Annotated in this window: 81 protein-coding genes, 2 tRNA genes, 1 rRNA gene and 1 pseudogene (1 of these 85 running past the window's edge); 8 read left to right on the forward strand and 77 right to left on the reverse strand. The window is 30.5% G+C overall.

The window, feature by feature from the left end; genetic code table 11:
* The 60 genes from RSD37_RS12420 to RSD37_RS12715 form a co-directional block, all read right to left on the reverse strand.
* The coding region (locus RSD37_RS12420) for a hypothetical protein (protein WP_346947062.1) at nt 1-1363 on the reverse strand (1363 nt) is incomplete at its 3' end.
* The gene (locus tag RSD37_RS12425) at nt 1342-1959 is read right to left on the reverse strand and encodes a hypothetical protein (RefSeq protein WP_346947063.1); all 618 of its coding nucleotides are present in this window, start codon (nt 1957-1959) and stop codon (nt 1342-1344) included. The genes RSD37_RS12425 and RSD37_RS12420, both read right to left, overlap by 22 nt.
* Nucleotides 1960-1970: 11 nt before the next feature.
* Nucleotides 1971-2819, reverse strand: a complete 849-nt coding sequence (locus tag RSD37_RS12430) for a phage tail family protein (RefSeq protein ID WP_346947064.1) — start codon at nt 2817-2819, stop codon at nt 1971-1973.
* Entirely contained in the window at nt 2809-4950 is a 2142-nt protein-coding gene (locus RSD37_RS12435; RefSeq protein ID WP_346947065.1) for a tape measure protein, read from the reverse strand. The genes RSD37_RS12430 and RSD37_RS12435 overlap by 11 nt, the downstream gene beginning before the upstream one ends.
* Before the next feature lie 53 nt (nt 4951-5003).
* Entirely contained in the window at nt 5004-5153 is a 150-nt protein-coding gene (locus RSD37_RS12440) for a Com family DNA-binding transcriptional regulator (RefSeq protein ID WP_346947066.1), read from the reverse strand.
* Nucleotides 5154-5205: 52 nt separating this feature from the next.
* Nucleotides 5206-5706 (reverse strand): hypothetical protein, encoded by a 501-nt coding sequence (locus RSD37_RS12445; RefSeq protein ID WP_346947067.1) that lies wholly within the window; start codon nt 5704-5706, stop codon nt 5206-5208.
* Nucleotides 5707-5758: 52 nt separating this feature from the next.
* Nucleotides 5759-6361 (reverse strand): bacteriophage Gp15 family protein, encoded by a 603-nt coding sequence (locus RSD37_RS12450; protein ID WP_346947068.1) that lies wholly within the window; start codon nt 6359-6361, stop codon nt 5759-5761.
* The gene (locus RSD37_RS12455) at nt 6361-6705 is read right to left on the reverse strand and encodes a DUF6673 family protein (protein ID WP_346947069.1); all 345 of its coding nucleotides are present in this window, start codon (nt 6703-6705) and stop codon (nt 6361-6363) included. The genes RSD37_RS12450 and RSD37_RS12455 overlap by 1 nt, the downstream gene beginning before the upstream one ends.
* A 13-nt stretch (nt 6706-6718) precedes the next feature.
* On the reverse strand, nt 6719-7198 hold the full coding sequence (locus tag RSD37_RS12460) for a hypothetical protein (protein WP_346947070.1): 480 nt from the start codon (nt 7196-7198) through the stop codon (nt 6719-6721).
* A gap of 11 nt (nt 7199-7209) precedes the next feature.
* Nucleotides 7210-7638: a chloramphenicol resistance protein gene (locus RSD37_RS12465; protein WP_346947071.1), complete on the reverse strand. Its 429-nt coding sequence runs from the start codon at nt 7636-7638 to the stop codon at nt 7210-7212.
* Nucleotides 7639-7650: 12 nt separating this feature from the next.
* Nucleotides 7651-7800: a hypothetical protein gene (locus tag RSD37_RS12470; protein ID WP_346947072.1), complete on the reverse strand. Its 150-nt coding sequence runs from the start codon at nt 7798-7800 to the stop codon at nt 7651-7653.
* Nucleotides 7797-8156, reverse strand: coding sequence for a minor capsid protein (locus RSD37_RS12475; protein ID WP_346947073.1), 360 nt, complete (start codon nt 8154-8156; stop codon nt 7797-7799). The genes RSD37_RS12470 and RSD37_RS12475 overlap by 4 nt, the downstream gene beginning before the upstream one ends.
* Before the next feature lies 1 nt (nt 8157).
* A complete protein-coding gene (locus RSD37_RS12480; protein ID WP_346947074.1) occupies nt 8158-8571 on the reverse strand; it encodes a DUF6751 family protein in 414 nt (137 codons plus the stop codon).
* A gap of 2 nt (nt 8572-8573) precedes the next feature.
* Nucleotides 8574-8852, reverse strand: a complete 279-nt coding sequence (locus RSD37_RS12485; protein ID WP_346947075.1) for a hypothetical protein — start codon at nt 8850-8852, stop codon at nt 8574-8576.
* Between the two features lie 12 nt (nt 8853-8864).
* The gene (locus RSD37_RS12490) at nt 8865-9110 is read right to left on the reverse strand and encodes a Rho termination factor N-terminal domain-containing protein (RefSeq protein ID WP_346947076.1); all 246 of its coding nucleotides are present in this window, start codon (nt 9108-9110) and stop codon (nt 8865-8867) included.
* Nucleotides 9111-9131: 21 nt separating this feature from the next.
* The gene (locus RSD37_RS12495; protein ID WP_346947077.1) at nt 9132-10043 is read right to left on the reverse strand and encodes a hypothetical protein; all 912 of its coding nucleotides are present in this window, start codon (nt 10041-10043) and stop codon (nt 9132-9134) included.
* A 30-nt stretch (nt 10044-10073) separates the two neighbouring features.
* Nucleotides 10074-10664 (reverse strand): DUF4355 domain-containing protein, encoded by a 591-nt coding sequence (locus tag RSD37_RS12500; RefSeq protein WP_346947078.1) that lies wholly within the window; start codon nt 10662-10664, stop codon nt 10074-10076.
* A gap of 145 nt (nt 10665-10809) precedes the next feature.
* Nucleotides 10810-11037, reverse strand: coding sequence for a hypothetical protein (locus RSD37_RS12505; RefSeq protein ID WP_346947079.1), 228 nt, complete (start codon nt 11035-11037; stop codon nt 10810-10812).
* Between the two features lie 5 nt (nt 11038-11042).
* Nucleotides 11043-11312, reverse strand: coding sequence for a hypothetical protein (locus RSD37_RS12510; RefSeq protein WP_346947080.1), 270 nt, complete (start codon nt 11310-11312; stop codon nt 11043-11045).
* Between the two features lie 67 nt (nt 11313-11379).
* Nucleotides 11380-12102, reverse strand: a complete 723-nt coding sequence (locus RSD37_RS12515) for a minor capsid protein (RefSeq protein ID WP_346947081.1) — start codon at nt 12100-12102, stop codon at nt 11380-11382.
* The gene (locus RSD37_RS12520) at nt 12102-13373 is read right to left on the reverse strand and encodes a phage portal protein (RefSeq protein ID WP_346947082.1); all 1272 of its coding nucleotides are present in this window, start codon (nt 13371-13373) and stop codon (nt 12102-12104) included. Before RSD37_RS12520 ends, RSD37_RS12515 begins: the two co-directional genes overlap by 1 nt.
* Before the next feature lie 11 nt (nt 13374-13384).
* A complete protein-coding gene (locus tag RSD37_RS12525) occupies nt 13385-14647 on the reverse strand; it encodes a PBSX family phage terminase large subunit (RefSeq protein WP_346947083.1) in 1263 nt (420 codons plus the stop codon).
* 73 nt (nt 14648-14720) lie between these two features.
* Nucleotides 14721-15368 carry a recombinase family protein gene (locus RSD37_RS12530; protein ID WP_346947084.1) on the reverse strand — a complete coding sequence of 216 codons (648 nt, stop codon included), beginning with the start codon at nt 15366-15368 and terminating at the stop codon, nt 14721-14723.
* Between the two features lie 263 nt (nt 15369-15631).
* Nucleotides 15632-16033: a terminase small subunit gene (locus tag RSD37_RS12535; RefSeq protein ID WP_346947085.1), complete on the reverse strand. Its 402-nt coding sequence runs from the start codon at nt 16031-16033 to the stop codon at nt 15632-15634.
* Nucleotides 16034-16069: 36 nt separating this feature from the next.
* Entirely contained in the window at nt 16070-16273 is a 204-nt protein-coding gene (locus RSD37_RS12540) for a hypothetical protein (RefSeq protein WP_346947086.1), read from the reverse strand.
* A gap of 137 nt (nt 16274-16410) precedes the next feature.
* Nucleotides 16411-16508: transfer RNA gene (locus RSD37_RS12545), tRNA-Ser, on the reverse strand.
* A 122-nt stretch (nt 16509-16630) separates the two neighbouring features.
* The gene (locus tag RSD37_RS12550; protein ID WP_346947087.1) at nt 16631-17353 is read right to left on the reverse strand and encodes a hypothetical protein; all 723 of its coding nucleotides are present in this window, start codon (nt 17351-17353) and stop codon (nt 16631-16633) included.
* Between the two features lie 416 nt (nt 17354-17769).
* Nucleotides 17770-18177 (reverse strand): hypothetical protein, encoded by a 408-nt coding sequence (locus RSD37_RS12555; RefSeq protein ID WP_346947088.1) that lies wholly within the window; start codon nt 18175-18177, stop codon nt 17770-17772.
* A gap of 12 nt (nt 18178-18189) precedes the next feature.
* Nucleotides 18190-18429 carry a hypothetical protein gene (locus tag RSD37_RS12560; protein ID WP_346947089.1) on the reverse strand — a complete coding sequence of 80 codons (240 nt, stop codon included), beginning with the start codon at nt 18427-18429 and terminating at the stop codon, nt 18190-18192.
* Between the two features lie 3 nt (nt 18430-18432).
* Nucleotides 18433-18573 (reverse strand): hypothetical protein, encoded by a 141-nt coding sequence (locus RSD37_RS12565; protein ID WP_346947090.1) that lies wholly within the window; start codon nt 18571-18573, stop codon nt 18433-18435.
* Nucleotides 18574-18575: 2 nt separating this feature from the next.
* On the reverse strand, nt 18576-18968 hold the full coding sequence (locus RSD37_RS12570; RefSeq protein ID WP_346947091.1) for a YopX family protein: 393 nt from the start codon (nt 18966-18968) through the stop codon (nt 18576-18578).
* Nucleotides 18961-19188, reverse strand: a complete 228-nt coding sequence (locus RSD37_RS12575) for a hypothetical protein (RefSeq protein ID WP_346947092.1) — start codon at nt 19186-19188, stop codon at nt 18961-18963. The genes RSD37_RS12570 and RSD37_RS12575 overlap by 8 nt, the downstream gene beginning before the upstream one ends.
* Nucleotides 19172-19750: an ERCC4 domain-containing protein gene (locus tag RSD37_RS12580; RefSeq protein ID WP_346947093.1), complete on the reverse strand. Its 579-nt coding sequence runs from the start codon at nt 19748-19750 to the stop codon at nt 19172-19174. The genes RSD37_RS12575 and RSD37_RS12580 overlap by 17 nt, the downstream gene beginning before the upstream one ends.
* Before the next feature lie 4 nt (nt 19751-19754).
* Complete coding sequence (locus RSD37_RS12585) at nt 19755-20084, reverse strand: hypothetical protein (RefSeq protein WP_346947094.1); 330 nt, start codon at nt 20082-20084, stop codon at nt 19755-19757.
* A gap of 95 nt (nt 20085-20179) precedes the next feature.
* The gene (locus tag RSD37_RS12590) at nt 20180-20545 is read right to left on the reverse strand and encodes a hypothetical protein (protein WP_346947095.1); all 366 of its coding nucleotides are present in this window, start codon (nt 20543-20545) and stop codon (nt 20180-20182) included.
* Nucleotides 20546-20582: 37 nt separating this feature from the next.
* Nucleotides 20583-20837 carry a hypothetical protein gene (locus RSD37_RS12595; RefSeq protein ID WP_346947096.1) on the reverse strand — a complete coding sequence of 85 codons (255 nt, stop codon included), beginning with the start codon at nt 20835-20837 and terminating at the stop codon, nt 20583-20585.
* 11 nt (nt 20838-20848) lie between these two features.
* Complete coding sequence (locus RSD37_RS12600; protein WP_346947097.1) at nt 20849-21829, reverse strand: radical SAM protein; 981 nt, start codon at nt 21827-21829, stop codon at nt 20849-20851.
* Nucleotides 21830-21873: 44 nt separating this feature from the next.
* Complete coding sequence (locus tag RSD37_RS12605) at nt 21874-22092, reverse strand: hypothetical protein (protein ID WP_346947098.1); 219 nt, start codon at nt 22090-22092, stop codon at nt 21874-21876.
* An 18-nt stretch (nt 22093-22110) separates the two neighbouring features.
* Nucleotides 22111-22911: a phosphoadenosine phosphosulfate reductase family protein gene (locus RSD37_RS12610; RefSeq protein WP_346947099.1), complete on the reverse strand. Its 801-nt coding sequence runs from the start codon at nt 22909-22911 to the stop codon at nt 22111-22113.
* Nucleotides 22912-23136: 225 nt separating this feature from the next.
* A complete protein-coding gene (locus RSD37_RS12615; RefSeq protein ID WP_346947100.1) occupies nt 23137-23376 on the reverse strand; it encodes a hypothetical protein in 240 nt (79 codons plus the stop codon).
* Nucleotides 23377-23391: 15 nt separating this feature from the next.
* On the reverse strand, nt 23392-23799 hold the full coding sequence (locus tag RSD37_RS12620) for a single-stranded DNA-binding protein (RefSeq protein ID WP_346947101.1): 408 nt from the start codon (nt 23797-23799) through the stop codon (nt 23392-23394).
* Entirely contained in the window at nt 23792-24112 is a 321-nt protein-coding gene (locus RSD37_RS12625) for a hypothetical protein (protein WP_346947102.1), read from the reverse strand. Before RSD37_RS12625 ends, RSD37_RS12620 begins: the two co-directional genes overlap by 8 nt.
* 79 nt (nt 24113-24191) lie before the next feature.
* Nucleotides 24192-25217, reverse strand: a complete 1026-nt coding sequence (locus RSD37_RS12630) for a nucleoid-associated protein (RefSeq protein WP_346947103.1) — start codon at nt 25215-25217, stop codon at nt 24192-24194.
* Nucleotides 25218-25227: 10 nt separating this feature from the next.
* A complete protein-coding gene (locus RSD37_RS12635; protein ID WP_346947104.1) occupies nt 25228-25956 on the reverse strand; it encodes a hypothetical protein in 729 nt (242 codons plus the stop codon).
* Nucleotides 25957-25968: 12 nt separating this feature from the next.
* Nucleotides 25969-26409, reverse strand: coding sequence for a hypothetical protein (locus RSD37_RS12640; protein WP_346947105.1), 441 nt, complete (start codon nt 26407-26409; stop codon nt 25969-25971).
* Nucleotides 26410-26424: 15 nt separating this feature from the next.
* Entirely contained in the window at nt 26425-27123 is a 699-nt protein-coding gene (locus RSD37_RS12645; RefSeq protein WP_346947106.1) for a hypothetical protein, read from the reverse strand.
* A 4-nt stretch (nt 27124-27127) separates the two neighbouring features.
* A complete protein-coding gene (locus RSD37_RS12650) occupies nt 27128-27280 on the reverse strand; it encodes a hypothetical protein (RefSeq protein ID WP_346947107.1) in 153 nt (50 codons plus the stop codon).
* 2 nt (nt 27281-27282) lie between these two features.
* Nucleotides 27283-27678 carry an ASCH/PUA domain-containing protein gene (locus RSD37_RS12655; RefSeq protein ID WP_346947140.1) on the reverse strand — a complete coding sequence of 132 codons (396 nt, stop codon included), beginning with the start codon at nt 27676-27678 and terminating at the stop codon, nt 27283-27285.
* Between the two features lie 8 nt (nt 27679-27686).
* Nucleotides 27687-28241, reverse strand: a complete 555-nt coding sequence (locus tag RSD37_RS12660; RefSeq protein WP_346947108.1) for a replicative helicase loader/inhibitor — start codon at nt 28239-28241, stop codon at nt 27687-27689.
* Entirely contained in the window at nt 28234-29142 is a 909-nt protein-coding gene (locus tag RSD37_RS12665; protein WP_346947109.1) for a phage replisome organizer N-terminal domain-containing protein, read from the reverse strand. Before RSD37_RS12665 ends, RSD37_RS12660 begins: the two co-directional genes overlap by 8 nt.
* Nucleotides 29143-29158: 16 nt before the next feature.
* Nucleotides 29159-29869 (reverse strand): MBL fold metallo-hydrolase, encoded by a 711-nt coding sequence (locus tag RSD37_RS12670; RefSeq protein ID WP_346947110.1) that lies wholly within the window; start codon nt 29867-29869, stop codon nt 29159-29161.
* Between the two features lie 2 nt (nt 29870-29871).
* Nucleotides 29872-30765, reverse strand: coding sequence for a RecT family recombinase (locus tag RSD37_RS12675; protein ID WP_346947111.1), 894 nt, complete (start codon nt 30763-30765; stop codon nt 29872-29874).
* Nucleotides 30765-33008, reverse strand: a complete 2244-nt coding sequence (locus tag RSD37_RS12680; RefSeq protein WP_346947112.1) for an ATP-binding protein — start codon at nt 33006-33008, stop codon at nt 30765-30767. Before RSD37_RS12680 ends, RSD37_RS12675 begins: the two co-directional genes overlap by 1 nt.
* Nucleotides 33009-33028: 20 nt before the next feature.
* A complete protein-coding gene (locus RSD37_RS12685) occupies nt 33029-33235 on the reverse strand; it encodes a hypothetical protein (protein WP_346947113.1) in 207 nt (68 codons plus the stop codon).
* 2 nt (nt 33236-33237) lie between these two features.
* A complete protein-coding gene (locus tag RSD37_RS12690; protein WP_346947114.1) occupies nt 33238-34092 on the reverse strand; it encodes a hypothetical protein in 855 nt (284 codons plus the stop codon).
* Complete coding sequence (locus tag RSD37_RS12695; RefSeq protein ID WP_346947115.1) at nt 34082-34261, reverse strand: hypothetical protein; 180 nt, start codon at nt 34259-34261, stop codon at nt 34082-34084. The genes RSD37_RS12690 and RSD37_RS12695 overlap by 11 nt, the downstream gene beginning before the upstream one ends.
* A complete protein-coding gene (locus RSD37_RS12700) occupies nt 34248-34472 on the reverse strand; it encodes a hypothetical protein (protein WP_346947116.1) in 225 nt (74 codons plus the stop codon). Before RSD37_RS12700 ends, RSD37_RS12695 begins: the two co-directional genes overlap by 14 nt.
* A gap of 71 nt (nt 34473-34543) precedes the next feature.
* On the reverse strand, nt 34544-34741 hold the full coding sequence (locus RSD37_RS12705; RefSeq protein WP_346947117.1) for a hypothetical protein: 198 nt from the start codon (nt 34739-34741) through the stop codon (nt 34544-34546).
* The gene (locus tag RSD37_RS12710) at nt 34731-35027 is read right to left on the reverse strand and encodes a hypothetical protein (RefSeq protein ID WP_346947118.1); all 297 of its coding nucleotides are present in this window, start codon (nt 35025-35027) and stop codon (nt 34731-34733) included. Before RSD37_RS12710 ends, RSD37_RS12705 begins: the two co-directional genes overlap by 11 nt.
* Before the next feature lie 31 nt (nt 35028-35058).
* Nucleotides 35059-35853, reverse strand: a complete 795-nt coding sequence (locus RSD37_RS12715; protein ID WP_346947119.1) for an ORF6N domain-containing protein — start codon at nt 35851-35853, stop codon at nt 35059-35061.
* Nucleotides 35854-35925: 72 nt separating this feature from the next.
* On the opposite strand from RSD37_RS12715, the gene RSD37_RS12720 reads away from it, so the two are divergent.
* Nucleotides 35926-36135, forward strand: coding sequence for a hypothetical protein (locus tag RSD37_RS12720; protein WP_346947120.1), 210 nt, complete (start codon nt 35926-35928; stop codon nt 36133-36135).
* Here RSD37_RS12720 and RSD37_RS12725 read toward each other — a convergent pair.
* From RSD37_RS12725 to RSD37_RS12745, 5 genes are all read right to left on the reverse strand, one after another.
* Nucleotides 36132-36413: a hypothetical protein gene (locus tag RSD37_RS12725; protein WP_346947121.1), complete on the reverse strand. Its 282-nt coding sequence runs from the start codon at nt 36411-36413 to the stop codon at nt 36132-36134. The genes RSD37_RS12720 and RSD37_RS12725 overlap by 4 nt on opposite strands.
* 81 nt (nt 36414-36494) lie before the next feature.
* The gene (locus tag RSD37_RS12730) at nt 36495-36644 is read right to left on the reverse strand and encodes a hypothetical protein (protein WP_346947122.1); all 150 of its coding nucleotides are present in this window, start codon (nt 36642-36644) and stop codon (nt 36495-36497) included.
* A 102-nt stretch (nt 36645-36746) separates the two neighbouring features.
* On the reverse strand, nt 36747-37058 hold the full coding sequence (locus RSD37_RS12735) for a histidine kinase (RefSeq protein WP_346947123.1): 312 nt from the start codon (nt 37056-37058) through the stop codon (nt 36747-36749).
* A gap of 16 nt (nt 37059-37074) precedes the next feature.
* Nucleotides 37075-37791, reverse strand: coding sequence for a Rha family transcriptional regulator (locus tag RSD37_RS12740; RefSeq protein WP_346947124.1), 717 nt, complete (start codon nt 37789-37791; stop codon nt 37075-37077).
* A 63-nt stretch (nt 37792-37854) separates the two neighbouring features.
* A complete protein-coding gene (locus RSD37_RS12745; protein WP_346947125.1) occupies nt 37855-38070 on the reverse strand; it encodes a helix-turn-helix transcriptional regulator in 216 nt (71 codons plus the stop codon).
* A 168-nt stretch (nt 38071-38238) separates the two neighbouring features.
* Here RSD37_RS12745 and RSD37_RS12750 point away from each other — a divergent pair, with 168 nt between their 5' ends.
* The 4 genes from RSD37_RS12750 to RSD37_RS12765 are packed head-to-tail and all read left to right on the forward strand — an operon-like array spanning nt 38239 to nt 40735.
* The gene (locus tag RSD37_RS12750; protein ID WP_346947126.1) at nt 38239-38961 is read left to right on the forward strand and encodes a helix-turn-helix transcriptional regulator; all 723 of its coding nucleotides are present in this window, start codon (nt 38239-38241) and stop codon (nt 38959-38961) included.
* A gap of 20 nt (nt 38962-38981) precedes the next feature.
* The gene (locus RSD37_RS12755; RefSeq protein WP_346947127.1) at nt 38982-39446 is read left to right on the forward strand and encodes an ImmA/IrrE family metallo-endopeptidase; all 465 of its coding nucleotides are present in this window, start codon (nt 38982-38984) and stop codon (nt 39444-39446) included.
* 55 nt (nt 39447-39501) lie between these two features.
* Nucleotides 39502-39651: a hypothetical protein gene (locus tag RSD37_RS12760; RefSeq protein WP_346947128.1), complete on the forward strand. Its 150-nt coding sequence runs from the start codon at nt 39502-39504 to the stop codon at nt 39649-39651.
* 19 nt (nt 39652-39670) lie between these two features.
* Nucleotides 39671-40735 carry a tyrosine-type recombinase/integrase gene (locus RSD37_RS12765; RefSeq protein WP_346947129.1) on the forward strand — a complete coding sequence of 355 codons (1065 nt, stop codon included), beginning with the start codon at nt 39671-39673 and terminating at the stop codon, nt 40733-40735.
* A gap of 99 nt (nt 40736-40834) precedes the next feature.
* Here the strand turns inward: RSD37_RS12765 and RSD37_RS12770 are convergent, their stop codons facing one another.
* The 6 genes and pseudogenes from RSD37_RS12770 to RSD37_RS12795 form a co-directional block, all read right to left on the reverse strand.
* Complete coding sequence (locus RSD37_RS12770) at nt 40835-42769, reverse strand: glycoside hydrolase family 25 protein (protein WP_346947130.1); 1935 nt, start codon at nt 42767-42769, stop codon at nt 40835-40837.
* Between the two features lie 145 nt (nt 42770-42914).
* Nucleotides 42915-44075, reverse strand: a complete 1161-nt coding sequence (locus tag RSD37_RS12775; RefSeq protein WP_346947131.1) for a DUF4163 domain-containing protein — start codon at nt 44073-44075, stop codon at nt 42915-42917.
* Nucleotides 44076-44392: 317 nt separating this feature from the next.
* Nucleotides 44393-44707, reverse strand: a complete 315-nt coding sequence (locus tag RSD37_RS12780) for a cell wall-binding repeat-containing protein (protein ID WP_346947141.1) — start codon at nt 44705-44707, stop codon at nt 44393-44395.
* Nucleotides 44668-44991, reverse strand: a complete 324-nt coding sequence (locus tag RSD37_RS12785; protein ID WP_346947142.1) for a cell wall-binding repeat-containing protein — start codon at nt 44989-44991, stop codon at nt 44668-44670. The genes RSD37_RS12780 and RSD37_RS12785 overlap by 40 nt, the downstream gene beginning before the upstream one ends.
* A gap of 27 nt (nt 44992-45018) precedes the next feature.
* Nucleotides 45019-46374: pseudogene (locus RSD37_RS12790) on the reverse strand (N-acetylmuramoyl-L-alanine amidase); the annotation flags it as partial.
* 340 nt (nt 46375-46714) lie between these two features.
* Complete coding sequence (locus RSD37_RS12795) at nt 46715-46870, reverse strand: CPC_1213 family protein (protein ID WP_346947132.1); 156 nt, start codon at nt 46868-46870, stop codon at nt 46715-46717.
* 332 nt (nt 46871-47202) lie between these two features.
* On the opposite strand from RSD37_RS12795, the gene RSD37_RS12800 reads away from it, so the two are divergent.
* Together RSD37_RS12800 and RSD37_RS12805 are read left to right on the forward strand one after the other, a co-directional pair.
* Nucleotides 47203-47574 carry a hypothetical protein gene (locus tag RSD37_RS12800; RefSeq protein ID WP_346947133.1) on the forward strand — a complete coding sequence of 124 codons (372 nt, stop codon included), beginning with the start codon at nt 47203-47205 and terminating at the stop codon, nt 47572-47574.
* A 156-nt stretch (nt 47575-47730) separates the two neighbouring features.
* A complete protein-coding gene (locus RSD37_RS12805; RefSeq protein ID WP_346947134.1) occupies nt 47731-48270 on the forward strand; it encodes a ferritin family protein in 540 nt (179 codons plus the stop codon).
* Nucleotides 48271-48505: 235 nt separating this feature from the next.
* Here RSD37_RS12805 and RSD37_RS12810 read toward each other — a convergent pair whose 3' ends face one another.
* Both RSD37_RS12810 and RSD37_RS12815 read right to left on the reverse strand, forming a co-directional pair.
* Nucleotides 48506-48940 carry a DUF805 domain-containing protein gene (locus tag RSD37_RS12810; protein ID WP_346947135.1) on the reverse strand — a complete coding sequence of 145 codons (435 nt, stop codon included), beginning with the start codon at nt 48938-48940 and terminating at the stop codon, nt 48506-48508.
* A 234-nt stretch (nt 48941-49174) separates the two neighbouring features.
* Nucleotides 49175-49807 carry a lytic transglycosylase domain-containing protein gene (locus RSD37_RS12815; protein WP_346947136.1) on the reverse strand — a complete coding sequence of 211 codons (633 nt, stop codon included), beginning with the start codon at nt 49805-49807 and terminating at the stop codon, nt 49175-49177.
* Between the two features lie 450 nt (nt 49808-50257).
* On the opposite strand from RSD37_RS12815, the gene RSD37_RS12820 reads away from it, so the two are divergent.
* Entirely contained in the window at nt 50258-51598 is a 1341-nt protein-coding gene (locus RSD37_RS12820) for an MATE family efflux transporter (protein ID WP_346947137.1), read from the forward strand.
* 164 nt (nt 51599-51762) lie between these two features.
* Here the strand turns inward: RSD37_RS12820 and rrf are convergent.
* The 4 genes from rrf to RSD37_RS12840 all read right to left on the reverse strand — a co-directional run.
* A 5S ribosomal RNA gene (rrf, locus tag RSD37_RS12825) occupies nt 51763-51881 on the reverse strand.
* Nucleotides 51882-52067: 186 nt separating this feature from the next.
* Nucleotides 52068-52445, reverse strand: coding sequence for a hypothetical protein (locus RSD37_RS12830; RefSeq protein ID WP_346947138.1), 378 nt, complete (start codon nt 52443-52445; stop codon nt 52068-52070).
* A gap of 362 nt (nt 52446-52807) precedes the next feature.
* The gene (locus RSD37_RS12835; RefSeq protein WP_346947139.1) at nt 52808-53548 is read right to left on the reverse strand and encodes a trimeric intracellular cation channel family protein; all 741 of its coding nucleotides are present in this window, start codon (nt 53546-53548) and stop codon (nt 52808-52810) included.
* Nucleotides 53549-53669: 121 nt separating this feature from the next.
* Nucleotides 53670-53720, reverse strand: a tRNA-Lys gene (locus RSD37_RS12840) (it continues 25 nt past the right edge of the window).

The following is a 53720-nucleotide window of genomic DNA, read 5'->3' on the forward strand; positions in this document are numbered from 1 at the left end:
TCCATACTCGACCATTAATTTGACCTAAAGGTCTAGCAGACGATGTTATTATTTGTGTTCCATCGTTACCTTTTACGCCTTGAATACCTTGTATTCCTTGTGCTCCAGTATCACCCTTGTCTCCTTTTATTCCTTGAATACCTTGAGGTCCTATTAAGTTTCTGTAAATATAACTACCTTCATCTTCTCTTTTTACTCCAAGACTTGTACCATTCCATAAATAATTAATACTGTATCCTTGGGGGCCTCTTTCACCTTCAGGACCATCTGCGCCTTGTACTCCTTCTTGAAGTGGTGTATCTGTCATTTGCTTTATTTTTTCGCCTACTAGAGGAATTGATACGCCAAAGGTTGGCTCAACTTTAAATCCATTTGACTCATATATTTCTTTAACTTCTGTAACTCTATTATTAATCTTAAAATTATATTTTTTACTTACTGTTGTAACTATGTCTCCTAAATCCCAATCTATTTTATAATCTTTTGTATTAACTTCACATTCAAAGCTTTGTATAGCTACATTTTCAGCTAATTTTAATTTACCTCTATCAGCAAGACTTACTCCTTCTGTAATATCTCTGGCATCAATAAAGGTTTCTCGCCTATCAAACCCAGTTAGTTCATTGCTAATAACCTCAATTTGTCTATTAGCTCCTTCACCTTGACCTGCAACATATCCAACATTCTTATATCCAATATAGGACTCAATATAATTTTGATTAATTATGTTATCATATGCAATTGAAAATATAGCTGGTGGATTAATTCTTTGATTATATGATAAATCTCTTCCTGACAAAACTTTGAATAATAACCTTTTGTTTTTATAATCCAGAAAAATAGCAAATCCTAAACCACTAGTTTTAGAAAGCTTAGTCAATTCATCTGATAAGGTTTTATATCTTGTTTGAAATTGAAGTATTTCACCCCTACCTTGTGATAGTTCAACTTGCAAATATGGAATTTTTCTTTTTACATCAATAGGATCTGCTGCATTTGATTTTACTAAAGCTATCATTATGTCCTCTACATTAGTATTAAACTCATGGTATGCATATCCAACTGGTGGAACTGTAATCCTTTGAGTAAACCAATATAATAATGAAAACCCTTTGACTGTAATATCTTCTTTGCTCTCTTGTTTAATTTCTATATGCTCTATAACACCGGTTCTATATCCATCTTTATTAAGCATTATGATATTACCTTTTTTTATTAAACTAATATCTACTTCAGACATATGAAATTCAAATTCACCATAATTTTCCCATTTTCGGATATAAAAAAGGGAAGTATAGCTATCTATCTCCCCTAAGAAATTTAAACTTTTATCAAATATTCTTATACTAACGTTTGTATCCATATTGAACCACTCACACTCCCCACAGGAGTTCCATTTTGAATATATATGTTCCTCCATCCTTTTGCTTGTTGTGAATTAAACCAATCATCAAATTGTTTTTGTAGGCCATTAACCATTTGATTGAACTCACTTAAATTCTTTGGTCTTATGGCTCCGCATAACTCTTGTCTAAATCTTTCATCCGTCACTATATAATCTCCACTCTTAGGAGTTAATACTTGTGCTAATGATAATTCATAAACTAAATTATCTCTTTGCAAATTCGGAGCGACTGGCTTGCTTCCTGCTATACCTTGCTTAAGTTCTGTAGATACCTTTCTATTACTCAAGTTAAGTCTTATTACAACTCTATCTAATCTATCATAGTTAGCATCTCTAGTTATATTAATAGATTTTATGCTGTCATTATATAAGTAAAATCCTTTTATAATAGAAAATCCTTTATCAACTGTAACTCCTGTAGAAGTTTTAGCTACTCCTAAAGTCATGAGATCATTTTCTACACTTACTCCACTTTCAAAACCATTATCAAAATAGCGGCTAAATTCTTCTTGTCCATATTCCTGGTCTCCATTAAAAAATCCACTATGCTCCAAGTTATCACCTCCTAAACGCCTAAATATCTGTTTCTATATCTAACCTCTACACTCTGGGGATCTAAGTCATTTTCAGTAGTATACTCAATCATATTATCACCTGTTTGCAGCTGAAAAAAAGTAGAATCTAAGTCTATATAGTTAAAAGCATTTGCCCTAACTCCATTACGCTCAATTTCTACCTTCTTATTTCCAAATTCAGTTGTAATGTATAAAGTATCATCAGCAGTTAAAGTTCTTTCAACTTTAATAAATTCTCCTGTAGTATTATTTTTTACACTTGGATTAACCGCTGGTCCCTTAAATATTATTTCTACAGGCGTCTCTACATGTCCACTATTATATATATTTTTCTTAGGCTCTCCTTTTTGCTTAAATCTAAAAGGTAATTTAAATTTAAATTTCCATCCACCTATCCATGTTGAAATTTGTTCCCCTAAAATAATATCCTTAAAATATGGGTCTGGACAAATTAAATCTACTTTAAAAGTTAAAGGTTCATATAGGTTTTCTCTTAAATCTTTAAACCCTTCTACTTCATATAATATATAGCGCTCTACGTCACAGTAATTAACAGTTAAAATTCCTTGTTGTTTAGGATTAAAAAATCTAATTAGACGTTGTCTTTCAATGCTTGCATTATCAATATTTCTATAATCCACTACAATAGATATATCCCTAGGCAATACTCTTTTTTTATTAGTATATCCACCATCATACTGCATGTATTGTTCTATATTTACTTCATAATCAGAGCTGTCTATCCCCTCAAGTTTCACTAATTTATAATCGCTATCTTTTTCTATATTTAAAACTTCATTATTACTTGCTAATTTTAAATTTAAAAATTTAGTATCCAAAACCTAAATCCCTCCCAACTTTTTTAAGTGCTCTAGCATTTTCGGATGGAGTTCTCTCCGGATTAACTATAGTAACATTTTGAGTTATACCATTATCATTATGATTGGTAATTACAGAAGGAGTATTAAATCCATTTCTAGCCACTACCCCAGCCGTGGTACTAGCTACGTTATAATCTACTGTAGCTTGCATTTTACCAACTATACTAGACAAATCTTTTTCCATAGATTTTTCTAGGCTTGGAGTTTCATCTTCAAATCCTACTCCAATACCTTGTACAAGATATTTACCTACTTCATCGCGCATAACCCTTGATGGTGAATTTATATCAAAGAAATTCTTAATACCCTGTACAATATTACCAGCAAATCCACCGATTAATCTCATAATCCAATCACCCATACTACTAATACCATTCCAAATTCCTTCAATTAAGTTTTTACCTATACTAACACCGCCACTAAATATATTTCCTATAGCATTTAATGCACCACTTGCAATCGAACTAGCTGAATTCCCAAGAAAACTAACCATTGAAGAAAAACCTTGTCCTATACTAGAAATCAAATTTTTACCCCAACTAAGTCCACCTTTAAATATACTTGTTATTACATTTCCTACCCACTCAGCTATTCCCGATGCAATATTACCTATATTACCCCTCATTGCAGAAATACCATCACCTAGCCATGTAATTAAATTCTTACCTAACTGACTCCAGTTGAATAATGTAATTGCATTTACTATAGCCATTATTATTTGTGGTATATTAGCAATTAAAGTTGGAATACTATCAATTAATCCTTTTATAAGCATTAATAATATATCTATACCAGCCTTCAGTATCGTGGGGAGATTAGAGTATATAGCCTCTGCAAAACTATTTATTATCCTTGGAATATTTTCTATAAGCGTAGGTAATGAGTCCATTAATCCCTGTACTAATGCTAATAATATTTGTATACCCACACCTATAATAGTACCTATATTAGCTATTATCATATCGCAAATACCAATAATAACATTTATCAATGTTGGTAACATGGTAGGTATAGACTCCGCTATTCCTCTTGCAAGTTCTATTATTAGTTGTATCCCCAATTGTAATATCTGCGGTAACAATGTTATAAATCCATTAACTAAGCTTGTTATAATGGCTATAGTAGCAATTACTATCTGTGGTAGATTACTTTGAATACCTGTTATAAAACTTTGTATCACTTGTACTGCTAAATTAATTATTTGTGGCAAATTACTTGCAGCACTTGTTATCATCTCTGCTACAATTTCTCCAACTGCTCCAACGAGTCCCGTAATACCCTTTTCCCTAAACTCTTTTGTTAGCGTTTCTATATATCCTAACGCAGTAGGTAATATATTATTTTTCAATGTATCAGACAGTGGCACAAAAACCTCACCAGCTAAAGCTTTAAAGTTATCTTTTAATGTAGAAAATAAACCTTTTGCAGTTTGACTTTGTTTTTCCATTGCTCCATCAAATTTACCACCAGCACTAGTTGCATCCGTCATTGCCTGTTCAACCATGTCAAAAGTTATTAATCCTTTTGACATTTCATCTTTTAATTCAGACATTGATTTACCAGTCTTTTCAGATATAACTTGTAATGGATTGAATCCAGCATTTATCATTTGTAATAAATCTTGCCCCATTAACTTACCTTGGGATTGAACTTGTCCGAATACTAGTGCTAAACCATTGAATTTCTCTTTATTGCCTAAAGATATATCCCCGAGCATTTTCAAAGTTGGTGTTATATCATCAACTTCAGTTCCAAATGCTTGTAAGGTAGTACTCGCTTTAGCTAAATCTCCAAGCTCAAAAGGTGTTTTTGCTGCAAATTGCTTTAAATCATCTAAGTGCTTAGTGGCTTTCTCTGCACTGCCTAGCATAGTTGTAAAACTAGACATATATTGTTCCATTTCGCTATTGTATTTAACACCTATAGCACCTAAGCCACCTAATGCTACACCAGTAGCAGCAATAAGTCCGGTAAATGCGGTTAATCCTGTTTTAGCAATGCCGCCTAATTTACCTCCTAAACCTTTTACCCCTTTTTCTACACCAGCACTATCTAACTTGGTATCAATTACTATACTTCCATCTGCCATTTTCTCACCTACCTTTTCTATAAAATAAAAAAGACAGGCACCGGCTCACTACTCTATGGTGTGGCTCTAGGCTCTGTTCTTTGCTTAATATCTAATTTAATTATTTTCTTGCATCTAGGACATTTTATTTCACCTTTAATATAATCCGCTCTTAAGAGCAACTGATTACACTTAGGACATCTTACTTCTTCAATATTAATCACCTCATTTTGGGTATTAAAAAAGCACCTACAAATTAAGTAAGTGCTTCATATATTATTCTATATTAAATTCTATATTATCTTCTATCATTTCTCCGGTAGAGTCATCCATAACTCTAAATATTCCCTTGAAATTTTTTACCTCTGTTAAATTCTTATCCATAACCGATAAATCACTTTCACTTTTCATTTTAGCAGTTATAGTTTCACCAAATAAAGCATCTGCCATAGTTCCATCATTGCTGCATTTATCAGCACCAACAAGAATATCCACATCTGTTTTATTTACAATTTCTAATGTTATATAAATACCACCAAAAGCACTTTTGCCCTTGCCTTTACAAGTAATAGTAATATTATCTGTATCAGCTAAAACTATATCACATTTATCATCTTTCTGCTCTTCTCTTATATCCTCTAGTTTCTTTTCCGCTTCCTTAGGATTTTCAGCATTAACAACGTCTTTTATAGTTGTATCTTTCTTTTCTTCTTTGCCACAAGCTACCAAGCTAAATGAAAATACTAAGCAAAGTAGAATACTAAATATTCTTTTCATAAATACCCCTCCAATTCATAACATATACAATATATCATATATAGGGTATAATTTACAATACTTTGCTTAAATCCCCACCATTTAGTAATATTTCTTCTATCTCGCTAAGTTTTTCCTTTTCATCTTTACTTATACTAGAAGGGATTTTATAAAGTTCTTTCATGTTTTTATAATAAACCTTCTGTTCTTTATCCTTAATCTTACCTAAATCCATAGCACGATAACCCATAATTTTAACTATCTCATTATCCTCTTTGAGAGCCTTAAACATAGCTTTAAATTTCCACCAATGCAAGTACTCTACATCTTGCAAATCGACTCCGTACTGGTCTAGAAATGCACTGTAAATATAATCATCATCATATTCAAAAGAATATATCTGTGTAGCACTCTTGCCTGTTCCTTTACTTTTAGTTTTGATTTCATCTTTCCCACATCTATAGAACCACAGTATGCCCTCTATAGCCTCATTTAAGTCTTTAGGCAGTTTAGGATAATATAGTTCTAAGGCTTGTATAAGCTTATCCTCTTCGCTTATAGAGTTATCTTGCATCAAAAGTTCAAATAAAATAGAGGTACGAAAATCTGAGTTAATCTCATAATCTTCACCCTCTATGTTTACTGTAGTTGGCATTAAGTCTATTAAGATATTCATTACTTTTTATTTCTGCGATTAGCGCGATTAGGAGAATATTTACTTGCCATTCTCTCGACTTCAGCATTTTTAGCACTCACATGTGTAACCAACTCTTCAAAAGCTTTTAGACAACTCATAAGATTAACTCTATCACCGAATACTTTCTTGTCTGTACCCTCACCAAACAATGTATTAAATACATCAAAAATAGCGTTACATTGAGTTTTTATCATTTCTGATACTTTCATACCCTCTGTAGTTTTAGCCACTCCCTCAACATGTTCTAGTGCTTTTTCCCACTTTTCAGCTACATCCAAATCTAGTATATCTATATCTTCTAATTCCACATTGTTAATTTTCATCTAATAATTCCTCCTATACTGTTTTAGCGGTAAAGCCTTCGGTAAATGTTTTTGTAGCAGTGTCAAAAGTACCTTCAACTGGGTCGGAAATACCTAGGAAACTTCCGCTTATTCCTAATTCTCCATCATTGTCCTCAAATGAATCTACCGCTATAGCTACCATGAATTTTCTTGCCCTAAATCCAGCAGTAGTTGCAGCTTTATCGAGATCTACAATTATATATTCTGTTTCTGTGTCTGCACCAGTTTTCTGCATTTCTCCAATTGATCTTATATGTTCAATAGCTTTTTCACTTGCTATCTGGTCGGCATTGAAGCTAGTTGACCATTCATAACCTGTAATAGATTGACTAGCACTAGATTGATTTATATATCTTTTAGATGTAGTCTGTGCTGATGGTGACTCATTAAGTTCCGTAAATCCTGTGCCTAATAACTCAAACTCTGTTACTTTTAAATAGTTAGCTTGTATTTTTCTTTTACGTACGCTCATTTATATCACTCCTATTTCTTTTTTAAATATTTTAATCTAAGCTGAATTTGAAATTGAGCCGTTGATTCTGTAACTCCAAAGGCATACCCAGTGCTAGTAACCTTAATTTCTAATGGTTCTAAACTTGTATCTAATGTAGGAAATATCTCATTATCGTTTTGAGTTTCAATCCACTCTGCAAATTTCTCATAGAATCCACTATTATCTATATTCTGTAATACATCAACTCCATAAGGTTCTCTACTTGTAAATATAAAAGCATATTGCCTTATACTATCTCCGTTAACATATTTCTTTAGAATAGGTTCTATTGGAATTTCTTCTATAGAATAGGTATCTGGAGAAGGTTCAAGATAATTTACATTAACCCTTATAGCATTGTTGAAGGTGTCTAAGTAAGGACATTGTCTTATATAATCTCGCAAACTATTTATTATCATTTCATCACCAACTTATTTTCGATATGTTTTATATTTTCCCATGCTAGGAGATTCAACTAAATTTAATCTCCATGATATTTTATATATCAAATTTTTTATTACAGAACCTGATATACCAGGAGATTTATATCTATAAAAATGTATAAATCTATCTATAATCATTTACTCTTACCCCCTACAAATTCAGCTATTGTTTTTACTATCCCATCACCTTTATCTATCCACATTCTTTTATCCCACATCTTACCTCTTAAGCCACCTTGGTTCTCACCTTGTTTCCCCATACCCTTATTAGTGTAATATTGTCTTGCTGCATAAGGAGCATTGTATATTACTTTATCTGCTTGTAATTCAATCATCATATCTTTAAGCCTACCATGTAAATATGGTGTATAGTTATTCATGGCTTTAGCACATTCCTTAGTAAATTTAACCTGTGCTCCTCCATCTTTGTTTAGGTATCTTTTAAGGAGTATCTTCTGAGTATTATTCATTTCAACTTTTATATTGGTAGCCATATTATACCCCCTCAACTTCCATATGGGTTGGTAGGGTATCATTCACTGACTTAATGTCTATTACATTATCAAAGATGTTCTCTAAATCCGATAGCCTATAGGGAGATATTCCTACCACCTCAAAATCAACTTCACCTTTTACAATTTTATCTCCTGGAGAAAAAGTAAAATAATTGGGTCTTTCTAACGGCTGCAATTTAGCAAATTTCTTTGGAGATATATAATTATCTAGCTTATCCACGAAAATAAGAACACTATCAGCTAATAGCAAACCTTTATCACTTACAGTTCCATTTCTTTTACCTTGCCAATTCACACCTTTAATAACACTCCTTTGATATTTATCAATATCTAGTCCAATATCATAGTATCTGTTGTAAATTGTTATATCTGTGTTTTTAAATAACACTCCCATAATTAATACATCCTTATAAACGGTGTAGGTAGAAATGCTTTTACATCTGCGGTTATGGTCCATGCTTCAACATTAGTTTCAAAGCTCATAGATTGATTACCCTCAGACACTGATTTTACTCCAACCTTCTTATATGTTTCTATTTCTTTAGAATTATTTATCAATTTCATTAAAGCTAGACTATAGTTATATTTAATTTCATCATTAGTAAAATCCTTATTCAAATATTTTCTAATAACTTGTATAGCCATTAGTTCATATTCTTTATCTGTATATGTCACATTAGATCACCTCTATTTTTCAAGATTTTCCTTCACAAATGCAATTAAATCTTCTTTTGCAAGATTGCTATAGCCTTCTAGCTCATTTTCTTTACATAGCTTTTTAAGTTTCTCTGTAGTCATATTTTCAAATTCTTTAATATTTTCCTCAACATTTTCCTCGTCCTTTAAAACAGAAAAACCTAAGGAGATAAGCTTATTGGCTTTCTCCTTAGAATCAACTATTTTATGGACGTTAAATCTTTGTAACTCTATCATTTAACGTCACCTCTTCCTGTTCTATACTTGAGCTTGTTTTACACAAACATGACATGCTGCAAGCTTGTTATCTAATATCCAAACATCATGATATTTTCTATATGCTATTTTCCATGCATCAGCATCTTGGTTAATAGCTGGATTAATAATCTTTGGTGCTTCTTGCTTACTGATTGCAATTGGTGCAGTTCTCGGAGTAATTATCCAGTTTACATCTTTAGCAGCTCCCGCGGCAACAAATCCACCAACTTCTTGTCCAACTGTAGAACCATCATTGAAAACATAAGCAGTCTTCATTCTAGCACTTGGTACTGGTAATAGAGGAACTCCATCAATTGAACTTACCTCTGTTTGAATATCTCCCGAAGTAAAGTTTACTTTTTCAAGTCTAGTTCCTTGTTCTAACAAACCTAAAACTACTCTTGAAATACTAACTACTAATTCAGTATCACCAATAGCATCTTTTACAGCATCAATTTGACTCTTAAGAGTTTTTAGTATGGTATCAGCAGTTGGATTATATCCGTAAGTAACTTTTCCAGCAGTTATAAATTGAGTAGCCAATGATGAATATCTATAAGCATCTATCTCAGGTATAACTTTTGTTCTTTGGAACTCACTCATTACCATAGATGCACTTGCTACGAAATTAGTTTCATCAACGTCCATTGCATCTAATAAGAAACTTCTTGATCTATCTTGAGTTAAAGTCTTAGTTTCATATTCAAATGTGATAGCACCGCCTTTGTATCCGCAAGCTCTATCATAGTCACCTAATCCATCGGTTGATAACTTAGGAACTTTTACAGTGTTACCTCCATTATAAATTACTTGTCCTGCATTTGTTTCCATCCATCCCGATGTAGCAGCAGCCACCATTTGTTTATCTAAAGCCTTTTGAAATATTTGAGCATAACTAATTGTATTTGACATAACTTTTATTCCTCCTTAAAATTTTAAAAATTAAAGACCAAAAGCTTTCATTACATCTACCTCAGCCTGTTTAGCTTTATCGGCTTCACTACCTGGAGGTGTGTATTGACCATCTTTAAGTCTATTTTCGACTTCCTTTTGAATGTAATTTTTATTCGCTTCAACATATAATTGAAGATTTGCCTTTGTAACATCCGCATCCTTATTGATTAACAAATCAATAATTCTAGGATCTACATTTTGTTCTCTCATTTCGTCTTTTAATCTAGACTTTTGTTCACTAAGTTGCCTTTGAATTTTTTCTTCTTCAAATTGTTTTGTTAGCTCCTCAATTTTTAATTGTTCTGGAGTTAAACTGGGATTCTTTTTTATCAATTCAGCATCTATTAGTTTTTGTAAATTGTTTGTTTTCCAAGTATCTAACGCAGTGTTAAAATGGGTATCTTTTACAGAATCAACAAAAGACTTAAATTCTGGTTCGGTTAATTTTCCTTTAAATGCATCTAAAGTTAAGCCACTAGTTACAAGTGACTTTGCAAAATCACTTTGGGATAAGACTTCATCTATTGAACCCTCATCTTCGATACTTTCTATTAATTTTAATAAATCTTTCTTTAACATGTATAATCCTCCTATCCCTTAAACCTCGCAAGAGCCTTAAGACACAAATTTTAGTTTTAAATAGTGTATTTACCCCTTGCACGTAAAACACCCACAAGACGTTAGTTTAGGCTCATTTCGGAGCATAATAAAAAGCCTTAGTTTCCTAAGACTTAATTACTTCTTCTACAATAAAATCATCAATTGCCTCGACCGGAGTTTCTCCAAGCTCTAATGAATATACATATGTTTTTGATACTTCTAATTTTAATGAACCATTTTCATTTTCTGTGTATGGACACAAGAAAGCAAATTTTTCTGTTTTTTCATAACACACCAACTCTTCTCCCGAATCATTAATATATGCTTCTTTAAAATCTAATTGTAACTCCATTATCTCTACCTCCTAATACTTTTGAAATTATATTTATTTGCTATAGTTAATTTTCTATTTACTGCATCTAGTTTCTTTTTCAATAGTTTATGTTCTTTCATATGTTCTTTACGTAATGTAATGTCTTTTTCTAGTATCTCATTAGCTTTCCTTTGCTCTTTATTTATTTCACTATAGGTTTTAATAACTTCCTTATTACTTTTAATCTTTTTAATTTCAACTGCAATGTACGTTATCCCTATTATTGTCAAAACTAAATTAATAAAAATACCCATAATTTATTATCACTCCTTAATTTTAGGCACAATAAAAGCACCTACTATTTATTTAAGTAAGTGCTTATTAATCTTCTATAGTATAAAAACATCTGCATAAAGCATGTTGAGGTAATTCTATTTTTTTATCAAAATCAAATGGTTTTCCATCATGCGGCGAACATTTAGGACATGTTCCACTATCTAAAGTTGCATTGTACTTAACTTTTTTAACTCCTGTTTCTATGCAAAATCTATCAAACGCATTACTAGAACAACGACTTACTTCTGTTTCAGTTAATCTTTTAGCATTGTATGCACTAGAATTATATGTTTTCTCAATATCCTTCTTAATTTGATTAACATTTATCTTGCCATTAAGGAAATTCTCAACTTGCCTTTTAAGATGTTTTGCTACTTCTTCCTCATTCTCCCAAACTCTGCTGGAGAAATGTTTCCCTTTAAAATTATTTTGTACAATTTGCATAACATCTTTTAACTTTGCGTTATAAGAATAGAAATCAAAAGTCTTATTTACTGTACTAGTTAATATATCATTAATAACCCTTACTTGTATTGCCCCTTGTTCCTTTGCAGAGTTTAGAATTGTATTAGATAACCTATTATACTCTTTCTTTTTATCTTTGCTTGTAATGCTCATTAAACCCTCTGAAATTGTATAGGTTAGCATTATACTTGCTAGTTCTTGTAATAATTCATCACGATTTTTTTTCTGTTCCTTATAGACTCCCTTTATTTGTTTTTCAGCTTCATCATAAATACTTTCAACAAACTTTTCTTCTTCGGTCATTAGTCATCACCTAGCCTATTTAAATCTATTTCTGGCAAATCATCTTCTCTTTCCTTTTTAACTTTCTCAGCTTCATTCCTTGGATTTTCAACAAAGCTTAGTAATGATAATCCAGTTTCGGTTGATAATTTATCACCAAGTTGAGCAATAATTTGAGCAGCTGTAACATCATCTTGAGGAATATTAGGTGTGTATTTGATTTTAATATCTCTCCAATCATAATTAGAACCTTGTAATTTATTGACCCATGAAAAAAGAGCACTTAACCTCGTCTTTACACAATCAGTTAAAGCTCTTTGATTTAATTTGCATCTTTCTTCAAGTGATATAAGACGTGATCTCAATGCGACACCGCTTAAATTACTTTGCATTTGTTCATTGTGATTTATATGTTGAGATAATTGATACATCTTATCTTCTAATGTAGATAATGTATTTTGAATAAATGTATCATTTAAATTTTTAATTAACCACTCAAACTTTGCACCCGGAGTATCAGATTGAAGAATTCCCATCTTTTTCATTTCTTTAGCTTGCTCCACATCTAATTGAGCTCCAGTTAGTACTAAATAGGCATTTCTAAAGTCCGAAATTTCATTTGTTAGGTCGCTTAAATTAGTTTCATAAGCATCTTGAAGTCCCTTAATATCATTATAAAGAGTTTCATAAATACCTTCTTTGCCTAATTTGGCAATTCCAACTGGAACAAATCCAAATATGTTAGGAGTTGCATCTCTAGTTTCTGAATAATCTTCTCCAACAACTTCATAATGGTAAATCTTATCTTTAGTATATAGATCTAAATAGCATTTATCATTTAAGCCTTCTACCACATATTCTCTACCAAATCCTATAACTGAATTATTTTCTTTAATTAAAAATCCTTCTAACGGAGAGATTACTTTAGATTTAAATTCATTAGTCTCTATATAATATAATTCATAGGCGATATTAAATTTAAGCATAGTTTTCATTAATTCGATATCATGTTGATTAGATAAAGTTTGAAAATTCCAGTCTATAGTGTTAATTATATTCTCATTGCTCGATTTTGATATATAAGTTATATCATTACCAACACTATAGCTTGTTTCTTCTTTTATAAATTTCTTGAGAAAATTACAATTGACCTTAAGATTAGATCTCTCAGTAACCATCTTATAATCTAGCATTGCATCAGTTATACCATTGTAATAATCTTCCATCTTGCCATATATTAATTTGTTAGATAAAAATAAGCTGTAATATTTTTGAATCAGTTCTTTTTTCACATTCTCACCTCCTATAATCCTAATAATTTTCTATCAATAAGGGTTACCTTATTTGATATGGCTCCCACTTCTGTAGAAATGCCATATCTTAAACTATCTAGTCCATGGTTATATTTATCTATAGGTCTATTCAAGTACTCTCCTGTAGTCTTATCTTTCACCCAAGTATAGTTTTTTAACTCTTCCTGGAGATAAGTACATTTAGGATGTACAATTATTTCATATTGTTGCAGTAGATTAATTCCATTCAAAATAGAATCTCTGCCCTTTACTGCACCCTTAACTCTATCAAGTCCATTTCGCCTTAATTCTTCTATACTTTTAGGTTCAGCACTATCGCAAATAATAACTTCTTTACGAAATCCCATATCTATAATTTTAGTTGCAATTTCATCATTCAGTAGGCCCTTTTCTTGGAATTCATCAAAGCACCATATCCTTTTATTTATATTATCAAGAATTTCACACCCAAAAGCAGTAGGATCATTAGTAAAACCAAAGTCAAGATTGAAAATAGCTTTACTATCCTTAACCTCTTTTAATATCTGCCTATAATCAAATAAATCCACTCTCCAATTTGTATAAACTAACTTAGAAAGTGTCGCAAATTCGCCTAAGGCATAAATACTATAATAAGCTGGATTAGTTTTCTTCATTTCTAGCAAGTTGTCCACATATTCTTTAGGTAGAAATTTATTATTTAGGTAAGTAGTATGTAAAACTACTGTATTAATTTTATTATATCCATCCTTAAACCATCTTTTGTAAACCCAATTTTCTTTACTCACCGGGTTAAACATTACATGGACTTGGTTATAAGGATTTTTACTTCTAAGTCTTAAGCATAGTTGGTCAAACGTAAAATCATCTATTTCTGTACATTCTTCTACAATAATATCATCAATGTTCGCTATTGATTTAATTCTTTCACTATCATCAAGGCCTTTAAATATAAAATTACTACGATTAGGTAATTCTATAGTTAGATCTGTTTTATTTATCTTACATTGCTCATATAAATGCCAATCAGATAATATTGATTTAAACAAAGCAAATACTGAATCCTTTAATGTATTATTTACTTTTCTAGTAACTAAACATTTACGGTTAGGGTACTTAAGGTATTTAAAAATCATCTTCTGAATTACGAAGTGAGATTTACCCGAGCCGGCACCACCAAAAAATACATTGAATCTACTATTATAGTTTTCTAACTGAGGTAAATAAACATCATTAAAGCATTTTTTACTTATCTTAAATTGTGTATTACTCATTGGTTAACCCCCTTTACCATGATTAACCAAACTAAAAAGGAACTGCAATTAAGCAATTCCCTTTATTGATTGGTTATTCATTTGTTTCATATTCATTCCTATATCTATAATAAGCACTTTTATTAATACTTAATAATTCCATAACCTCAGTAGGCTTTAACTCACCATCTAATACCCTTTTATAGTATTTAGAAAATGTATCTAAATCTAATACTCTAGGTCTACCGTAATCAGTCCATTCTCCTCTAGTCTTTTTAGCTGCTATACCTTCACGCTGTCTCTTTGCCCTTTTCTCCATTTCAGCATGAGCGAATGAAGCATACATCTCGATAAGCATATTATTTATAGTTTCCATCATCATTTTAGCCATTGTATCACTCTGTGGAAGTTCTTGAAGAGTAGTAGGTATTTCAATCACCATTAGTCTTACACCACGGTCCTTAAGTTCTCTAATTTCCTTCAAGGTAAGTTCTTTATTCCTACCAAGCCTATCAAGTTCAGATACTATCAAAGTTACGCTATTACCATTCTGTATACTCTTAAGCATTTGTTTCTTCATCAGCAAGTATTGTGGTCTATCAAAGTTCTTGCCTGTCTGCTGGTCTGTGAATAAGTACTCTAAGTTTATATTTTTATCTTTAGTGAAGTCCTCTATAGCTTTTATACCTCTATCAAGATGTTGTTCTTTGGTTGAAGTCCTATGATATGCATAATACCTCATTGTTGTATCCCCTTATAATTATAGTAAAGTGGAATTTGACCTTTGTTTTGAAAAAATATTTATGTAAGGCACCACCCCATATTTAAGTTTAAATTTAGAATGGTACCCCTACCCTATATCCACTTCCTAATATTAATTATATCACTGTAGTTCTAAAATGTACACAAATACTTTAAGTACCTTTATACTTATTTCTAATAGCTTGCAATGGCTATTATAGGTGCTATCATTAAAGTTCTATTAAGTATACTTTTAAACACCTACTAATCCTCTAGTGTAACCTCAATGGTCTTATTCTCAACCACTTGCTCGGTCTTATCTACCCAGTTGTAGTTGTTCTTGAGAGTAAATATACCACCTACCGCACTGTTCTTATTGAATAAGGTTTGTTCATACCCAGCTTCAATCCTAGCCTTGGCTCTTTTTATCGTGTCAGCAAACATTACCTTCACATCATCATCAATAATATTCTTAAATAAATCACAATCAGCTTCACCATACTTTAACAGTGTTTGTCTATTAGTATCTAAATACCAAGCTAACCCACTAACAGTAGGTACTTCTTTATTATCTTTAGCATATATAAAGTACTCTTCTATTCTAGATTCTAACTCCTCTGGTGATTTAAACTTTAATGGTCTACCACCTTTATTCTTATTACTCATATATCTACACCTCCAATACTAATTAATTATATATACTTACCGTTGTCTTAATCTACCATGTACTCTCTTATGACTATCATGGTTCATACATTCTTCTATGTTACTATAAGGATCATATAACACATTAAGTCTTTCACATTCTCCCTTATAACCTTTATCACAACTTGGATTATTATAGTTACATATACAAGTTTTCTTAATATCTTTATTAGGACTTATTAGTAAATCTAACTTAATCACTATACTCACCTCACTTAGTATTTATATAATAAAATAAGCACCTAGCTATTAAACTAAATGCTTACTGAGTAGCCTTGCCCTGTCCCGTATCTACTCTTGCTGGAACACCCTATGACCAGCTCCACTAAAGGGGAAAATGGCGGAGATAATAGGACTTGAACCTACACACCAAGCTATTAACTTGACTACTAACAACTTAGCAAGTTGCTCCCTTACCACTTAGGGTTATATCTCCACGAAATAATAAAACCGCTAGTAATTTACTACTAACGGTCTATTGCTTAATAACATAATAACATGGATGAAATTGCATTACCACGAATTGAACACGCAACTTTAGACGCAAGTTTTAAATTATTATACTTTTCTTTTACCTATGTGGAATTCTAACATTATATTTGTTATAGTTTTGTTATTTATAATTGTGCTAAGTTCAATTTTGTACCCCATTTTAGCATTTATATTTTTAACAGCTTTTCTTAATTCTTTCATAAGTGTTTTATTTTCAAATGCTCTACAATTAAAATATCTTTTGCAACTATCTGTTGTGAATAGTCGCTTACCTGTTTGTATAAATTGCCACATAGCTAAATATAACCCTATTTCAAATTTGCCACTTAATTGTTTTATTTCGCCCAGATCTATAACTGTATAGCTGCTTTCTCTAAATAGTAAAACATATTCAAAATAATTTTCATCAAATAATATATGAAAATTATTTGTTTCATAATCAAAATCAATTTCATCTATAAGATTAATTATTCTTTCTCTACCTTCTTCTTTTATTGTAATAGGTAACATAATACTTCTTATCAATTCATTCCATTCTTGTCTAGTATAGTTTTTTCTCGCTCCATACTCTTTATAGAACCCTAAAGGTATGTCCACTTCTAAAGTGCAATAACTTTCCATGGTATCTATATCATCTTCGGAATCTGTATCTCTTTTGATTGCATAATGTTGTACTAATGCTTTATTTATAGTTGCTAAGAATATTCTTATTTGATTTTCTTTATATGTTGTAATTAATTCCATTAATATTTCATTCGCTAATTGAGTATTTCTACTTGAATCATCCACCCACTACCACTTCCTTAATATAATTATACATCTTCTGTTTTAACATGTGAATAACTCTGTATATAATTCACCTATAAATTTAAAAAGAAGTGAAAAATGAAGAGCTAGTTTCATACGCCCACGAATGAAACTTATTATATATATACTATTATTATATATATTTATTATAATAGTTATTTTAGGAAGCTGAAACCCCTTGATTTTACTAATGTACAAGCACTCAAAGGTGAACGATTGGGAGTAAAGGTGACAAATTGGGAGTCATGGGTGAAAGATTGGGAGAATGAAGGTGACAAATTGGGAGAGTAATCAAATGTCATACTACTAATATTCATTAGTAATGTGGTAACACTTTTTAGCAAACATTCTTCATGATGTCATACATAAAAAAAGACTAGGTTTCCCTAGTCTTAAAATTATTTATATTTGCTCTCTATATTTTGTACTGTTCTTTCACTTATTCCTATCAATTCCGCAGTTTTAACCTGTGTAAACCCTTTTACCACCCTTAGAAACTTAACCTTCTGAGCATTAGTAGTTAATAGGTTTAAGTACTCATTAGTATCAATTTTCCTCTTAAGACTTAGTAAAACTTCTTCTGTTAATCCTAAAAGTGTTTCCAACCTCTTCTTTTCATCATAATAACTTTCTATATAAAATTCCTTTTTACCACCATGGATCGTGTCATAATCATTATAGCTTGTACCACTACTATATTCCTTTGGAGCATAAGCTTTGATATATGTTTCTTCTAAATCCTTTAGTTGCTTTTTAATATCAATGATTTTATATTCAATGTCTTTGATTCTATCGAGCCTATTCATATAATCAACTCCTTAATGCATATGCCACTTTCTTGCTTTTTCCATGTCAATTTCCTCTGTTATTGCTGCTAAAGCTCTTTTTTCTTCTTCTAGTTCCTTGAGATACTCTTCATTTGTTAAATCCTCTGTATAGGAAACATAATTTGCATCTGAAACTCTGATATTTTCTTCTTTCATTTGTACTTTATCTCTTAAAGAATGTTTTAAAATACAACAATTTTTATAACTTAAATCCAATTGAAATTTACTCATTCCTTACCCCTCCAATTTATCAGCTATTCTTTTAAGTTGTTCTTCTATTCCTTTAACTTTACTCGGTAGTGTAAGCCATTCAATGATGCAATATATTATGAATATGATCAGAAGTATAAGTAATATCCCAGCTATATTTTCCATCTTTACCCCTCCAATAATTCCTTATCCTCGTAGATGTTGCCTATTACTTCAGCTCTTTTTGAAACACCTCTAGGACAATAACAATTGCAATGTATTTCCTTAGTCTTCGCTAACCATAACAAATCATTTCCCCACACTATTTCATAAACAAGGCCTTTATCATCTTTTAATATATCACCCTCATAAATCACTTTCCCATTCTTATCCTTCAAGCCTGTGTATTGCATATATATAAGGTGATCCAACGAATCGCACTCCTCTAATGGTTCATCTGATAATTTGGTTGCAACTATACCATTACTGTCAAATGCAAAGAATGTACTATCTTCTTCACCTGTGTAATACATTTTGTTTTCTACATTGTCCCAAGCTCTAAACTTAATCTCTCTACTCATCAGCTACCTCCACAACATCTTCATCAACTACAAATCTTTTATCACTTTCCATACCCAACTTACACAAATAAGTAAATCTACTATCACATTTCACACATCTGCAGCTAAACTCAACAACTTTTTCATCTTCTGCATAGACTTCTTTGTAACTAGCTATCTTATAATCATGTTCACCGCATATTGGACAATGTGCTTTATTATCTCTAATTGCTGCTTTCATGTTGCATCTCCTCCTCTTCAATAAACCCCTTATTCTTAAGAACCTCACGCACATAATAGTAAAAGGTGTTATATATCTCACTACCCATGAATTGCTTGTCAATAGGTCGAATAATCGTGTTATACCTTGCTTCGATAGTCTTTAATCTTGCATATAGACTCTTAGGCTGATACTCACTTCTATAATTGCCATTCCTTACGTTGTTATCAAAATTACCATCTTCTAAAAACACATAATATTTAATATCATATTTATTTAGATGTGCTAACTCCTTTAATATCCTTGTATCATCTTTTAAGTTGCCACAGAGTTCATCTATTCCGTTCTTTCTCTCAATTACTACATCTCTATCAAAGTAAATTTCTCTCTCTTGTCCTTCAAAACTTCCAGCTGGTATCATGCATCCATAGTCCCCGAAGTCCAATTTCTTAACCTTGTATGGGATTTTCTTTTTATCGAAAAACTCTATCACGTGCTCATTAGCCTGTTCACGTGTATCTATCAATATCGTTAGATTCTTAAGCACATTTTTCAGCTCTGCATCTGCAAACTTTATTCTCATATAATCACCTCATCCATCTTCTATCAGATATCAATCCTGTCTGTAAATTCAATTCTATTTCATCTTTTATTCCGAGTTTTCTTAACTTATTTATATAATCATTTATTTCTTTATCGTAAGAACTTCTTGCAATAGTGGGTTTAAATTCTTCTTTGCTAATTGGTACATCTAAATAATTACCACATTCACATTGCTTTCTATCAAATACGATAACCTCATCAAAGCAATTAACATATTGCGTTCTATATAACTTGTAATACTTTCCTAAAGATTTACCATATTTGCATTTATGAACTGGCGTTTCTTCTTTTTTCTTAAACCATTTAAATTTCATGTTCTCGCCCCTTCAATTTTACTCAATTTTATTGTATACAATTAGTAAGGATATAGAGTTGTCCTAAACCCTTACTAATTCATGTTATAATTGAATTACGCATTGAGTATCTTTAAATCATAATTAGCTTTAATGAACTCGATTGATTTATTTCTATTGCAATCATTCCCTAAATAAGTATAAATCAATTCCATTTCATCAACTGTAAATTCAGTACATAGAAACTCATTTATAATAGTTCTAATTCTCTTTTGCCAATATCTACTAACCCCTTTACAACTCGGTCTTGATAACCAAGCAAGAACCTTACATTTCAATTCTAATTCAGTTTCTATATCTTCTAACCTAAAATAAATATTGTTTTTTGGTTCAACAATCAATTCATTATTTCTATTTATAAAACATTTAGGCGAATAGTTTTCTACAATGTCTATAAACTTTTCAATATAATCTTTATTCATATTTAACCCCTCCAATTTCCTTCGCAATATATACAGACTATTCTTTAACCCTCGGTCTACTCTTTAACTTCTCCAAATGCTTTGGATACTGCTGCATTACATATTCTGCTGATAACCCCATCTTGTCTAATGCTCCCAAACTAGCTTGTACAAGGTCAAAGAACTCTTCTATAGCATTGCTACTGTCACCGCTTACAATTGCAGTAACAAACTCACAGTGTTCTTCTCCAACCTTCTTAATTTGTTCCACTATTGTTATATTTTCTAGGTTTATATTTTTAAGTTTTATCATAATCTCACCTCTTATATAAATTTCATTTGAAAATAATCAAGTTGAGCTTTTATCCAAGGTTCATACTCTTCCCATGCACAACTCTTATAAATTCTTGAATTTACCCACCTAGCAAAATGCTTTAGCCTTTTATCTGGAATCTGATTGTACACCATCACAAAAGGGTCTACTTTCATTTCTCTTAATTTTGTGAATCTATACATATCCTCTTCAAAGGTCGTATTGTATCCCACCAACATAAAACACATGTGTTTATAAGGTTTTATATATTTACTAAGAGTTTTTATTCCTTCCATAACTTGATTTTCAAATCCCATTAGATCCCATGCATAATGTAAGCTCCTAAGGTGTTTAACTTCCCCTAAAGCTTTGGCTATATCTTCATTTATTAGCCTTACGTCACACCCTTGATTTATGTCTACAATTAGTTTTCTGTCCCTTATCTCATGCAGCTTCTTTATACAATTAGGATCTGCAGTAAGGTTGTTATCATGAAGTATTAAAATATTGCTTTTAGGATTGATTAAATCCTTAATTTCTGCCACATGATGAAATGTTCCCTCTTTTTTAGGTACAAAACAAAATCCACACTCTCTCACGCAACCTCTTGAAGTAAATCCCATGCCTGCGTTAACTATCTCTGTAGCCTTTTTAAGCTTATGCTTCTTGGTTCCTATACCTTTCATTCTACTTGCGATTTCTTCTGCACTATAAAGATCATAGTCTGGTACTATATTTTCTATTTCTTCTTTAAGTTGACTATTGTAATTCCAGCCAGTGCCACCTAACTCGAGTTTTTTGCCATGTTGCTCCTGGAGTTCTAAACATTTTCCCTTTGATTTAGTAAATATTGCTGAAGCATATATTTTTTCATATTCTTTATGATCTTTTACAAATTCTACTTCTTCTCCTAAGTTTTTATAGTAACTAGATATTTTCATTAATGCCAAATTCGGTATTTTACTATCAACATCAATCAATCCTATAGCCATTTTCTCACCCCTCCATCTATTTCATAATTTCTACAGACTATTCTCTATATTCTCTTAAGCATCATCTTTCTTATTATGTCTTTTTCAAAGTTTTCCTTAATTCCTAAACCTTCTTTTACATACTCAGTTCCTAGTACATCAATTAAATTTTCTAAACCTTCCAAGCACTTTTCAAAATACATTTCTCTTTTGTTGTTTTTCTTATCTAAGAGTAAAGGATCATATTCAAACTGTCCTCCGCCCATATTACTAAGCCTTCTCATTTTTACACCTCTTATGAATTAATCTCCCATGAATGAACACTGACCCTCTATTTGCTTCGTCTTAGTTGCTTCACCTATCCACCATTTCATTACCTCTTCACCAGTTTCCCACTTGCATACTTTACCTTTCCTATGTCTCTCTACTAACATTTTGTCAAAAGCTCTAATGTAATTAGCCTTAATCTTAGGATATAATTCTAATTCTCGTTTTTGATTAGAACTTAAAGGACATCCAATGCAACCAATCCGCTTAAATCCTTGATCATATAACTTACAATAAGGCAAATTATACTTATGGATATATTCCCAAATATCTTCATCTGTCCATTCAATCATTGGTCTTACTACTGTTTTCCCTTTCCAAAAGCCAACCATACTTTGCTTACTTCTCTTGCTACCTTCTGCCCACCTAACTCCTAAGAAAACAGTGTCTCCTTCTTCTCCTGTTCTCTCCTTCATGAAGTCACAACAATATCTAACCATTCTGCTTGGTGGCATTAATTTTCTAGGTATCAAGTTCCACATTGTTATTGTCTGCTGAGTATCCTTAAACTTTCCATAAGATTGAAATTTAACATCTTTATGATGTTCCCTAATGTAATAAATCAACTCTGGTGGATCTACGCTAGTTTGGCTATAAATAAACTCACACTCTATTCCAGCACGTTGTATTAAGTGCTTAAGAACTATACTATCCTTACCACCACTAAAGGCTATAATATTCCTTTTATCTGCTTGCTTATTTTGAAATTCAACTATTCTTTGTATAGCTTTTTCTTCTTTGTTTATTTCTCCTAATAATGTATTTTCTATTAACAATTCCATCACCCTAACAACTCAAATTGTCTAAGTTGTTAAGGAAACCGTTATTAAGGCTTACCTATAATAGGGAGTTCCTTTGCCATAGTCTAAACCGTATAGCACATTGGCGAGGGGATTTTATGCTTTACCTCATCACTTTTTGTAGTTAGAGGAAATGACTAGTTTCCCCTAACCTATGCAACCTCTGTGTACAGAGGGCTTAATGGAATAATTAATATTAAGCTATATTTCAATTATTTTCTTTAGCTCTTTTAATTCAACTATACCTAGGATTTCTGCATTAAATATAGTCCTTATTTTATTTACCCAGCTTTCAAATACTTCTTTAGGATCATTTCTTTCCATAACGCTTACTAATCTTTGTTGTTCTCGTCTATAACCCTTTGCAGTCTCATACTCAAAAGTAACTAGATAAGTCAGTATTGTTATAGATGTTTTAATCTTCTTTATATCTACTTTCATCTAATCACCCCTTAATTAAAATGGCATCTCACCATCGTCCACTGGACTCATATCTCCCCCACCAAAATAATCCGAAGGTATTCCTTGTTGTCCTCCGCTTTGGTTATTGGTATTATTGTTATTTCCTCCACCTACAAAGTCCATTCTGTCCACGATAACATCTGTTGTATATACCCTGTTACCTTCTTTATTGGTGTAACTTCCAGTTTGAATATGACCTTCAATGCCTATTTGACTACCTTTTTTCATGTAGTTGGCTATGGTTTCAGCAGTTTTACCGAAAGCTATACAGTTAATAAAATCAGTTTCACCTTTCTTCATTCTGTTAACTGCCACACTGAATTTAGCTATTGCCATACCATCTTTTCCAAATCTCAATTCTATATCTTTAGTTACACGTCCTAATAACATCGTCTTATTCATTACTTTCATTCTCCTTCTCTAATTTTTTAATATCTTTAACAATCTCTTCCAAGGACTTTATCTCACCATTTTTAATGTTGAAGTTTATATATACATATCTAGGAAGTTTCATATAAAAATCAGAATCACTAAAATCAATCTCATTTTTAAATTCTCCGCTGTCCTCCTCGGATATATCACCAGGAGCATCACTACTTAACCACACTTGTCCACCCTTCGTTTTAGTTATATAACATTTTTTTATTCCACCAAACTCTCTAGTTAATTCACTAAGATATTTTGTTAGCGGTATATTTATCATAACTTTTCCCATGTTTCCACCTCTTTCATTATTATTTGATTCCCATATGAGAACACAAAAGTAATACTGTGCCCTCATATATGGTTACTTCCTACTTTTCTGCATAATCCATAATGTGTTTAATTACCATATTAATACTGCCATCACCATTCTTAACTATTTGAAACTTGTTAAAATCTTCATATGCTTCTTGGCTAATGTAAATATCTATATCTCTATCAACCTTAAGCCTTATCCTCTTAAGTTTCTTTTCAACATATTTCTTATCTATTTTAAACTCACTATCACAAGTCTTAGCCATATCCAACAAATAACTTTCTTTTCCTTCACACATCATACTTGCTATATCTTCAAGCTTTATTTCATCATCTTTAGCTAATTTTTCTCTAACTCTTCCTCTGATATTTTCAGCTGCAGTTGCATCTTCAATTACAAACCTTTGTATGAAATTTTCAGTACCTCTCATGAAGTTTTTAGTATTATCTCTGTCGTTAGCAATTATCTTGCACCCTAAATAGTTATCCATGAAATAGTTAGCTCCATAATCTTTATCTTCTGTAACCTTCTTGCTTTGCTTATCTATAACTAATAGATCATACTCATTATCACTAGCTACAGTTTTAATAAATGCACACTTTTGTATTTTGGAACCACCAGACGGTAATCCTCTGAATTGAGGAATTATATCTATTCCTATTTGCCCTTCAATAAACTCTACATTATGCATATAGCTTTTAATATAGTCCATCTTGAATATACCTAAAAATGCACCACACTCTGTTGTAAATGCTACTGTAAGCAAATCGCAAGAAGGAATGTTTCCTTTACTTCTCATTAATCTAAACATTTGACTCGCAAGCTCTTTTGATACATTTATCAAGGTATTCTCACCATTTAAATACTCTTTCGATACTTCCTTCACTATATTTCTTTCTTTATTGAAAATAGCATACTTAAGTTCTTCATCCTTTAAACATTTCTGTATGTGTTTAAAAACAAATGTGTATACCTTTTCTGTTAATTCTAAAGGATATTCGTTCAGTACCGGTTCATCTGCATTATTATCCAGAATATGAATAATAGCTTGATTTATATTAATTTCGTTTATATATTCCATTGTGTTCCTCCTAAAATTTAATTATTTTTTCTTTGCCCTTTATAATGTCATAGACTTGTATACCTCTTTGATTAGCTAATTTCACCAATCTTTCCCCAGTTGAAAATCCAGTGTTGAACTCCAATACGTAGTCTATAAATTTTCTACATTCAATCTTCCTAGGTAGCTTGTCTAAAAACTCCGGCTTGAAAGTTGTTAAACCCCTCTCCCCACTGTTTTTTTCTGCTGCAATACGGTTGCCATATATCCTGTTATACTCAACTTTATCTTCAAACATCTTAGTCAAGTGTGGTTCTGCTTCAGCTAGTTCCTTTGAATATTTTCTTATTGTAAGCAATATATGTGCCTTTTTAACTCCATATATGCCCTCTAGTGCCATTGCGTTACCAACTAGGATGTATTGCTCCATTAAGTATTTGGACAACTCCATACCTTCGTATGTGTTCTTAATGTGTTCCCATTTTTTCTCTTTTTCTGTCAGTTTACTTTTCTCGCCTTTTGTGTACTGGTTAATACCATTGTTGCTCTTAGTTACCTCGTGAAATTTTTGCATAAGCTCCGGATACTTTTCTTGAAGTTCATCTTTATACTTGCTTACCTGGCTACTTAATCTTTTACGGCTTATTTCATATTTTTCTTCTACGCACTTATAATTCCCAAGTTCTACATATCCCTCAGCTATGATTCTTGCTAGTTCTACACCTTTGTGAGTTTTCTTAATTTCTTCCCACTTAGTCATTTCCCCAACCTCCTAAATCTGAATTTTCAATGGGGTTACTGCTATAGTGTGTGTACTCCTCTTAATGTCTGCCTTAATCTCCTTGGTGCTTTCTTCTATTTGATTTTTAATTTCTTCTGTATTTACATCTATATCAAAATCACTTTGTCTTAACTGCAACACATTATTATTTATTACTTTCCCTTGCCAATTAGCTTCTTTTATCTCATACCCACAAGCAGCTACATTCTGAGCTAACTGACCTATTGCCTTTTCTTCAAATTGTGCTTTTTCTTCAATTTTCTTTGTTATTTGATTACTTTGAATCTCCACACTATACTCGACACTCTTCCAATAGTCTTTCTGCTTGTCCATTTGCCCCTCTACGCTCTTTAATTTGCTTTTAAGTGTTATGTGTCCCATGAGAACTAAAACCCCTACAATGGCTAATCCTAAGCCTAATAATATATTCATACTTATTACCTCCTCCTAATCTTCATGAGTATAATATGTTTCATACTCATAGTCCTCTGAATTTTCTCCTTGCTCTAATACAATCTTTGCTCCTGAAGAATATATCTTAAATAAGAGTTTATCTAGTCCATATAGACCACCCATTATTTTTTTAGTATTTATCTCATCACCTTTAAGCTTTATGCTATATGGCTTCCCTTCCTTGTCTAAGCTAATTTGATAATCACATTCATATTTTCCGTCTTTTTCTTCTTCGTCCATGTAAATATGTTTATACCCATGACCACCATCCTCAATTATTAATTCAATTTTTTCATCATAATCAAATTCATATTCTTCCTTTAGACATCCCCCTTTTAGTTTTTCTATTATTTCTGTAAGTGTATACTCATCTTTAGTATCCTTTAGCATGTCATTCATGCTTTCTTTTATTTTGTCTATCCCTTGAATAGTTATTGCTTTATCTAGTTGCTCCTGTACTGCTGCTAATACTAGCCCGTTATATCCTTCTATTCCTAAGTTTCTAAAATTGATGTTTAGATTTTCTTCTATGTGAGTTTTAAGATTTTTTCCAAAATCACTATAACTTCTAAATACATCCTCAACTAAACTAGCTATAGTTTTTTCTAATGTAGACTTAACAACCTTCTCAACATAGTTTTCTTCTTCCATTTGAACTAAAGTATCATTTACTATTTTATTTAAATCAATCATCTTTCTACCTCCTCATATCCATTAATTGTTTTGTATGAATGTTATAAAACACATAACTCCATGCATCTTCACGTTCAATTAAGAAATCATTACTTTTAAAACCCTGTGCTGCTAAGAACTCCTTATGTCTCCTTTTTAGTTTCTTTGGATTTTTCATAATTAAAATTCACCTTCCTCTGTATAATCTTCGCACATCGTTCCGTGTACATGTATTTCTCCTCTAACGCACTCCAAACCCTTGTTATATATACACTCGCTATCACCGCAATTTATCACGTTGTTTTCTAACCCAAGAATTACATAATCTTTGCTTAAACCATATTCTCTGCCTTTTAAAATGTAGGTTATTCTTTTCTCTATTTTTCTCCCTGTATATCCTTGTTTTTGTACTGTAACTTTCTCTGGTCCAGTCGAATCTGTTAATCCTTGTTTATATTCTTTGAGAATTAATATGTCACCAACTTTAAAATCTCTATCATTTTTCCTTAGTTCAAAGGGTTTAATCCCATTCTGAACATCTTTAAAATACTGTGGTAATATCTTCAATTCATGCATTTTCAATTCTACTCCCCCTCTATTTGTTTGGCTTGTACATTGTTAGCAATCTGATTAATAGTTTCCCTCATGCTAGCTGGCAATAGATCCTGTTCTTTCTTTCTAGTCTGTAGCACCTCTATCTGCTTAAGGAACTGCCCTTTAGTTACTGTATTTACGATACTTAGTTCACTTCTAGCTAGCTCTTTAACTTGACCGACACTCCCAAAGAACCTTTTAACAACCTCACTATGCTTTTCAAAATCGTCCTCTGTCATGTAACTTCCTCGAGTAATCATCTTGTAAGCTTCGTTCCAAAGTTCAATTGCAGATGTATTCTCACTCGCTGGAGTAACTATTTCAGTTGCAGCCTTTCGGATTTCATGAATGGTCGGAGGATAACTACTAGACATTATTGCTTTCTTTGCTGCTATCATGCATAAGTTGAAATCTAAATCCTCTAGACACTCGAACCATGTTTCAAGTAACATCTTAGCTTTGTCTCTATCTTTCAATTTATCATCTATGCTTTTATAGTTACTTGATAATAGTGTTAAAAGCTTAATTGTTTCGTTTTTAGTCATTGTCACTTTCCTCCCACAATTCTTTTAGGTTGTCTATGCTACTTGATGATCCGGAAGGTCCTTTATTGTTTTTATCATCATAGTTACCTTCCAGGACCTTAGGAAAGTTATTAGGCTTTATAAACCAATCAAATGCTATTGTCCAGCTAGTTTTATTTTGACCTTTTAGGAAACTGCTTTGCCTAACATTTTCTATAGCTTGTAAAACTGACTCCATTCCATATTCTTTTAATCTAGTTCTAAGCAACTTACTCCTATTACCTTGTATTGATTTAATTTGAGATAAGCCTAACGAATTCCATGTTTCTTGTATTCGTACCAAATCTTTTGGTACAAGTATATCTTTAGATATACTATTATCTATCTCTATATCTTTCTCTAACTCTATCTCTTTCTCTAACTCTGGTGGAGAAATGTCCGACATTTGTCCATTTGGTTGTGTAGTTTCAATGGTTTCAGAGATTTCGGTGGGACATTTCTCCGACATTTGTCCTACTTTTTCTTCTAGCAAGTTCATATTTCGTTCATATTCTATCTTGCTTCTATATTCTCTCTTCCTATCAGCCTCAGTACTACTTTGACCTATGAAATTCTGAATATCTAGCATAAATATAGCGCCATTATCTAGAATTTCTATTAAACCCAATTGACTAAATACACCTAAGGATTTTTCTACTATTGCAACATTATGGTCTGTAATAGTTGCAATCATTTTTGCATTGTAAGGTATATGTTCTTTAAACATTAACTTACCATCTGTTTTTAAGGATTTTAGATACAATTTCATTAAAATATCACTGAATAAATATCCATTATCCATAGCTTGTAGTATTTTTATATCTTCTGTTTCGTAGAAATTATCTTTAATTTTTAGATAGTAGTACTTTTTATTGTCACTCACTTGTTATCACCTTCTTTTAATTAATTTCTAACCCTGGTACTGCCACCATTGTTTTAACTCCAGTAACCTTTTCCACTTCTTCACGAAAATGGTCTGGTTCTCCATGATTTTCCGACATATGGATTAATGTAATATCTTTAGTTCCTTTTAAATCCCACGTCTTAAGAGTATCTTTTAGTGTTTCTAAGCTCATATGAGATTTTAATAATCTTGATCTATATGGTGGTAAATCGGTTAGAACATTTTCAGAATAATTACATTCAATAAGGATGTGATCCACATTATTAAATACATATTTAAGATAATAAGTATCTGTTGCAAAAAGTACTTTCCCTATTGCAGGATGATGTATTAAAAAACCTAACGGTTCTAATGTGTCATGCTCTGTTGTAAAAGGAAGTATTGTGAATCCTCCAACCTTAAACTTTTCCTTTGACTTTACAAAATGAAGCCTATGATAAGTTTCAATGTATGATTTTTCTGCTATGCCCCTTGATGTGCCAATGCTTGTATAAATATCTATTCCAGATTTCAATACATCTCTAAAGGCTTTGCAATGGTCCTTATGTTCATGAGTTAGCAAGGCTCCCACCACATTACTCAAGTTGAAATCCAAAGCTTTTTTTATATCATTAAACTTTATTCCTAGTTCTAGGAGGAGGATTTCTCCCCCAGCTTGTAGAACATAGGCATTACCTTTACTTCCTGTTGCAATAACCTTAATCATTATTAAAACCCAGCATCTTCAAATTCTTTTTCACTTACTACCTCGGCTTCAACATGCTCTACAGTTTCAACCGTTGGAGGTTCCTCTGAAAACGGAATATCTAAGGTTTCCTTATTGGCATTTTCCTTGATTTCTTCCTTTACTTCTGCTTGTACATTCTCAATAATATCCTCTTCTCTATACTCATTGCTTCTGTTAATGCTATCTATGAGAAGATCGCTATCATCACTAGTACATACAAAGTTTTTACAAGCTCTATTGATTACTGTTTTCTTAGCCATTTCATCTGTGAAATTTGTATGAGCTCCAGAAGTTCCTTTTGCTGCACCTTGTTGCCAAGCTTTTTTAATCTGATTAATATTCATAACCTCTACATAGCTTGGACCATCTTCTCTAGTAACTACTGCATAAGCACCTTTTATTTTTGTAATGTCTATATTCTCAAAGCCTTGATTATGCTTAGTTATTTTTTTTAGTCCAGTTTCTAGATCTAATTCATAAGCAAATTCATCTTTCTCGTAGATTACATTTGCAAATACATCCTTTACACCTTTTAATCTCTTAGTTGCTGCTATATTACCTAGATAAGATTTCATAAGTTGCAATTTACCACCAAAGGCTACAAAATAGCATTGCTTTTTAGCTGGACTTAAACCTTGGATAGTCATATCTAGTAAAGTATTTATAATACTAGCCTTACTACAACTTTGAAGTACACTCACCTTATTCTTATCTACTGTTTCACTTAAGATTAAATGTGCTGATTTCAAAGCATTTGAGTAGTTGTAGTTTTTAGGGAATGTCATATCCCCAGCACTCTCTAACTCTTTAATTCTGTTTTGAACTGTGTCCGCTATACTTTTCTCCTGTACTGATACTGATTTATTTTCACTCATTATTCCTCAACCTCCATTACTTTACAATTAGTTTCTTGACCCTCTTGCATTTCTGTTGCTGGATCATCCCAAACAACTCTTAAATATAAGTTCTTGTATTTATAAATTTGTTCCTTACAAATACTCCATCTACTTTGGTCAAGCATATTTTCTTTTACAAATTGTGCTTCTGGGAAAAACTCTTCTACAACACACCCATTAGAATATTCACCTATATTGTCTTGTATTTGTTTTAATTTCTCATAAAAATATATATTTTCATCTTTTGTAGCAATTTCAATCACATCAATTTTAAGTTTCTTGTCTTTACTAACTATTAGCTTTATTAATTGACTCTCTGTATTGCCTATTTTATTTACACTCTCTGCATTATCTATAAATATAGGAGCCTGTACATCAAAGTGTTCACACAAGGTATTTACAACACTTAATCCAGCATTCATTTGACTTGCAGTGTTTGCATTGCTGAACGGTACTCCTTCGATTAATGCTTCACAACATTCTGAAAGTCCTCCATTGATTTGTTGATTAAACAATTTGAAATTAACTGTACCTTGGAACTTCTTATTTATTCCTTCCTCTAGCAACTCCACTTTAGTTCTTATGAACTCTTCACATAAAAATTGTTGTCCTTCAAATTGTGCTATCTTTATTGCTAAACCCTTTTCTTCTGCTTGAAGTTCTTTAATTCGAAGAATTAACTTATTATTATTTTCTCTACCACCTAAATCTCTATTAACTTGATCCAGTTCTCTTTGCATACTTTCCTTTTTAGCTTTAAGCTCTAAATTATTATCTACTGAAATAGCTGCCATTTCTTCTTCTAGTTTTTTAATCTCTATTTTTAACTCTTCCATACCTTCAAAACTTGGCTCTGGAGTAGTATAGGTTGATAACATTATAGAAACTTGATTGATTTCTTCTTTTATTTCTTTAACTTTCATCACTGCTTCAGTTAAATCTTGTCCAACTTTCTCTAACTTTTCTTTTTCCTGTATCTGCGTGGCTCTCATTTCCTCTACAAACTTATTTATTCCCTTTCCCCTAGTTTGTATATCTAATAGATTTTTCTTCTTGCTACCCTCGAAATTGGAGAGTAATTCAGCTTTCTTTGTTTCAATGTCCTCTGCTTCAAATTCACGTTTGCACATAGGACACATAAATTGAGTTTCATCTATCTCTAAAGTTTTTACTTTCTCATTTGTGAAACTTTCTCTAAGTGCTGCAGTTTGTTTCTCGTAGTTGGCTATAGAGTTTTCACTAGTAGTAATAGATTGTTCTAATTGACCTCTAGTTCTCTCTAGGTTTCTAACTTCACGTTCTTGATTTTGTAATTTATACTCTAAATCGCCAAGTTGGTTCTGTAACTTCATCTTAGGCTCATTGATTTTACTTTTAGCTTGATTATATTCCTCTTGGTACTCTCGCTTTATTTCATAGATTTTATTGCTAAGTTCAAGTTTCTGTTCATTAGCTTTCGACTTATCTGCAATGGTTTCATCTATTGAATTAATGCCACCTTGAATAGTTCTTTTTCTGAACTCTAATGCATCAAAGTCAACATCAACTATAGAGTTATTACATTCATCTACCCTAAAAGGAATAGACTCCACATCCTTCTTAAGCTTGCTTATTTTACCTTTAACCACCTTAACTAAGTTGTCTATACCATCTGTTATTAGAGTTCTTAACGGTTCTAATTTAGAGTTGTAATTAATTACTGACTCCTCGTCTATATCTCCAATAATTTCTAACAATATGGTCCTCTGCTCTTGCCACTTAAGGTTTGTGAAATAAAGTGGACTTGTAACCAATTTGAATTTACTCTCTTCGAAAATTGCATTTACCTTAGCTTGGTATTCCTTTTGGCTTGATGGAACTTCATTGATGTAATACTCAGTTGTATGACCTTTTAGTTCCGACTGAGCGTGTCCTTTTTGCTTAGTCCATTTTTCTTTATAAAGTCTTTCCAAAGTAATGGCTTGTCCATCTACTTCTAACACACCGGTTACACTATGCTCTAAACCATGGAGTTCCTCACCATTCTCGTCTAAAGTCTTAATGTTAAATGTAGTTCTATCTTTAGAATCCTTTCCAAACAATAACCATGTAAAAGCATCTACTATAGTTGTTTTCCCTGTGGCATTTTGTCCGCTGATAGAAGTTACCTTTCCAAAATCTATACTTAAATCTTTAACACCTTTAAAATTTTTTAATGCAAGTTTATTTAATATGATATTCATTTACTTAACACCCCTTATATTTAATTTACCTTTATGCACTTACACCATTCCGGGGATATAAAATATCCTCTTGTTATTGAATTTGATTCATTTAAAACAACAACCTCACTTCCATTACATCCATCAACCCAATCTTTACTGATCTTGTATGTTTTTCGGCCTTCTGTTTTTAGAAACTTCTTCTTAGTAAATACATAAGTATTACCTTTTATAAATTCTTTGCTCATTCTTATGCCCTCCAACATTCTTTATATTGTTTAATTTCTTGCTCAGTAAGTTCTCTATCCCCTATATCCACAATTCTTCCGTAGCTTTTGCCTTGGCTAGTATCACAAACTACAAACATTCCTTCTTGCAATAATTGTGAACTTATAAAGTCATATTTCTTACCACCCTGTTTGTGTTCTACTTTATATATTTTTACTTGCTTTTTAGGTTCTTGAAGTTTGAATTTATTTTTTGAAGTTATATGAACTTCATCTTTAATGTGCATACTTTGAGATAGTTTTAGAATTATTTTGCCTTTCTTATCTCTTCTAATTTCTTGTGTATTACTATAGTAAGTACATACATAAGTTTCTCCTGGTTTTATCCTTGCGATTACTTCTTTAAATGTTAATTCTGTTTGAGGTTCTAAATATTCCAAACCAGCTGTTCTAAAGATTACACTTCTTTTAACATTATTAATAATTAAATTAACCAAAGCATAATCATCTTCTAAAGCTATTATTTCACCAACTATTCCATTAAATGACCTCCAGTTAGGTCCAATTTCACTTCCGAACCCTTTCTCCCACTTAAAAGCTTTACCGTTGCTTTTACGAATCAACTCGTTAGCCGTACTTACATCTGTTGTATATGCTACCCCACCATCTATAACCTTTACCTTATCTCCAACTTTAAATTTCATTATTAAATCCTCCTTAACTACTTGAAATAAAAATTTAGGTGCATAATATACATTGCCGCGGTCATTTATTATTCTGTAAGACAAATCGTTCTCGCTTATTCCAACAACTTCATATATCATCCCAAGAGTTATATAAAATCCGTTACATCCTACATCAATACATCTAATCTTCATCTTTATTCCCCCTTATTTTCTCTAATTCCCATTCTCCAAATACATTCCTATCAAATGCACTGTGAGGTGTTGTTATATCTATCATGTATAGTCCTGTTTGTCCCTTGCGAATTATAATGCCTTCTATATCTGTCCCTTTGACTCTTACCTTGTCCTTAATATGGAACATCATCTATCCTCCTTATAGTCTCACCTGTCTTTATGTTGTAAATTTCTCCATTGTCTAAATCGGTTCCAGATGGTATAATTTTTTCAAGAATAATTACATTAGTGTCTATCTGTTTACTTTGGTCGGTTACAGATAGGCTCTTTTTATCTTCCGCTTCTTTTCCTGTGCATTGCTCCAAGCCTTGCATATTCTCTACAACATGATGCTTCATATTTCTCACCCTCGTTTTTATTAAGTCTTTTGTTATAGTAATCATTAATGTACCTAGTCATAAATTCACTTTTAGTCATTCCCATATGCTTGTACACCTCTTATTAAACTTAAACTACATCTACATACATTCATTAAATCCTCAGCCTTTGTTAATCTATTAAAGCTAACGTTGTTAAACATAATGTCCTGGGTTACTATCTTAAGCACTTCCTCAAATTCTTCTTTGGTAGTTGTTGCCCTTAATTCTTTTAAAAAATCAAATGACATCTTGCATTTCCTCCTTAATATTAAAATATGATTTCCAAAATTCTTCTTTATGTCTTCTGTAATCTCTATCCTCTGGATAATCTTTAGTCCTCTTTAATACACTTTTACCACACTCGCTACAATAAGCTTGATTTAAAATAGGTATTAAAATAATATCTTCATACCCTATTAGGTCTTTGCTACATTCATCACATATTGGAAAACCATTCTGTGAGTATTTTACAAGCTCCATAAAACTGATTTTCAAGTAACCTATTCCTATATTATTTCTGAAAAATTTAGCCATAATTAAATATCCTCCTTAAATTTATTCCCTCCTAAACTGCTCCATATTTAATTGCCATCTTACTTATAATGCTTAGATACCCATTGATAAGTTTTTCATCTTCCGCTATTACATCTAGTGGATTAAGTTTGTCCATCTTACTTTTAGACACACCTTCCAAAGCCATATTCTTTTTCTTATTTAATACCCTACGTTTAACATCAACCTTGTAAGTGTCATTAAGCAGCTTATAGCTTTCTTCCCTAACATCTTTAATATGATCGAATCCACCTAACTTCATTGCTATCTTGCTTATAAGACTTGTTGTATCTTTCCTCCATGCATTGGGAGTTAATGCAACTACATCACGTATTCCTTGTATTTCTTCTTTAGTTTCTTTTATCTCTTCTTTAATTTGCTTATTCTCAATCTCTTGACATGCTATAGCTTGGAATAATTTATTAAACATCTGTAACTCCGGTGATAATTGCGAAGTATTTAGAGTTTGTACATTTTCTCTCACTTGGAAATAAGTTTCCTCTAATTCTTCATACACTTCCCAAGCTTCATCTGTATCTAGTATTTTTGCATGTCTAGCCGCTCCTTTTTCTGTCCAAAGATAAAGTATTGATACGAATTTAAGGCTTTCGTCATTTAGTACATACCCTTTAAATTCTTTTAAAACATCACCCTCTAGCTTAAAATAATGTTTGCCTTCAATGAATCTATCTGAATTTCTAGTGAAGTTTTTACTTATGTTTTGTTCATTAGTTCCATATTGTTCTGCTAATGTTTTAGTAGTAATTATTCTTTGATTTTTAAATTCGATTGGTATTAGTTTGTCCAATTCCTTTTCCCTCCTTTATTTTGTTTTTTACCCCAATAAATGCTAAAATATTACCGAAAGGGGGTGAATATTATGCTAGACAATAATTCATTAATCATTTTGGCTTATCTTAAGAATCATTTCCAAACAAGTGATAAGCCTGTAACTGCTTTAGATATCAATATAAATGGCTTAAATTTAAATGATATAGATAAAGCAATTGAGATACTCGATAACAACGGACGTATAAACTTAACTGAAAGAAATTATATACGGCCATCTGTTGAAAGTGTAAATGATTAATATTTTCCTTGGAGGAGGTTCTCGATCTTCTCCATTTTCTCTCCAGAAATCATACTTTCAATTAACATTTTTCCATTCACGGTTACATTTGCATCAAATTTAAGAGTTACCTGTGAATATTTTTCTTGTGCTTTTTTTTCAATCTTAATATCCGTAACTGATATTAACGGTTTACTTCCATTGACTGTTATGACTCCATTTTCAGAATCAAAATTGAAATTTGCTATTACTTTGCTATCTTTAAAAACCTTTTTTAATTCATTATCACTCATTTTCATACTTCCTCTTCCTCCCTCACAATTTTCTATCCAACTTGAATAATTTACCCTCCGAAGAGCCGCTTGAATAAGTTTTAAATTTTATTTCGTAAACATTCCAATGTTTAATGGATTTTCATCAAGATGAATTTCAACATCTTCAATAGTTTTTAAATTATGCTCTTCTAAGAATTTCTTCATATTTTCCATAAATTGTTTTTCAAACTGTTTTTCTTTTTCTTTTTTTATCATTTGTGATTCACCGCCTTAATATTTCCTAATTTACTCATTTTTCTTTATTCGTATACATTCTTTCATAAGCGATGTTTATTAGTTTCATATTAAACTGTTCGTCTACATTATTCTTTGTAGTAAACCCATACTTTCTGTACCTAGCATTGCTACTTTCCTTAGTTGTTCATTTTGTAGCTTTACAAGTTGTTGAAGTTCATAAATCTCTCTTTCCATCCGTCTTCTTTCTAATGGTGAAAATCTATCCAGTTCTACACCCTCTAGTTCTGATATATGCTTCGGATGGAACATTACTCCTGGAACTCCTTTGCAAATCTTTACAGCACCCTCTGTAACATATTTCCTTATACTCTTTTCATCTTTCTGCCATCTTTGAGCCAAATCCTTAACTGTTAACAATGTTACAATTTCCATATCCTTTACTCCTCCCCTATATAAAATTCTTCAACACTGGAATTACATTGTCGTAATATCTAAAGCTTTCTACCTCTTTAGAAGAATATTTCGATTTATCATGAAACCATTTCCCGTACTCTTCTGTTTTAAAATTATTAGCCTTTGCTAAAGACCCTACTTTATTAGCACTTATACCTAATTCTTTACCTATCTCTGTAGCTGAATAAGTTTTCCTTTCTGCTATAGGCAATGGTAATAGCGCTTGTCCATCGTTTAAAATCTCTGTAGCTTTGCTATAACAAATCTGTTTATATGTTTCTACATTCACTCTATCAGCTATCTTTAAGTAAATATTAGCCTCTCTTGCTTTCGCATTTTTAAGCCTTGCTTCAATTTCTTTTTCTTTTAATTTTGTATCAACTTGTTTTGCTTGAACCTTATCTTCTTTAACAACCTCTTTCATCTGCTCAAATCTATCCATGTACTTATCCGTAAATAAATTTCCTTTAGTTCCAGTGGTTTTATGTGCTAGAAACTCGCACCCTCTTTTAGTTATTTGAAATTCTCTATTTTCCTTACCATTTCCAGTTTGTTTATAAGTTCCTTCTGTCCAATATTTTGAACAAGGGATTTTTTCCTTCTTCAAATCTTCATTAATCCCATCAATTTTTTTTAATAAATCCCCATGTGCAACTTCCATCATTCCTGTAACTTCTCTACTTGATAATTTACTTCCTATTTGTTTTTGCATTTCATACCATCCTTCCTCTAAGATTAATTATCAGATTGGATTACCCCATCGTTTTTTGTTGCGTTACGCAACAGGGGTATAAAAAAAATATTCTCTGAATTGTTCTTGACTAATTTTAAGTATTTCTGAAAACTTTTCTACTTCATCAAGCATCATAGGTCTTACATTGTTTATCTTTTGTGATACTGTAGGTGCAGCAATTCCAACTTCTAATGCAATTGATTTTTGAGTTAACCCTAATTCGACAATTCTAGCTTTTATCTTCAATGTATTTATCATTTTCAACCTCCTCTTTTCGTTGCTTTATGCAACTTATGTCTTAATAATAAATTACAAATCGAATAATGTCAATGCTTAAATGCAACTTATTTTATTGTTTTATTATTTTATTGTTGCGTTACGCAAATATTTTGTTTATAATCTATATATACTAGGAGGTATTAAATAATGATTGATAATTTTGAAATTGGAAAGCGAATTAGAAGTAGAAGAGAAGAGCTAGGATTAACAATGCAAGTGGTAGCTAATGAAGTTAACTTAAATAAATCTACCATTCAAAGATATGAGTCAGGAAATATAAAGGATATTAAAATCCCTGTTATTGAATCTATAGGTAAATCGTTAAACGTAGACCCTATGTGGTTAATCGGAAAAAGTGATTATAAAAGTAAAAGTGAAGAGTTTGAAAAAGTAACATACCTATCAAATTTATATTTTAAAAGTGTTATGAACTGTTCAGAAGATAAACTTTTAAACGAATTTGAAACTATCATATTAAGAGGGCATTTTTCAGAACTATTATTAAAATATAAAGAGGTTTTAGAATCGTATGTAGACTCAAAATTTCTTTGGGAATCTTCTAAACATAACTTTGAAAAATTATACGAAGATAGATTTAATCTATCTGAAATTAGAGAACTTTTTCTAAAACAAGAACTATATAACAAATTAAATTCTGTTAGTGTATGGCTAGAGAATCTTCCAAATTGGATTTCAAGAAATGAAAAAGAGAATAATATTATTAATTTAAAACTTAGCGAAAATAAAAAACCTAATGAAATTTTAAGTGAAATGTTTACTAATATCGCAGCGCATGATGATGATTTAAATGAAGATGAAAAAGAAGATATGGATAGACGAATTTTAGAAGCATTAAAAAAACGTAAATAATCGGGGTTGGGGGTTATTACATGAGTACATATGAGGAAGTACTAATAAATTTTGAAAATAAAGGTGTCGAGGTTATTGAACTAGACCTCGGCACTAATAAAGAATGCGGAAAATGTATTGGTAATATGATTTTTATTAATAAAAATCTTAATACTAAACAAAAATACTGTGTACTAATAGAGGAGCTTGGACACTACTATACAAGTACTGGTGATATAACTAATCAAAATAAAACAACAAATAGAAAACAAGAATTAATTGCTAGGCGTTGGGGTTACAAATATATTATCGGTATCGTTGATTTAATTAATGCCCACAGGCATGGATGTATGTATAGATATGAAATTGCGGAGTATTTAGGTATTACTGAGTCTTTTCTTGAAGAAACTATAGATTATTATAATTGCAAATATGAAAATGGTTGTGAAATTGATAACTATTGGATTAATTTCAATAGTGGCTTGCATATATTTGAAAAATTCTAAGCTCTTATATTTTTTAGCTTTAAATGAACATACATTCGTGAAAGGAGGTGTTTTTATGGAATTTGAGAATAAAGAAGTAGAAGAATTATATTTAGGTCTTTATAAAAAGCATGGATATTTCCATATTAATTTTGGATACAACCATATAATTACTATGGATGAAGCTATATATGCTGATGAACTTTTATCAAGTCTTGATGATTAATTTAAAGGAGGTCTTTTATATGGATTACAACATTACTTATAGACAAAAAGATAAAGGTTGGCAAGTAATAATAAGTTATAAAGATGAATCTGGAAGATGGAAACAGAAAAGTAAACAGGGTTTTAAAACTAAAAAAGACTCTAAACCTGTTGCTGATAAAATGCTTGAAGAAATTAAAAATAAAATAGCTCTATGTACTCCCGAAGAATTTAAAGACATTACATTTAAAGCGTTTTCTAATTTGCACATGGATCATCTTAAACTCTCACTTGAATATACAACAATAAATGTATATGATGCTATGTTGCTTAAATTTAAAGGACTTAACAATATGGAAATAGATAAAATTAAACCTATGCATATACAGAATATTGTTGATAGCATGGTGAGCGTAAATAAAGAAACTACAATAAAAGCATATTTGCAAAAGCTTAAGACAATGTTTAAAGCTGCAGTAGAACAATATAATATAATTTCATCTAACCCAGTACAGAATATAAGACTTAAAAGTAATAAAATTATAGAAGAACGTACCGCTTTAAATAATAAAGAATCTATTAATCTATTATCTAGAATAGATAACAAAAATTACTATTTAATTAGTCTAATTGCATTAGAATGTGGACTAAGAATAGGTGAAATTATGGGTTTAACATGGAACGATATTAATTTAACCAATAAAACTATAAAAATAAATAAACAATGGAAGGTTATTGATGATAATGGCAGTTACGGATTTGGTAGCCCTAAAAGTAAAAATTCTAATCGCATAGTTCCTATGAGCAAAAATATTTATACAACTTTGAACAATTATAAGGTCAGAAATTTAAATGGTAGAATATTAAATTATAAAAATACTAATGCTACCACTAGTGATTTAAGAAAACTTTACATGAAATTAGGATATGACATAAGTGTACATGAATTAAGGCATACTTATGCAACTAATTTAATTGCTAATGGCTTAGACTTTAAAACTATAGCTAAATTAATGGGTCATAATGTAGAACAAACAATTAAAACTTACTCCCATGTAACTGATGAAATGTTGAAAAGAGCTTTTGATTTAATTAATAATCTTTAACTTATTTTTGACGAACTTTTGACGAAATAAAAATAACCCTTGATTTTACAAGGGTTACGACCAATAACACACTTTCAATTTAAGAAAGTGGGTTTTTCTCTAATGGTGATGATGCTTTTTACTTTTCTTTTTACCACATTTATGAGTATCGTTTTGCTTATTATATTTCTTTTTATCTTTAGATTTCTTATGTCCATAATCACAGTTATTTAAATACATATCCTCTAATAAATACTCACATTTTATACAATTCATTTTATCTTGGACACAATCCTCACATTTTTTTAATTTTCTACTTTCATGATTCTCCAGTCTACGACGGTCACCTTCATACTCTTCTCTACATTTTTCCTTATACACTGGATTACATTTATTTTCATAAGGCTTATACTCATATTTATTATCCTTATCTTTGTCTTTATCCCACTTATCATCATCATCATAGTCATAATCTTTATCGCATTTATCATCATCATGATGGTCATGTTCTTTATCAAATTTATGGTGGTCATGATCTTTATCGCATTCATGATTATCATTGTGGTGATAATTATCATGGTGGTCATGTTCTTTATCAAATTTATGATGGTCATGATCTTTATCGCATTCATGATCATCATTGTGATCATGATCATTCTCATCATTAACCTTATGCCATTCCTTCTCGTAGTTGTTACACTTAGGACAATTATAGCATTTTTCATCATTAGGATTATCTCGTTTATCACAGTCATCATCTTCATTTGTGTCGTAGAAATTACATCTATATTCTTTATCTTCATTATAATATCTTCTATAGGCTTTTTCATTTTCTATAATTTTCATATACAAAACATCATCAAATTCATTTTCAGATTCTACAAAATCTCCGTATAGTTTTCTACCATTTTCTCTATCCCCATAACTTTCTTGTGAATTTTCTTTATAGTATCCTTCTATATAAGGCTCTGTAAATCTCTTTTCTAATAAATCAACTGGATCTATAAATCTCTTTTTTGGTATTGGTGGATTAGCCTGTTCTTTACATTCACATTTTTCTCTTGTATATTCAAATTGATTATTATCATTAATACAATTTAAATCCGATCTATTAAACGTAACAATTGCTTTTGCCCTTTCCTGTGAAAAATCTCCATCAGTATCAAAAGCTTCAATAGAAATTTCATATCTTTCCACCTGTACTGGTTTACTTGCAAGTGGCAAGTTGTAAGATGTAGCATTTTTACCTAAAGTTGTTACATAGTTTGAATTTAAAAATATATTATATCCTGCTAAATCTACATCTGTGTTAGCATTCCAATTTGCCATTATACTCTGACCACTTGTCACTGCTCTAAAATTACTAACCTTTCTTGGTTGAGTTAATAAATCTAAATTAGTTGGTCCATAGTTTAAGTCTACTGGTGGATTAACTCCTGCTATTGTTCCATTTTCAGTAAATTGCCACATTCTCCATCTTGTCCAGCCACCTTGATCTTTAGGATATGGTGGATTCGGCTGAATTTCAGGATACATTGCAATCCATAATGGCATATCCGATAAAATAAAGCCTTTTTTTGTATGATAAAAATTATTGTAAAGCTCAATAAAGAATGCTCCAGTATAGATCATCATTTTTCTTCTTGTTCTTCTTTCAAATCTCTTCCTAAATCTATCTACCCAGTCTAATAGTGCATCTGTTGATATGGATTTGTCTAGTGGTGCTTCTATATCAATTACTGGGAATAAATCTCCATAATTTCCTGGACCATAAGCTTGTTGTAATGTGTCTATAAATCCATCACATTGTATATCTGCAGTATTTAAGTCATAGGATGGAACCGCATAGTGATATGCACCAGTCTTAATCCCTACATTTTTTAATCCTTGTACGTACTCTATAAACTTTCTATCCACTCTAAACCTACCTGAACCATAACCAGATCCACGTAGATAAGAATAAGGAGTTTTTGTGGCAAGCAAACTATAATTTACCTCGCCCCTATATTCATTTAAGTCAGGACCTATTATGTTTTGACTAGTTTTATTCTGCATACTCCCCTCCAAAATTGAATGCTTCACTTATTATATTACTAGCCACACTAACAATGTGTTACAGATTTTAAATTGTTTTTATGTTAAATTTATTCTAGAATGTAACAATAAAAGACTTCAGCAGGAGTAAAAACTCCTGCTGAAGCTATGAAACTTCTTTATCTTCACTTATCATTAAAATCTTACCATTATTTAAATTAACATTATACTTTCTATTATAAAATACTATAGTTTCTTCATTGTTATTATTACCACAATAAGTTATATCTAATATTATAGAATTTTTATCCTTAAACATATATCTGAAATATGTAGTTATAGCTCTTACATATTTAGGTGTTCCTTCATTTACTTGATTCCTAGCTATTATGTCTTTTTGAAAATTAAATACTTGGTCTTTAAAATATTTATTAATTTTCTGCTCAACTTCTTTGTTTTCCATATTCTCAATCATTGGATAACCTAGATATTCATTCAATACTTCACTATTATTTTCATAGGTTATAGTTTTTATACTAGGTGCTTCTACTTTAATATTTACATCAACTAATGGAGCTTTAAAACTCTTTAACGGAATTTTGAACTGCACTATCCCTGCAGCATAGGGTGCTATTTCATATTCATCAAAGTATATAATTACATAATCATTAACTAAGAAAAATTTTTGATTATAAGGGATTTCGTTAATATTATCAGTTACTTCTTTAAAATACATATTAGGATTTTTATCTATGATTTCTTTCATATTATTAAGTATAATTTTATTATACTTTTTATCTTTACCTAGAAAATCCTCAAGAACACCATTATTTCCTGTGTTTACATCAAAGTTATAGGATACATCTACTGATGAGCCGTGAGCTCCTCCAGTATAACTATAAAAGTGTAAGGTCAGGGAAAGTATGTTATCTTTATTATAATTAACTGTATTGTTTATATTTACTACATATTGCTTTAATGGTAATCCATCTTTCTTATATTGCATGTTATCTTTTTTTGATAAATCAACAATATAATTCTCAAATTCACTAACTTTTTTTGATATCTTACTATTTATAATTCCTTCTATTTCTTTATTAGGTAGCCTTACTATAGGTTTATTAATATCAACAGATACATATTCATTAGAATATATTATTTCTTCATTTTCTACTATGGCTCCCATCTTGTCTTCTTTAATTTCACTATTTACCATTTTAGGTAATGTTATTTCTACTGAATTAGGGTCTTTGTTATCTATTGCAAAAGCTTTTGTGAAATTAAAATTTAATAATACAATTAAAACAATACAGATAATTTTTTTCATAACATATCTCCCTTCCAATTTCATAAAATTAATATCATTCTTTACACTTTTTTAATTCTTAGTAACTAACTATAAAATTTAAATTTTCACTTAAGAAGTTTTAAAATTAATTATATTATAAGAAACTAATGAATTTATTTATATTAGTTTGCCCCGTGAACTTGTCTATACACCTATTAATTTTTAACAAAAAAATTTTTTATTGTTAATGTTAGTTTTCTATTACTACTTTTTTAAAATTAATTTATAGTTATGAATGACCTAAAAAAACACCATAACTTCGTGTTATGGTGTTTCAAAACTATTGATTATTAAACTTATTTAATACTAATTCTTACACTTCTTAAAAGGCTATCACTTATAAGTGTAGGTCCACCTAATATAAAAAACTTATTAATGTTACTTCTATATTGAGATAATATATTTTTAATTGACTGTGTCATCATATCTTCTTTAGATAATAACACAAAAGAACTATTTTTAGCTGCTAACCCAGAAACAGAAAGAGCATCCGGGAAATTTGTGCCTAGTGCCATATACATTTGGCTTGTATTTATCTGCCCTTTAAATCTGTTAAATATTACTTCATTGGTTACATATCTATTCCGCCTAATGTTTCTGCATTCCTTAATTGCTGCATTATTTGATTAGATATAACGCCAGTTCCACCTATTACATAAGTCTTGCTAACAGTTTGCTTAGATAAATAAGATTTTACATGATCAGATAATCCACTATTACTAGTTAAAAGTATAGGCATTCCTTTTTTTGCAGCTACAGATGATATTGAAAGACTATCTGCAAATCCTTCACCAGTTGCAACTACAAATTCGCCATTATTTCCAACCTTTTCTGAAATTTTAACAGAGGTTTCATATCTATCGATTCCACCTAATCTCTCTGTAGTAATACCCATGGCTTTTATTTCATTTTCAAGGGAGGGTGAAATTACACCAGTTCCTCCAACTATAAATGCATTTTTCACCTTCAAACTTGATAGTAAAGCTTTAAAATCCACTTGTTTGTTTAAGCTTATATTATCTGATAGTAAGATTGGAGCATTATATTTTGCAGCTAGAGGCCCTGCACATAGTGCATCTGGATAGTTCGCACCATCAGCTATTACTACTGTATCAGCTGATGACCAACCTGATTTTGCAACTGCATAAGAAGTTTCATATCTTGTAACTCCACTTATTCTCTGAGCTGGTGTTGAATCTAATACTATGTTAGCCTCTAAATATTTAGTTATACCATTTGAAATTCCACTAGCTAACAGTTCTTGATAACTATTAGTCTTCATCCTAGTAGCTTCACTTGCATTACTAATAAATCCACACTCCACTAGAATTGATGGCATAGTAGTTTCTCTAACCACATGGAAATCCTGAGTTTTAACACCTCTATTATATGCACCTGTAGAGCTAACTATTTGTCCTTGTGTTGAATCTGCTAAAGGTTTTGAATCCATTCTATTAGGATAATAGAAAGTTTCAATTCCATAGGCAGCCGTTGTAACAGCTGAGTTAATGTGGATAGAAGTAAAAGCATCCGACCCTTAATTATTGACAAGAGAACTAATCTGAGAAAGTTGTAATAACTTATCTGTGGTTCTACTCATAACCACCTCTATGCCTTGAGCTTGTAAAATTCTTTGAACCTTAAGTGCTATAGATAAGTTTAAATCTTTTTCTTTTAATCCATTTCCAGTGGCACCAGGGTCAGTTCCACCATGTCCGGGATCTATAAACACCCTGTAATTTGTATTTTTTGCCATTATACCACTACTATAACTTAAAGGACTAAGTTTATATTTAGCGGTGTTATTATTCATTGTATATCCTGATTGTAAATCTAATTTATTATTATTTTCACTAGGTGATGTTACCTGAACTTGATAAAGGTATGTACCTGCATCACTTTGTAATGTAATATAAGTTTCACCTGGTGCTATTCCTACAAATTCCTTATTCTCATTTATAGCTACTATATTCTCATCTTGTGTAACTAATTCAAAAGGAATGGAAGTTTCTTCTTCATGTAAAAGACTTTTATATTGAATAGTTTGTCCCACATCAATAGATAATCCATTCTTTACTTGTAGATTTGAGTCACTATACTCCTCAATCATAGTATTAAGTTCAATCTCTTCCTCATTAGTAGTCCCATCATTGGCCATGGCTATGTTATTTATTGGTGCTACCACTGTTATAGTGAACACTAATATAATTAAACATAAAATCTTATTAATCACGTTTTTGTTTTTCTTCACCCTTCTTTTCCTCCCCTTGTTATACATTTATTTTTTTGATATTAAAACTCCTTCTTATACACATAAAAAAGAGTAACTCCTAAATACTACTATATCATAGATTAATAGCAGAAGTTATAACTAATACTATGTATTTCTACATAAAGTTGTTATTTCCTTTAAATTTTAATGCTTAGTACAAGAACTTTGTAGAATTTTCACATTATAATTCTTTGTAAAGAACAAATGTATAATTTATAAATATATAAATTACACTTTTATTAACAATTATTTCATTACTATAATTCATTAAAGTTTTAAAAATTAAAAGGGAGTTAATTACTATGTTAATAAAATATAGTAATTAACTCCTTAATATTAATTTTACTTAGATAAGAAAATCTTTTGGATCATGATCCTTGGCTTTAGGCTCTGCATATACAGCTTTTGCACTTTCCACTTGAGGATTATGATTTATATTCTTCTTTTTAAATCTTCCGTCTTGTTTTTTATTATTTTGAGTATGCTTCATATTACTATTCATAGTATCCCTCCTCTTTAAATTTAGAATAACCATAATTCGAAAGTTTATTCTTATATAATTTGAGTAGGAATTTTCTGAAAATAAAATATAATTTTACTTAATTCTTTTATTAATAAGTGACCCATTTAAATCATATCATAAAGCAACATTTTAATAAGTTGAATATTTTGAACCATTCGTTAATTGTTCATGTAACTCTTTTCCTTTTGTTGAATTATATGTTATAATATAATTATAATATTACAAATAACTTCAGAAGAAAAATGTTACTATATGTTTTTCTCCAAGTTATAACTTATTTAAGAATAATAATTGAAAAGGAGGTTGTTTCTATGGCAGAATACAACTTATCAACACTTGAAGCATTTCAAGTTTTAGATCTTAACCCAACCTATAGAGCTGTTAATCCCGAAGGCCATACTCTTGAACTTAGAGGTCCTGAAAAGTTTATCATTCATAGACGTGTAAAACTTGCTAAGGATAAGCATGTTAGTCTTAGTGATCAATGGAGAATTATTAAACCAATCACTTATGAATTCGCAAATGAACTTTTCAAAAGGCTAAGAACTATCGAAATTAGATTTGAGGATGGAACTAAAAAGTTCTATAATAAAATGCCTGATAACGGTCATGTTATTTTAGAAAGTGACCTACCTCACTATAAAAACTGCTTATTCTATTGTTTTAGTTATTACGAAGATTAAATATTTAATGTAAGGAATAATTATGGATAGTGATGAATGTATAAATTATAGTTAATTGATCAACAAGCTTAAAATTTAGTTTGTTGATCTTTTTTTGTAACCTTTATTAGTATATTTAATATATTATAATTAGGTAGTAATTTATAGGAGATTATAATGAATTTTCAAGGAAGTCAAACTGAGAAAAACTTAAAAAAAACCTTTACTGGTGAAAGTAAAGCAAATACAAAATATACACTATATGCTGAAAAAGCAAGACAACAAGGCTACCACTATATAGCTCAAGTTTTTGATGAAACTTCATATAATGAACTTGCTCATGCTAGAAAAGTTTATGGAGGGTTTTTAAATCAAGTTAAGTCTACGGAAGAAAATCTTATGAATGCATTCATGGGTGAAACTGCCGAGGCAACAAAACTTTATAAAGAATACGAAGAAGTTGCAAGAATGGAAGGTTTTGATGAAATTGCAGATTTCTATAAAGAAGTTGCTGAAGTAGAAGCTTACCACGATGTAAGATTCCGTACTATTTATAATAAATTACTTAGCAATACATTGTATAAGGGAGATTCTGATTCTTTATGGCAATGTACTAATTGTGGATATATTCATGAAGGGTCTATGGCTCCAATTTTATGTCCGCTCTGCAAATTTCCACAAGGATGGTTTGAGCCATATTGTATGCCTCTTAAATAAATAGTTGAAGTAGCGTGAATCCCACCCCCCGGGCGTTCACGCTACATTTTTTTGAAAATTAGCTTTATTGTCCTTACCTTAATCTATTATGAAACGCCTTAGTAAAGTATGCATGTTGTATTTCACCATAAAATAAAAGTGATTGAATATAATTACATAATTCAATCACTAATTATTTTTTTCTATTACTCTATTATTTTTAACTTTTTTATTATTTAATATTAGAGAATATAGGTTAATTCCCCTCTGAATTGTATAAAGTAATTGTAGCATCATCAAAAATAGTATTTCTATTGTTTGCTGGATTAATAATTTCCTCAACTGCTTCTTTTCCTATTATTTTTCTACTTTTAATACACATAAGTGCAATTACTACTGGTATTTGTATAAACATAATTCCACCTAATATTCCCCAAAATCCAGATAAATTTAAATCTTTAAATCTTTTATAGCTTAATATAAATAACATTATGTTTACAAAAACTATCAATGTAATTTGAAATGCTAATAAACTAGCTGTAATCAACTCATAGCTTATTTTCTCTGATTGTAATGTTAAGTATGCTCCTATTAATTCTAATACTAAGAATCCTATTATAAAACTTAATACATAAGTCATATACTTTTTTCTACTTATTCTTTTATTAAGTAAAAATAAATCATCACTCATTTCCTCACCTCATATAGAATATTTTTACAATTGTATATTGTAAGTCTATACAAATTTTAAAAATATTATAACCAAAAAAAATAAAAAGCTCTATAAAAATTATTTTCAAGTAATTTCTGTAGAGCTTTTTATAAAGTATATTAAAATAATATTATCTCTATCCTCTATGTAACCATCTACGCAAGATAATATAAGAATATATATTCTAATTAATTCTTTATAAGTAATCTATTGCTATTTTTCTTCCTTATCATATAATTCTATATACTCGTTATATACTACCTCTACCTTTTCTATATAGGCTAAGGTTTCTTTAAATGGTATGGTATGAATTATTTCTCCATCTGCTGAGTATCTTTGATCATTAAGCCAATTAAAGACATTACCCATACCTCCATTATAAGCAGCTAAAACTTCATTTTTATATTTGAATTGTTTCTCTAGATAATTTAAATACCAACATCCCATCTGTATATTTAAATCCGCATCCTGTAACATTCCTTGTGAGAAATCATCTATACCTAGATTTTTAGCTATCCACTCTCCAGTACTAGGCATAATTTGCATTAATCCTATAGCACCCATATGTGAACTTATATCTTTGTTAAAGCTACTCTCTGTTTTTATAATTGCTGCAACTAAATAAGGATCTAAATCATACATTTCACTATACTTTATTATCTGATTACTATATGGTACAGACAAATATTCCTCTTCAACCTCTTCAGTTATTAATTCTATAGCTACTTTCTTTTCAATTTCTTCTGTACGTAGCAAATATAAATTAGTAAATCCCATTATTATAACTACCATAGTTACTACTCTAAAAAATTTAAGATTAATATGTTTACTTACTTCGATTTCCATTAAACCTCCACTAGCAATGGATAATTAATATTATCAATAAGAATCAAATCCATATAACATTATTATTTCAATTTTTAAGTATTTTAAACAGAAAACTTTAAAATAAAATTTAATATTATTTTAAAATTTTCATTGTAAATTTAAAGTTGAAAACAAATAGAACTTAAATATTCTTCTTCATATGGCTAATCTTCTTTATTTCTGATACAATGAAGAAGCATATTATTACACCTTTCTACAATATTCTCAATAGAATATTAACATATATTCCTACTGGAATTATACATATATTACCTTTGAAAATATTCAAAAGAAACTTTGTATTAATTATTTTTATTTATAATATATAGGTTTAATAAAAAAACTACATAAAATTTAAATACTATACTTAAATTTCACGTATACCCTTAATTTAAATTTATATAAACAAACTAAAGAGGAGGATTTCACATGAGCAAAAAAATAGACTTATTAAAAGATAAGGAATTCAAACTCATAATTAAGTACATGGTACCTTGTGTCCTAGGAATGCTTGGACTATCATTATGTATACTTGTAGATACTATATTTATTGGAAGAAGTCTTGGTGATTTAGGTCTTGCTGCCCTAAATATTGCATTACCAACCTATAATGTTTTTAATGCCATAGCTCTTACCTTTGGTGTGGGTGGTGCAACTGTCCTTGCAATATCCATGGGAGAAAAAAAACTTGATAAAGTTAATGAAATCTTTACTACCGCTATGGTGGGATCTATCTGTATATCTTTATTCATTAGTTTAATGAACATTCTATTTATTGATAAAATTTGTTATGCTCTAGGAGCTTCATCAGTTACATTTCCACTAGTGAAAAAATATGTAGAAGTTATATTATTTTTTAATTGGGCATTTATTTTGATATGTATTTTAAATGTATTTGTGCGATGTGATAAGGCTCCAAAGTTAGCTATGGTAGCTATGATAAGTTCAAATATGACCAATATAATCTTAGATTACATATTTATTTTCCCTATGAACATGGGAATGGGTGGTGCAGCTCTAGCAACCGCATTAGCTCAAGTTGTAGGTATTGCTATACTACTACTTCACTTTATAAAAAGAAATAATACTATGAGTTTTAAATTTAAAACATTCTCATTCAAAACCCTTGGAAGAGTGTTGCGTACTGGTGCTACTAGCTTTATTACAGAACTCTCATCGGGATTTATTATCTTTATATTCAATCTTTCTGTATTTAATCTGCTTGGAGATATAGGTGTATCAGCCTATGGAATTATAACCAATATTATATTGATTTTTACAGCTGTATTTAATGGAATTTCTCAAGGAATTCAGCCACTTATCAGTATTAACTATGGTGCTAAAAAGCATGATAGAGTTACTAACTTCTATAACCTCTCAATAATTATTGCCTTTACATTAGGAGCAATCTTCTTAATCCTAGGGCTACTTTTCCCTGAAAAGCTTATTGGTATGTTTAGTAAAGATAAGGGTGAACTTCTTAAAATTACAATACAAGGTACTAAAATTTATTTCTTTGGTTTACTTTTAATAGGTGTAAATATAATAAATATAGGATATCTGCAGGCTATTGAAAAATCCAAAGTTTCATTATGTCTATCGCTTTTAAGAGGTATGGTTTTCATAACTATACTAGTTTCTATTCTACCTAAGTTTTTTCATATTAATGGAGTATGGGCAACTGTACCAGTTACAGAAATCTTAACTCTGATTTCATTCATAATTCTTAAGAAGTATATATCAAAAAAAGAAGAAGTCGTTATTAATTAACCGACTTCTTTTTCTTATACTCTTTTCATCTTAAGTTTTTTAAAATTACCTAATAATAATTCATTTAGAAATTCACTACTATTATAAAAATAGTAATATGAAAACTTATCATTAATCCTTTATCAATTAGCATTTTAGGATTTTATTTTCTACTTTTGTATTATACCCGGCAACAACTAACTTTCCCACACTTAACTATTGTGTAGTACCCTTAGCCTATTAGAACTTAACTTACGTGTTCGGTATGGTAACGAGTGTATCCTCTAATAGTATAATCACCAGATATCTAAATCTTTTAATTAATTATCTTACATGTATATTGTTAGTATTTACAATAACTTATAATATTAATCTATAGATATAAGAAAAATACATGGTCATAACTATATTAAAATATATAGTTATGACCATTATTATATATTATTTATCTTTAAAATCTATTTGAACTTCATAAAATTATTTTAATCTATTAAAAGCAGAAGAACCCTCCGCCACAGAAGAAAAATAATAATATGATAATCAATAAGCCATCATCATCACGTCTACAACATTGTGGTGGACAATGTGGTTGACAATGTGGTTGACAATATTTATTTTTTCTTGATCTTTCCTCCATAAATTGTGTAAATTCTCTTTCCATTTCACTGTTTGAAAATTCTATTTCTGACATATCGGTATAGTCACATCCTTCTCTATATATTTTTTCTGATCTATCATCACAATCTCTAAATGTTGGCCTACTTGAACAGAAATTACATTCTGATTCATCTTCTCTAAAGTATTCTTCGCTTAAATCTTCTCCAAAGTTACTATAATCGAAATATGAAACTTCTCTATTATCTGTCATTTTGAATAATTCACCCTTCACATATAAATCTTAAAAACATATTAAACTATCTAGATTACCAAGGACATCACTTATTAAGCTTTTTTTAATCATAGAAACTCTCATGTCATCAATTTACTTTTTATCAATTTTCATATCGGTAATTTTTAAAGCTGGAGTTTATTTATAACTCCTAAGCCTTATACCATATACTATGATAGTTATAAGATTATTGTTAATACTTCCAACATAAAAGTTAGAATTATAGCAATTAGTATATCATTAAACTAATAAAATGACTTATTTAGTTAAACCTAGTTTAACTAAATAAGTCAGGATGTTTATATCATATATTTCATATTTATACACTACTATTTTAAAAGTTATAAACTTATATTATATTTGTCAGAATTAAAGCTTGGTAAATTCAAATTCAATTTTATAGATATTGTTCTGCACGATAAAATTAATATAAAACATATCCAAAATGTTATGTCATAATTTACACCATATAAATTACAGAAATAAAACGCCATAGCTCCCAAAATTGATGCTACTGCATAAATCTCTTTTTTAAATATCATTGGAGTGTCTTGAACAAAAGTATCTCTTAGAATTCCACCACCGACTCCTGTAATTAATCCCATACATACAACTAAAAATAAATTGCTATTTGATTGATTATAAGCAAGATTAGCTCCTGATATAGTAAAAGTTGCAAGTCCAATTGCATCAAAAACCAATATTATTTTTTTTAAAATTGCTATTTGATTTCTTCTATTAGCTATTTTGAAAATTTGCTCTTCGCTCATATATTTATTACCATTTTTAGCATTTGCATTTATTTTCTTTTTCTTAACCTTAGTATACATATTTGATATTTTAGGATATCTATAAAATGCTGATATGGCAACAGTAATACTAATAATACAATACGTAGGCTTTATAAATGCTGCTGGAGGTATTTGCCCTAAAATAACATCTCTAAATATTCCTCCACCGACAGCTGTAATAATTCCTAGAAATATAACACCAAATAAATCTAATTTCTTTTGCATTCCTACTAAAGCACCTGAAATTGCAAAAGCAACAGTTCCCATAACTTCAAAAATTGTTAACAGCATAATAAACTACCCCCTCTACTTAATAATAATTAATTTATATAAATAAATTTTGAAATTTAAAGATATTCTATTTTAAATATATAATTTCACATGAAAAAACACCTTATAAATAAGGTGTTTTTGGTGGCTCACCGGGGGATCGAACCCCGGACACCATGATTAAAAGTCATGT

Source organism: Clostridium sp., from assembly GCF_036646415.1.
Lineage (GTDB): Bacteria > Bacillota > Clostridia > Clostridiales > Clostridiaceae > Clostridium_J.

What these genes read in the sequence shown, in the direction of transcription:
- RSD37_RS12435 (WP_346947065.1), bottom strand. Translation starts at nt 4,950, where the DNA reads ATGGCAGATGGAAGTATAGTAATTGATACCAAGTTAGATAGTGCTGGT.
- RSD37_RS12445 (WP_346947067.1), bottom strand. Translation starts at nt 5,706, where the DNA reads ATGAAAAGAATATTTAGTATTCTACTTTGCTTAGTATTTTCATTTAGC.
- RSD37_RS12450 (WP_346947068.1), bottom strand. Translation starts at nt 6,361, where the DNA reads ATGAATATCTTAATAGACTTAATGCCAACTACAGTAAACATAGAGGGT.
- RSD37_RS12455 (WP_346947069.1), bottom strand. Translation starts at nt 6,705, where the DNA reads ATGAAAATTAACAATGTGGAATTAGAAGATATAGATATACTAGATTTG.
- RSD37_RS12460 (WP_346947070.1), bottom strand. Translation starts at nt 7,198, where the DNA reads ATGAGCGTACGTAAAAGAAAAATACAAGCTAACTATTTAAAAGTAACA.
- RSD37_RS12465 (WP_346947071.1), bottom strand. Translation starts at nt 7,638, where the DNA reads ATGATAATAAATAGTTTGCGAGATTATATAAGACAATGTCCTTACTTA.
- RSD37_RS12470 (WP_346947072.1), bottom strand. Translation starts at nt 7,800, where the DNA reads ATGATTATAGATAGATTTATACATTTTTATAGATATAAATCTCCTGGT.
- RSD37_RS12475 (WP_346947073.1), bottom strand. Translation starts at nt 8,156, where the DNA reads ATGGCTACCAATATAAAAGTTGAAATGAATAATACTCAGAAGATACTC.
- RSD37_RS12480 (WP_346947074.1), bottom strand. Translation starts at nt 8,571, where the DNA reads ATGGGAGTGTTATTTAAAAACACAGATATAACAATTTACAACAGATAC.
- RSD37_RS12490 (WP_346947076.1), bottom strand. Translation starts at nt 9,110, where the DNA reads ATGATAGAGTTACAAAGATTTAACGTCCATAAAATAGTTGATTCTAAG.
- RSD37_RS12495 (WP_346947077.1), bottom strand. Translation starts at nt 10,043, where the DNA reads ATGTCAAATACAATTAGTTATGCTCAAATATTTCAAAAGGCTTTAGAT.
- RSD37_RS12500 (WP_346947078.1), bottom strand. Translation starts at nt 10,664, where the DNA reads ATGTTAAAGAAAGATTTATTAAAATTAATAGAAAGTATCGAAGATGAG.
- RSD37_RS12505 (WP_346947079.1), bottom strand. Translation starts at nt 11,037, where the DNA reads ATGGAGTTACAATTAGATTTTAAAGAAGCATATATTAATGATTCGGGA.
- RSD37_RS12510 (WP_346947080.1), bottom strand. Translation starts at nt 11,312, where the DNA reads ATGGGTATTTTTATTAATTTAGTTTTGACAATAATAGGGATAACGTAC.
- RSD37_RS12515 (WP_346947081.1), bottom strand. Translation starts at nt 12,102, where the DNA reads ATGACCGAAGAAGAAAAGTTTGTTGAAAGTATTTATGATGAAGCTGAA.
- RSD37_RS12525 (WP_346947083.1), bottom strand. Translation starts at nt 14,647, where the DNA reads ATGAGTAATACACAATTTAAGATAAGTAAAAAATGCTTTAATGATGTT.
- RSD37_RS12530 (WP_346947084.1), bottom strand. Translation starts at nt 15,368, where the DNA reads ATGAGGTATTATGCATATCATAGGACTTCAACCAAAGAACAACATCTT.
- RSD37_RS12535 (WP_346947085.1), bottom strand. Translation starts at nt 16,033, where the DNA reads ATGAGTAATAAGAATAAAGGTGGTAGACCATTAAAGTTTAAATCACCA.
- RSD37_RS12555 (WP_346947088.1), bottom strand. Translation starts at nt 18,177, where the DNA reads ATGAATAGGCTCGATAGAATCAAAGACATTGAATATAAAATCATTGAT.
- RSD37_RS12560 (WP_346947089.1), bottom strand. Translation starts at nt 18,429, where the DNA reads ATGAGTAAATTTCAATTGGATTTAAGTTATAAAAATTGTTGTATTTTA.
- RSD37_RS12565 (WP_346947090.1), bottom strand. Translation starts at nt 18,573, where the DNA reads ATGGAAAATATAGCTGGGATATTACTTATACTTCTGATCATATTCATA.
- RSD37_RS12570 (WP_346947091.1), bottom strand. Translation starts at nt 18,968, where the DNA reads ATGAGTAGAGAGATTAAGTTTAGAGCTTGGGACAATGTAGAAAACAAA.
- RSD37_RS12575 (WP_346947092.1), bottom strand. Translation starts at nt 19,188, where the DNA reads ATGAAAGCAGCAATTAGAGATAATAAAGCACATTGTCCAATATGCGGT.
- RSD37_RS12580 (WP_346947093.1), bottom strand. Translation starts at nt 19,750, where the DNA reads ATGAGAATAAAGTTTGCAGATGCAGAGCTGAAAAATGTGCTTAAGAAT.
- RSD37_RS12585 (WP_346947094.1), bottom strand. Translation starts at nt 20,084, where the DNA reads ATGAAATTTAAATGGTTTAAGAAAAAAGAAGAAACGCCAGTTCATAAA.
- RSD37_RS12590 (WP_346947095.1), bottom strand. Translation starts at nt 20,545, where the DNA reads ATGAATAAAGATTATATTGAAAAGTTTATAGACATTGTAGAAAACTAT.
- RSD37_RS12595 (WP_346947096.1), bottom strand. Translation starts at nt 20,837, where the DNA reads ATGATAAAACTTAAAAATATAAACCTAGAAAATATAACAATAGTGGAA.
- RSD37_RS12600 (WP_346947097.1), bottom strand. Translation starts at nt 21,829, where the DNA reads ATGGCTATAGGATTGATTGATGTTGATAGTAAAATACCGAATTTGGCA.
- RSD37_RS12605 (WP_346947098.1), bottom strand. Translation starts at nt 22,092, where the DNA reads ATGAGAAGGCTTAGTAATATGGGCGGAGGACAGTTTGAATATGATCCT.
- RSD37_RS12615 (WP_346947100.1), bottom strand. Translation starts at nt 23,376, where the DNA reads ATGAAAGTAGATATAAAGAAGATTAAAACATCTATAACAATACTGACT.
- RSD37_RS12620 (WP_346947101.1), bottom strand. Translation starts at nt 23,799, where the DNA reads ATGAATAAGACGATGTTATTAGGACGTGTAACTAAAGATATAGAATTG.
- RSD37_RS12625 (WP_346947102.1), bottom strand. Translation starts at nt 24,112, where the DNA reads ATGGGAAAAGTTATGATAAATATACCGCTAACAAAATATCTTAGTGAA.
- RSD37_RS12630 (WP_346947103.1), bottom strand. Translation starts at nt 25,217, where the DNA reads ATGGAATATATAAACGAAATTAATATAAATCAAGCTATTATTCATATT.
- RSD37_RS12635 (WP_346947104.1), bottom strand. Translation starts at nt 25,956, where the DNA reads ATGACTAAGTGGGAAGAAATTAAGAAAACTCACAAAGGTGTAGAACTA.
- RSD37_RS12640 (WP_346947105.1), bottom strand. Translation starts at nt 26,409, where the DNA reads ATGAATATATTATTAGGCTTAGGATTAGCCATTGTAGGGGTTTTAGTT.
- RSD37_RS12645 (WP_346947106.1), bottom strand. Translation starts at nt 27,123, where the DNA reads ATGATTGATTTAAATAAAATAGTAAATGATACTTTAGTTCAAATGGAA.
- RSD37_RS12650 (WP_346947107.1), bottom strand. Translation starts at nt 27,280, where the DNA reads ATGAAAAATCCAAAGAAACTAAAAAGGAGACATAAGGAGTTCTTAGCA.
- RSD37_RS12655 (WP_346947140.1), bottom strand. Translation starts at nt 27,678, where the DNA reads ATGCATGAATTGAAGATATTACCACAGTATTTTAAAGATGTTCAGAAT.
- RSD37_RS12660 (WP_346947108.1), bottom strand. Translation starts at nt 28,241, where the DNA reads ATGACTAAAAACGAAACAATTAAGCTTTTAACACTATTATCAAGTAAC.
- RSD37_RS12670 (WP_346947110.1), bottom strand. Translation starts at nt 29,869, where the DNA reads ATGATTAAGGTTATTGCAACAGGAAGTAAAGGTAATGCCTATGTTCTA.
- RSD37_RS12675 (WP_346947111.1), bottom strand. Translation starts at nt 30,765, where the DNA reads ATGAGTGAAAATAAATCAGTATCAGTACAGGAGAAAAGTATAGCGGAC.
- RSD37_RS12680 (WP_346947112.1), bottom strand. Translation starts at nt 33,008, where the DNA reads ATGAATATCATATTAAATAAACTTGCATTAAAAAATTTTAAAGGTGTT.
- RSD37_RS12685 (WP_346947113.1), bottom strand. Translation starts at nt 33,235, where the DNA reads ATGAGCAAAGAATTTATAAAAGGTAATACTTATGTATTTACTAAGAAG.
- RSD37_RS12690 (WP_346947114.1), bottom strand. Translation starts at nt 34,092, where the DNA reads ATGAAGATTAGATGTATTGATGTAGGATGTAACGGATTTTATATAACT.
- RSD37_RS12695 (WP_346947115.1), bottom strand. Translation starts at nt 34,261, where the DNA reads ATGTTCCATATTAAGGACAAGGTAAGAGTCAAAGGGACAGATATAGAA.
- RSD37_RS12700 (WP_346947116.1), bottom strand. Translation starts at nt 34,472, where the DNA reads ATGAAGCATCATGTTGTAGAGAATATGCAAGGCTTGGAGCAATGCACA.
- RSD37_RS12705 (WP_346947117.1), bottom strand. Translation starts at nt 34,741, where the DNA reads ATGTCATTTGATTTTTTAAAAGAATTAAGGGCAACAACTACCAAAGAA.
- RSD37_RS12710 (WP_346947118.1), bottom strand. Translation starts at nt 35,027, where the DNA reads ATGGCTAAATTTTTCAGAAATAATATAGGAATAGGTTACTTGAAAATC.
- RSD37_RS12720 (WP_346947120.1), top strand. Translation starts at nt 35,926, where the DNA reads ATGCTAGACAATAATTCATTAATCATTTTGGCTTATCTTAAGAATCAT.
- RSD37_RS12725 (WP_346947121.1), bottom strand. Translation starts at nt 36,413, where the DNA reads ATGAAAATGAGTGATAATGAATTAAAAAAGGTTTTTAAAGATAGCAAA.
- RSD37_RS12730 (WP_346947122.1), bottom strand. Translation starts at nt 36,644, where the DNA reads ATGATAAAAAAAGAAAAAGAAAAACAGTTTGAAAAACAATTTATGGAA.
- RSD37_RS12735 (WP_346947123.1), bottom strand. Translation starts at nt 37,058, where the DNA reads ATGGAAATTGTAACATTGTTAACAGTTAAGGATTTGGCTCAAAGATGG.
- RSD37_RS12740 (WP_346947124.1), bottom strand. Translation starts at nt 37,791, where the DNA reads ATGCAAAAACAAATAGGAAGTAAATTATCAAGTAGAGAAGTTACAGGA.
- RSD37_RS12745 (WP_346947125.1), bottom strand. Translation starts at nt 38,070, where the DNA reads ATGATAAATACATTGAAGATAAAAGCTAGAATTGTCGAATTAGGGTTA.
- RSD37_RS12750 (WP_346947126.1), top strand. Translation starts at nt 38,239, where the DNA reads ATGATTGATAATTTTGAAATTGGAAAGCGAATTAGAAGTAGAAGAGAA.
- RSD37_RS12755 (WP_346947127.1), top strand. Translation starts at nt 38,982, where the DNA reads ATGAGTACATATGAGGAAGTACTAATAAATTTTGAAAATAAAGGTGTC.
- RSD37_RS12760 (WP_346947128.1), top strand. Translation starts at nt 39,502, where the DNA reads ATGGAATTTGAGAATAAAGAAGTAGAAGAATTATATTTAGGTCTTTAT.
- RSD37_RS12765 (WP_346947129.1), top strand. Translation starts at nt 39,671, where the DNA reads ATGGATTACAACATTACTTATAGACAAAAAGATAAAGGTTGGCAAGTA.
- RSD37_RS12770 (WP_346947130.1), bottom strand. Translation starts at nt 42,769, where the DNA reads ATGCAGAATAAAACTAGTCAAAACATAATAGGTCCTGACTTAAATGAA.
- RSD37_RS12775 (WP_346947131.1), bottom strand. Translation starts at nt 44,075, where the DNA reads ATGAAAAAAATTATCTGTATTGTTTTAATTGTATTATTAAATTTTAAT.
- RSD37_RS12785 (WP_346947142.1), bottom strand. Translation starts at nt 44,991, where the DNA reads ATGGGTATTACTACAGAGAGATTAGGTGGAATCGATAGATATGAAACC.
- RSD37_RS12795 (WP_346947132.1), bottom strand. Translation starts at nt 46,870, where the DNA reads ATGAATAGTAATATGAAGCATACTCAAAATAATAAAAAACAAGACGGA.
- RSD37_RS12800 (WP_346947133.1), top strand. Translation starts at nt 47,203, where the DNA reads ATGGCAGAATACAACTTATCAACACTTGAAGCATTTCAAGTTTTAGAT.
- RSD37_RS12805 (WP_346947134.1), top strand. Translation starts at nt 47,731, where the DNA reads ATGAATTTTCAAGGAAGTCAAACTGAGAAAAACTTAAAAAAAACCTTT.
- RSD37_RS12810 (WP_346947135.1), bottom strand. Translation starts at nt 48,940, where the DNA reads ATGAGTGATGATTTATTTTTACTTAATAAAAGAATAAGTAGAAAAAAG.
- RSD37_RS12815 (WP_346947136.1), bottom strand. Translation starts at nt 49,807, where the DNA reads ATGGAAATCGAAGTAAGTAAACATATTAATCTTAAATTTTTTAGAGTA.
- RSD37_RS12820 (WP_346947137.1), top strand. Translation starts at nt 50,258, where the DNA reads ATGAGCAAAAAAATAGACTTATTAAAAGATAAGGAATTCAAACTCATA.
- RSD37_RS12830 (WP_346947138.1), bottom strand. Translation starts at nt 52,445, where the DNA reads ATGACAGATAATAGAGAAGTTTCATATTTCGATTATAGTAACTTTGGA.
- RSD37_RS12835 (WP_346947139.1), bottom strand. Translation starts at nt 53,548, where the DNA reads ATGCTGTTAACAATTTTTGAAGTTATGGGAACTGTTGCTTTTGCAATT.